This window comes from Centipeda noxia ATCC 43541 (assembly GCF_000160555.1).
In the GTDB taxonomy this organism is placed as follows: Bacteria; Bacillota; Negativicutes; order Selenomonadales; family Selenomonadaceae; genus Centipeda; species Centipeda noxia.
This window is the reverse complement of sequence record NZ_GG749281.1, coordinates 94,349-150,785: the sequence shown is the minus strand read 5'-3', so window position 1 is coordinate 150,785 and position 56,437 is coordinate 94,349. Positions and strand designations below refer to the sequence as shown.

The 56,437-nt window shown below is 57.2% G+C and carries 53 protein-coding genes, 1 tRNA gene, 1 pseudogene, 1 CRISPR repeat array and 1 riboswitch (1 of these 57 only partly in view); of the genes and pseudogenes, 34 read left to right on the top strand and 21 right to left on the bottom strand.

Translation table 11 applies throughout. The features are described from left to right. The 3 genes from HMPREF7545_RS07630 to HMPREF7545_RS07620 all read right to left on the bottom strand — a co-directional run. Window positions 1-184 carry the 5' end (the start) of an ABC transporter ATP-binding protein gene (locus HMPREF7545_RS07630; RefSeq protein ID WP_006695135.1) on the bottom strand. 590 nt of this gene lie to the left of the window's left edge, so the window shows 184 of its 774 coding nt (coding positions 1-184); its start codon is at window positions 182-184; the stop codon falls past the left edge of the window. Next, the gene (locus tag HMPREF7545_RS07625; protein WP_040571335.1) at window positions 181-1,206 is read right to left on the bottom strand and encodes a FecCD family ABC transporter permease; all 1,026 of its coding nucleotides are present in this window, start codon (window positions 1,204-1,206) and stop codon (window positions 181-183) included. Before HMPREF7545_RS07625 ends, HMPREF7545_RS07630 begins: the two co-directional genes overlap by 4 nt. A 221-nt stretch (window positions 1,207-1,427) precedes the next feature. After that, complete coding sequence (locus tag HMPREF7545_RS07620; RefSeq protein ID WP_006695133.1) at window positions 1,428-2,060, bottom strand: PdaC/SigV domain-containing protein; 633 nt, start codon at window positions 2,058-2,060, stop codon at window positions 1,428-1,430. 270 nt (window positions 2,061-2,330) lie between these two features. Between HMPREF7545_RS07620 and HMPREF7545_RS07615 the strand changes: the two genes are divergently transcribed. Next, the gene (locus HMPREF7545_RS07615; RefSeq protein ID WP_040571300.1) at window positions 2,331-3,758 is read left to right on the top strand and encodes an aldehyde dehydrogenase family protein; all 1,428 of its coding nucleotides are present in this window, start codon (window positions 2,331-2,333) and stop codon (window positions 3,756-3,758) included. 60 nt (window positions 3,759-3,818) lie between these two features. Here HMPREF7545_RS07615 and HMPREF7545_RS07610 read toward each other — a convergent pair whose 3' ends face one another. The 4 genes from HMPREF7545_RS07610 to HMPREF7545_RS07595 all read right to left on the bottom strand — a co-directional run bounded on the left by HMPREF7545_RS07610 (window position 3,819) and on the right by HMPREF7545_RS07595 (window position 8,285). Further along, entirely contained in the window at window positions 3,819-4,307 is a 489-nt protein-coding gene (locus HMPREF7545_RS07610; RefSeq protein WP_040571299.1) for a pyridoxamine 5'-phosphate oxidase family protein, read from the bottom strand. A 62-nt stretch (window positions 4,308-4,369) separates the two neighbouring features. Further along, a tRNA-Ala gene (locus tag HMPREF7545_RS07605) sits at window positions 4,370-4,445 on the bottom strand. A gap of 61 nt (window positions 4,446-4,506) precedes the next feature. Further along, complete coding sequence (locus tag HMPREF7545_RS07600) at window positions 4,507-6,273, bottom strand: 1-deoxy-D-xylulose-5-phosphate synthase (RefSeq protein WP_006695131.1); 1,767 nt, start codon at window positions 6,271-6,273, stop codon at window positions 4,507-4,509. A gap of 254 nt (window positions 6,274-6,527) precedes the next feature. Then, window positions 6,528-8,285, bottom strand: coding sequence for a 1-deoxy-D-xylulose-5-phosphate synthase (locus HMPREF7545_RS07595; RefSeq protein ID WP_040571298.1), 1,758 nt, complete (start codon window positions 8,283-8,285; stop codon window positions 6,528-6,530). A gap of 195 nt (window positions 8,286-8,480) precedes the next feature. Between HMPREF7545_RS07595 and HMPREF7545_RS07590 the strand changes: the two genes are divergently transcribed. Then, a complete protein-coding gene (locus HMPREF7545_RS07590) occupies window positions 8,481-9,017 on the top strand; it encodes an acyl-CoA thioesterase (protein ID WP_040571297.1) in 537 nt (178 codons plus the stop codon). An 82-nt stretch (window positions 9,018-9,099) separates the two neighbouring features. On the opposite strand, the gene HMPREF7545_RS07585 is transcribed toward HMPREF7545_RS07590, so the two are convergent. Next, complete coding sequence (locus tag HMPREF7545_RS07585) at window positions 9,100-9,591, bottom strand: methylated-DNA--[protein]-cysteine S-methyltransferase (RefSeq protein WP_006695127.1); 492 nt, start codon at window positions 9,589-9,591, stop codon at window positions 9,100-9,102. A 294-nt stretch (window positions 9,592-9,885) separates the two neighbouring features. Here HMPREF7545_RS07585 and HMPREF7545_RS07580 point away from each other — a divergent pair, with 294 nt between their 5' ends. The 7 genes from HMPREF7545_RS07580 to HMPREF7545_RS07555 all read left to right on the top strand — a co-directional run bounded on the left by HMPREF7545_RS07580 (window position 9,886) and on the right by HMPREF7545_RS07555 (window position 16,366). After that, window positions 9,886-10,080 carry a hypothetical protein gene (locus tag HMPREF7545_RS07580; RefSeq protein WP_006695126.1) on the top strand — a complete coding sequence of 65 codons (195 nt, stop codon included), beginning with the start codon at window positions 9,886-9,888 and terminating at the stop codon, window positions 10,078-10,080. Next, window positions 10,055-10,651 (top strand): ATPase, encoded by a 597-nt coding sequence (locus HMPREF7545_RS07575; protein WP_006695125.1) that lies wholly within the window; start codon window positions 10,055-10,057, stop codon window positions 10,649-10,651. Before HMPREF7545_RS07580 ends, HMPREF7545_RS07575 begins: the two co-directional genes overlap by 26 nt. Before the next feature lie 353 nt (window positions 10,652-11,004). After that, window positions 11,005-12,003 (top strand): ADP-ribosylglycohydrolase family protein, encoded by a 999-nt coding sequence (locus HMPREF7545_RS07570; RefSeq protein ID WP_006695123.1) that lies wholly within the window; start codon window positions 11,005-11,007, stop codon window positions 12,001-12,003. A 46-nt stretch (window positions 12,004-12,049) separates the two neighbouring features. After that, window positions 12,050-13,414, top strand: coding sequence for a purine-cytosine permease family protein (locus HMPREF7545_RS07565; RefSeq protein ID WP_040571296.1), 1,365 nt, complete (start codon window positions 12,050-12,052; stop codon window positions 13,412-13,414). Window positions 13,415-13,427: 13 nt separating this feature from the next. Then, window positions 13,428-14,306: a PfkB family carbohydrate kinase gene (locus HMPREF7545_RS07560; protein WP_040571295.1), complete on the top strand. Its 879-nt coding sequence runs from the start codon at window positions 13,428-13,430 to the stop codon at window positions 14,304-14,306. A 74-nt stretch (window positions 14,307-14,380) separates the two neighbouring features. Then, window positions 14,381-14,536, top strand: a complete 156-nt coding sequence (locus HMPREF7545_RS10160; RefSeq protein WP_155812216.1) for a hypothetical protein — start codon at window positions 14,381-14,383, stop codon at window positions 14,534-14,536. Between the two features lie 66 nt (window positions 14,537-14,602). Continuing rightward, entirely contained in the window at window positions 14,603-16,366 is a 1,764-nt protein-coding gene (locus tag HMPREF7545_RS07555; protein WP_006695119.1) for a hypothetical protein, read from the top strand. 111 nt (window positions 16,367-16,477) lie between these two features. Here the strand turns inward: HMPREF7545_RS07555 and HMPREF7545_RS07550 are convergent, their stop codons facing one another. Further along, a complete protein-coding gene (locus HMPREF7545_RS07550; protein ID WP_006695118.1) occupies window positions 16,478-17,365 on the bottom strand; it encodes a fructose bisphosphate aldolase in 888 nt (295 codons plus the stop codon). A gap of 506 nt (window positions 17,366-17,871) precedes the next feature. On the opposite strand from HMPREF7545_RS07550, the gene HMPREF7545_RS07545 reads away from it, so the two are divergent. Further along, complete coding sequence (locus HMPREF7545_RS07545; protein WP_006695116.1) at window positions 17,872-18,681, top strand: DUF6630 family protein; 810 nt, start codon at window positions 17,872-17,874, stop codon at window positions 18,679-18,681. Window positions 18,682-18,888: 207 nt separating this feature from the next. Here the strand turns inward: HMPREF7545_RS07545 and HMPREF7545_RS07540 are convergent, their stop codons facing one another. From HMPREF7545_RS07540 to HMPREF7545_RS07515, 6 genes are all read right to left on the bottom strand, one after another. Continuing rightward, complete coding sequence (locus HMPREF7545_RS07540; RefSeq protein WP_248681297.1) at window positions 18,889-19,782, bottom strand: hypothetical protein; 894 nt, start codon at window positions 19,780-19,782, stop codon at window positions 18,889-18,891. 31 nt (window positions 19,783-19,813) lie between these two features. Then, complete coding sequence (gene sucD / locus HMPREF7545_RS07535; RefSeq protein ID WP_006695114.1) at window positions 19,814-20,719, bottom strand: succinate--CoA ligase subunit alpha; 906 nt, start codon at window positions 20,717-20,719, stop codon at window positions 19,814-19,816. Between the two features lie 15 nt (window positions 20,720-20,734). Beyond that, window positions 20,735-21,925 (bottom strand): ADP-forming succinate--CoA ligase subunit beta, encoded by a 1,191-nt coding sequence (gene sucC / locus HMPREF7545_RS07530; protein ID WP_006695113.1) that lies wholly within the window; start codon window positions 21,923-21,925, stop codon window positions 20,735-20,737. A 194-nt stretch (window positions 21,926-22,119) separates the two neighbouring features. Beyond that, the gene (locus HMPREF7545_RS07525; protein ID WP_006695112.1) at window positions 22,120-22,335 is read right to left on the bottom strand and encodes a ferredoxin; all 216 of its coding nucleotides are present in this window, start codon (window positions 22,333-22,335) and stop codon (window positions 22,120-22,122) included. Window positions 22,336-22,457: 122 nt separating this feature from the next. Continuing rightward, window positions 22,458-24,191: a phosphoenolpyruvate--protein phosphotransferase gene (gene ptsP / locus HMPREF7545_RS07520; RefSeq protein WP_006695111.1), complete on the bottom strand. Its 1,734-nt coding sequence runs from the start codon at window positions 24,189-24,191 to the stop codon at window positions 22,458-22,460. A 94-nt stretch (window positions 24,192-24,285) separates the two neighbouring features. After that, complete coding sequence (locus tag HMPREF7545_RS07515) at window positions 24,286-24,552, bottom strand: HPr family phosphocarrier protein (RefSeq protein WP_006696600.1); 267 nt, start codon at window positions 24,550-24,552, stop codon at window positions 24,286-24,288. Between the two features lie 297 nt (window positions 24,553-24,849). Between HMPREF7545_RS07515 and HMPREF7545_RS07510 the strand changes: the two genes are divergently transcribed. From HMPREF7545_RS07510 to HMPREF7545_RS07425, 19 genes and pseudogenes are all read left to right on the top strand, one after another. After that, window positions 24,850-25,569 carry a tetratricopeptide repeat protein gene (locus tag HMPREF7545_RS07510; RefSeq protein WP_006695109.1) on the top strand — a complete coding sequence of 240 codons (720 nt, stop codon included), beginning with the start codon at window positions 24,850-24,852 and terminating at the stop codon, window positions 25,567-25,569. Between the two features lie 27 nt (window positions 25,570-25,596). Then, a complete protein-coding gene (locus tag HMPREF7545_RS07505; RefSeq protein ID WP_006695108.1) occupies window positions 25,597-26,499 on the top strand; it encodes a PRC-barrel domain-containing protein in 903 nt (300 codons plus the stop codon). Window positions 26,500-26,511: 12 nt separating this feature from the next. Continuing rightward, a riboswitch (TPP riboswitch) is annotated at window positions 26,512-26,618 on the top strand. Between the two features lie 57 nt (window positions 26,619-26,675). Beyond that, window positions 26,676-27,854 carry a putative hydroxymethylpyrimidine transporter CytX gene (gene cytX / locus HMPREF7545_RS07500; RefSeq protein ID WP_006695107.1) on the top strand — a complete coding sequence of 393 codons (1,179 nt, stop codon included), beginning with the start codon at window positions 26,676-26,678 and terminating at the stop codon, window positions 27,852-27,854. Between the two features lie 50 nt (window positions 27,855-27,904). Beyond that, window positions 27,905-28,726: a hydroxyethylthiazole kinase gene (thiM, locus tag HMPREF7545_RS07495; protein ID WP_006695106.1), complete on the top strand. Its 822-nt coding sequence runs from the start codon at window positions 27,905-27,907 to the stop codon at window positions 28,724-28,726. Between the two features lie 10 nt (window positions 28,727-28,736). Next, complete coding sequence (gene thiD / locus HMPREF7545_RS07490) at window positions 28,737-29,543, top strand: bifunctional hydroxymethylpyrimidine kinase/phosphomethylpyrimidine kinase (RefSeq protein ID WP_006695105.1); 807 nt, start codon at window positions 28,737-28,739, stop codon at window positions 29,541-29,543. An 84-nt stretch (window positions 29,544-29,627) separates the two neighbouring features. Then, a pseudogene (gene thiW / locus HMPREF7545_RS07485) lies at window positions 29,628-30,116 on the top strand (energy coupling factor transporter S component ThiW). Window positions 30,117-30,176: 60 nt separating this feature from the next. Next, window positions 30,177-31,442 carry a pectate lyase family protein gene (locus HMPREF7545_RS07480; protein WP_040571294.1) on the top strand — a complete coding sequence of 422 codons (1,266 nt, stop codon included), beginning with the start codon at window positions 30,177-30,179 and terminating at the stop codon, window positions 31,440-31,442. Between the two features lie 271 nt (window positions 31,443-31,713). Then, window positions 31,714-34,110, top strand: a complete 2,397-nt coding sequence (gene cas10, locus HMPREF7545_RS07475) for a type III-A CRISPR-associated protein Cas10/Csm1 (RefSeq protein ID WP_006695101.1) — start codon at window positions 31,714-31,716, stop codon at window positions 34,108-34,110. Further along, complete coding sequence (gene csm2, locus HMPREF7545_RS07470) at window positions 34,103-34,552, top strand: type III-A CRISPR-associated protein Csm2 (RefSeq protein WP_006695100.1); 450 nt, start codon at window positions 34,103-34,105, stop codon at window positions 34,550-34,552. The genes cas10 and csm2 overlap by 8 nt, the downstream gene beginning before the upstream one ends. Beyond that, a complete protein-coding gene (gene csm3 / locus HMPREF7545_RS07465; protein WP_006695099.1) occupies window positions 34,549-35,289 on the top strand; it encodes a type III-A CRISPR-associated RAMP protein Csm3 in 741 nt (246 codons plus the stop codon). The genes csm2 and csm3 overlap by 4 nt, the downstream gene beginning before the upstream one ends. Then, on the top strand, window positions 35,286-36,296 hold the full coding sequence (gene csm4, locus HMPREF7545_RS07460) for a type III-A CRISPR-associated RAMP protein Csm4 (RefSeq protein ID WP_006695098.1): 1,011 nt from the start codon (window positions 35,286-35,288) through the stop codon (window positions 36,294-36,296). The genes csm3 and csm4 overlap by 4 nt, the downstream gene beginning before the upstream one ends. Then, on the top strand, window positions 36,293-37,525 hold the full coding sequence (csm5, locus tag HMPREF7545_RS07455) for a type III-A CRISPR-associated RAMP protein Csm5 (RefSeq protein ID WP_006695097.1): 1,233 nt from the start codon (window positions 36,293-36,295) through the stop codon (window positions 37,523-37,525). Before csm4 ends, csm5 begins: the two co-directional genes overlap by 4 nt. Then, entirely contained in the window at window positions 37,509-38,264 is a 756-nt protein-coding gene (gene cas6, locus HMPREF7545_RS07450; RefSeq protein ID WP_006695096.1) for a CRISPR-associated endoribonuclease Cas6, read from the top strand. Before csm5 ends, cas6 begins: the two co-directional genes overlap by 17 nt. 5 nt (window positions 38,265-38,269) lie before the next feature. Beyond that, a complete protein-coding gene (gene csm6, locus HMPREF7545_RS07445) occupies window positions 38,270-39,640 on the top strand; it encodes a type III-A CRISPR-associated CARF protein Csm6 (protein WP_155812215.1) in 1,371 nt (456 codons plus the stop codon). A gap of 203 nt (window positions 39,641-39,843) precedes the next feature. Further along, window positions 39,844-40,749: a CRISPR direct-repeat array (repeat unit 35 nt; unit sequence ATTTCAAAACCACATCCCCGCAAGGGGACGGAAAC). Between the two features lie 39 nt (window positions 40,750-40,788). Next, the gene (locus HMPREF7545_RS10405) at window positions 40,789-40,899 is read left to right on the top strand and encodes a CRISPR-associated endonuclease Cas1 (protein ID WP_248681295.1); all 111 of its coding nucleotides are present in this window, start codon (window positions 40,789-40,791) and stop codon (window positions 40,897-40,899) included. Between the two features lie 43 nt (window positions 40,900-40,942). Then, window positions 40,943-41,788: a CRISPR-associated endonuclease Cas1 gene (gene cas1, locus HMPREF7545_RS07440; protein WP_006695093.1), complete on the top strand. Its 846-nt coding sequence runs from the start codon at window positions 40,943-40,945 to the stop codon at window positions 41,786-41,788. Next, a complete protein-coding gene (gene cas2 / locus HMPREF7545_RS07435) occupies window positions 41,766-42,116 on the top strand; it encodes a CRISPR-associated endonuclease Cas2 (protein ID WP_248681293.1) in 351 nt (116 codons plus the stop codon). Before cas1 ends, cas2 begins: the two co-directional genes overlap by 23 nt. A gap of 207 nt (window positions 42,117-42,323) precedes the next feature. Continuing rightward, window positions 42,324-43,619 carry a M48 family metalloprotease gene (locus HMPREF7545_RS07430; RefSeq protein WP_155812214.1) on the top strand — a complete coding sequence of 432 codons (1,296 nt, stop codon included), beginning with the start codon at window positions 42,324-42,326 and terminating at the stop codon, window positions 43,617-43,619. A gap of 62 nt (window positions 43,620-43,681) precedes the next feature. Beyond that, window positions 43,682-44,071, top strand: a complete 390-nt coding sequence (locus tag HMPREF7545_RS07425) for a hypothetical protein (protein ID WP_006696618.1) — start codon at window positions 43,682-43,684, stop codon at window positions 44,069-44,071. A 209-nt stretch (window positions 44,072-44,280) separates the two neighbouring features. Here the strand turns inward: HMPREF7545_RS07425 and HMPREF7545_RS07420 are convergent, their stop codons facing one another. After that, window positions 44,281-46,308 (bottom strand): OPT family oligopeptide transporter, encoded by a 2,028-nt coding sequence (locus tag HMPREF7545_RS07420; RefSeq protein WP_006695089.1) that lies wholly within the window; start codon window positions 46,306-46,308, stop codon window positions 44,281-44,283. Between the two features lie 119 nt (window positions 46,309-46,427). After that, window positions 46,428-47,024 carry an NAD(P)H-dependent oxidoreductase gene (locus HMPREF7545_RS07415; RefSeq protein ID WP_006695088.1) on the bottom strand — a complete coding sequence of 199 codons (597 nt, stop codon included), beginning with the start codon at window positions 47,022-47,024 and terminating at the stop codon, window positions 46,428-46,430. 724 nt (window positions 47,025-47,748) lie between these two features. Between HMPREF7545_RS07415 and mqnE (HMPREF7545_RS07410) the strand changes: the two genes are divergently transcribed. Beyond that, window positions 47,749-48,819 carry an aminofutalosine synthase MqnE gene (gene mqnE, locus HMPREF7545_RS07410; RefSeq protein WP_006695086.1) on the top strand — a complete coding sequence of 357 codons (1,071 nt, stop codon included), beginning with the start codon at window positions 47,749-47,751 and terminating at the stop codon, window positions 48,817-48,819. Between the two features lie 68 nt (window positions 48,820-48,887). On the opposite strand, the gene HMPREF7545_RS07405 is transcribed toward mqnE (HMPREF7545_RS07410), so the two are convergent. Beyond that, a complete protein-coding gene (locus tag HMPREF7545_RS07405) occupies window positions 48,888-50,285 on the bottom strand; it encodes a tetratricopeptide repeat protein (protein ID WP_006695085.1) in 1,398 nt (465 codons plus the stop codon). A gap of 195 nt (window positions 50,286-50,480) precedes the next feature. Between HMPREF7545_RS07405 and mqnE (HMPREF7545_RS07400) the strand changes: the two genes are divergently transcribed. From mqnE (HMPREF7545_RS07400) to HMPREF7545_RS07385, 4 genes are all read left to right on the top strand, one after another. Beyond that, a complete protein-coding gene (mqnE, locus tag HMPREF7545_RS07400; RefSeq protein WP_006695084.1) occupies window positions 50,481-51,578 on the top strand; it encodes an aminofutalosine synthase MqnE in 1,098 nt (365 codons plus the stop codon). Beyond that, entirely contained in the window at window positions 51,575-52,600 is a 1,026-nt protein-coding gene (gene mqnC, locus HMPREF7545_RS07395; protein WP_006695083.1) for a cyclic dehypoxanthinyl futalosine synthase, read from the top strand. The genes mqnE (HMPREF7545_RS07400) and mqnC overlap by 4 nt, the downstream gene beginning before the upstream one ends. Window position 52,601: 1 nt before the next feature. Beyond that, window positions 52,602-53,450, top strand: a complete 849-nt coding sequence (locus tag HMPREF7545_RS07390) for an MTAP family purine nucleoside phosphorylase (RefSeq protein ID WP_006695082.1) — start codon at window positions 52,602-52,604, stop codon at window positions 53,448-53,450. Window positions 53,451-54,101: 651 nt separating this feature from the next. Then, window positions 54,102-55,061 (top strand): L-lactate dehydrogenase, encoded by a 960-nt coding sequence (locus HMPREF7545_RS07385; RefSeq protein ID WP_040571292.1) that lies wholly within the window; start codon window positions 54,102-54,104, stop codon window positions 55,059-55,061. A 59-nt stretch (window positions 55,062-55,120) separates the two neighbouring features. Here the strand turns inward: HMPREF7545_RS07385 and HMPREF7545_RS07380 are convergent, their stop codons facing one another. The 3 genes from HMPREF7545_RS07380 to HMPREF7545_RS07370 all read right to left on the bottom strand — a co-directional run bounded on the left by HMPREF7545_RS07380 (window position 55,121) and on the right by HMPREF7545_RS07370 (window position 56,396). Further along, window positions 55,121-55,402 carry a type II toxin-antitoxin system YafQ family toxin gene (locus HMPREF7545_RS07380; protein ID WP_006695080.1) on the bottom strand — a complete coding sequence of 94 codons (282 nt, stop codon included), beginning with the start codon at window positions 55,400-55,402 and terminating at the stop codon, window positions 55,121-55,123. Continuing rightward, entirely contained in the window at window positions 55,399-55,674 is a 276-nt protein-coding gene (locus tag HMPREF7545_RS07375) for a type II toxin-antitoxin system RelB/DinJ family antitoxin (protein ID WP_006695079.1), read from the bottom strand. The genes HMPREF7545_RS07380 and HMPREF7545_RS07375 overlap by 4 nt, the downstream gene beginning before the upstream one ends. Window positions 55,675-55,850: 176 nt before the next feature. Beyond that, window positions 55,851-56,396: a 2-oxoacid:acceptor oxidoreductase family protein gene (locus tag HMPREF7545_RS07370; RefSeq protein ID WP_040571291.1), complete on the bottom strand. Its 546-nt coding sequence runs from the start codon at window positions 56,394-56,396 to the stop codon at window positions 55,851-55,853. Window positions 56,397-56,437 lie beyond the last annotated feature (41 nt).

Below are 56,437 nucleotides of genomic sequence, written 5' to 3'. Positions count from 1 at the left end.
TCGTAACTGCGCCCTCCTGTACGCGGTGGACGCGGTAGAGGTGCTTGAGGAGCGTCGATTTGCCGCAGCCGTTCGGCCCGAGGAGCGCAACGAAGCGGTCGGCCGGGAGGTCCGCGGTGATGCCGCGGAGGATTTCCTTTGCGCCGATGCGGAAATGCAGGTTCTCAATGTGGATCTCCTTCATCGCGAACCCCCAAAATTCCCGCCGCTGCCGAAGAGCAGCTTCATGAAGAGGGGCGCGCCGATGAGCGCCGTGATGATGCCGATCGGCAGATCGCCCGCGGGCAGCAGTGTGCGCGCGAGGAGGTCGGCGATGACGAGAAAGATCGCCCCGACGAGGAGCGCCGCCGGCAGCAGACGACGATGTGAGGCGCCCGTAAACGAGCGCACGAGATGCGGGACGACGAGTCCGACGAAGCCAATGATGCCGCAGGTCGCGACGAGGACACCCGTCAGCAGGGCGAGAAGTCCCATGTAGAGGCGGCGCTTCGCGCTCGCGTCGATGCCGAGCGTGACGGCGAGCTCCTCTCCGAGCAGCAGCACGTCGAGCGTACGCAGCTGCGAGAGGAAGTAGACGGCGAGCGCGGTGACGATGAGGACGGGCAGGAAGAGGCTGTGCCATTTTGCATCCGCGAGGCTGCCCATCGTCCAGAACGCGGCCGACTGCATGCCCTCCGCATCCGCCGCCATGTAGACGATGAAGTTCGTCACCGCAATGCACAGAGCGCTGATCGCTGCACCCGCGAGTACGAGCTTCACCGTCGAGACGCGGCGATGCATCCCTGCGAGTATGAGTACGGCGAGCGTAGCGAGGATTGCGCCGACGAAGGCGCAGCCCGGCACACCGAACGGGATCGCCGCAGAGCCGATGAGGATCGCGAGCGTTGCGCCGACGGACGCGCCCGAGGCGATGCCGAGGATGAAGGGCTCCGCGAGCGGGTTCTGCACGCTCGCCTGCATGACAACCCCCGCGAGCGCAAGCCCCGCGCCCGCTGTCATCGCAAGCAGGACGCGCGGCACGCGCAGCGACCAGATGATGTCCGTGACGGCAGGATCGGCGGCGGGGACGCTGCCCGTCAGCTTTGCCGTGATGATAGCGAGTGTATCGCCGGCAGGGATAAAGACGCTGCCCGCCGATACAGCAAAGACGGCGGTGAGGACAAGCAAAGCAGCGAGTGCGGGCGGTGATGTGAGCAGCGATCGAATATGCACGGCGACCTCCTTTCTGTGTTTGTTTTGAGAAGCACTTAAAGACGAATTATATTCACTTTTGCAGAATACGGTATTTCAGAGATGCTGTCAATGAAAATCTTTCGCAAATACTATAATAGATATATTCTTGCAGATTAGAGGCATTCCAGCGCACAAAAAAACCGCCTGCACCGCATGGGTGCAGACGGGAAAGGGAGGCTGGGGCAATGTTGATGTTATGCGTCGAGGTCGATGTCGAGGATGCCCGCTGCGTAGGAAGCCGCCTCATAGCGCTGAATGAGTACATGGATGTGTCCGTTGGCATCCATATAGATGTCCTTGGGCGCGGTCTCGAGCTTTTTGAAGTCCTTGGCCGCGCCGTCTTTCGGCTCGGCGAGGCGCTTGTTCAGTGACTCCAGCGTGTAGCGTGAAGCATGTTCTTTCCGATCCGGCAGCTGCTGCACGTCGGCGAGGGTGAGTGCCTTGCCGTCGGACAGACGGAAGATATAGCCGTGTGCATAGGACATCGGATGCGCCGCTCCCTCCTCGGATATGAGTTGGTTCGTCTTCAGGCTGAGCAGATCGTCGCTGCTCTTTGTGATCTCGTAGCTCATCTTTGCCGTGGGCGGCTTGCCCGCAACGCGTGCGGCGTCGATCTCCTGCATGAATGCCTTCACATCGTCCTCGATCACCGTATTGATGCGCTGCTGTGCCTCAGGCGCATCGGCCTTTACGACGGGATAGGTGAGCGTCGCACCGTCGCTGGTCTCCTGTCCGTCCGTGACAGTCGCCATCGCAAAAGCCGCGCCGGAAAGCATCGTCGTCATCGCCGCGGTAAGCGCCGCAGCGCGCAGAGTTCTCTTCATCATGGTTCCTCCATTTGTTCTTCTGTTGATTGCTGACGAATGATAGTGTAGCAAAAGTAATGGGGAACGGCGTAAGGATGGGATTATATATTGGTAAAAATCTGCAGGCGCATGATTTCTTGATTTTTGGAAGAGGCGTGTCTATAATGAAAAACAGCTGACATGGGCCGCGCGCGGTTCTTTTTCGATCGGAAGTGCGGATGATGAACTTTCGGGATGATTTTCTGCGGGACAGCGCGGTTCCAGTACCGCCTGCGGAGGGAGGACGATGAAATGAAGACGATCGAAATGCTCATTGGCGGCGCATATGTTTCGGGGGAGAGCACGCTGCCCGTCTGTCACAAGGCGACAGGGGAGCAGATCGCAGCGATTTGTACGGCGGGAGAGGCCGAGGTGCGGGCAGCCGCAGATGCGGCAGAGAGGGCTTTCCGCGAAGTGAAGCTCAGTCCCTATGAACGTTATGAGATCCTCATGCGGGCGGCAAATCTCATGCGCGAGCGCCGCGAGGAGTTTGCGGAGGCGCTTTCTGCCGAGGCGGGAAAACCCATCCGCGACGCGCGCGGCGAGATCGACCGCGCCTATCAGACGCTCATCCTCTCGGCAGAGGAGGCAAAGCGTCTGCATGGTGAGACGGTGCCGCTTGCGGGAGCGCCGGGCTGCGCAGGCCGCATGGCATTTACGATCCGCCGCCCGCTCGGCATTGTCTGCGCGATCACCCCGTTCAACTTCCCCGTCAATCTCGCGGCGCACAAGATCGGCCCGGCCCTTGCGGCGGGCAATACCGTCATCTACAAGCCCGCCTCGGCAACGCCGCTCACGGCAGCGCTTCTCTGCGATGTGTTTCAGGAGGCAGGGCTTCCTGCGGGGTGCCTGAATCTCATCTACGGCGAGGGCGGCAGGGTCGGGCGTCTCCTCACGGCGGACGAGCGCATCCGCATGTTTTCCTTCACCGGCAGCGTTCCTGTCGGGAAGGCGCTTCATGAGGCGGTGGGATTTCGCCGCATCTCGCTCGAGCTCGGCTCGAACTCCGCGAATATTGTGCACGAGGATGTGGCGGATGTTGCATGGGCTGCCGAACACTGCGCGCGCCATGCATTCGTGAATGCGGGGCAGGTCTGCATCTCCTGCCAGCGCGTCTACGCAGCGCGCAGCATTTATGAGGAGTTCTGCGCGGCGGCGGCGGAAGCTGCTCAGAATTTCAAGGGCGGCGACCTCATGGACGTGCACACGCAGATCGGTCCCATGATCTCCGTGCGCGAGGCAGAGCGCATTGAGGCATGGGTCGAGGAGGCAGCGTCCGCAGGTGCGCGCGTTCTCACGGGCGGGCAGCGGACGGGCGCATTCTACGAGCCGACCGTGCTCACGGATGTCACCCCTGCGATGAAGGTTGTCTCCGAGGAGACCTTTGCCCCCGTCGTCAGCATCATCCCCTACGATACGATTGAGGAGGCCGTCGCCGCCGTCAACGACACGCGCTACGGCCTGCAGGCGGGTGTCTTCACGCGCTCGCTCGCCGTTGCGAACTACTGCGCCGAGCATCTCGAGGTCGGCGGCGTCATCATCGGTGACGGTGCGACTTTCCGCATGGACAACATGCCCTACGGCGGGGTCAAGGACAGCGGCATCGGCCGCGAGGGTCCCGCCTACGCCATCCGCGAGCTCACTGAGGAGAAACTGATCGTGCTGAATGTCGAGGGATGAACCTATTGTGCAGTCAAAAAGCGGTCACGCATATTGCGTGACCGCTTTTCTCGTATCATGCTATTTCTTTGCGAGGAGCTCCTTGCCCTGCTTGCCCGTCATGTGGGCGATGCTCATCTCAAGCATGCAGAATCGCTCCCAGGTGCGGTCGATCATCTCGTTGTGCTGCGCCTCAGTGTTGTCGGGCGCGTATTTGAGGGCGAGTTTGCGTATCGATGCGCGCTTTTCCGCATCGTCCTCGATGATGCGGATACTGCCGAAGACAATGACGCTGCGAAATGCGGTCGTATATTTTTCCGGGATGATCTCATCCTGATCGATCACGGCGAAGGACGCATTCGGATTCTGGCGAATGGCATTGATCTTGTGCCCCTCAAGTGCGCTGTGAAAGTAGATGTGCGCACCATCATAGACGTAACTGATCGGCACAGCATAGGGAAAGGCCTTGTCCCCCGCGAGCGCAAGCACGCCGGAAGCGCCGCGCAGGAGCACGGCCTCGGCTTCCTCCGGAGAAAGCTGCTGTATCTTGCGGCGCATCGTGTGGAACATCATGTACCTCCGTATCAAAAAAGGAGGATATCCGCATGGATTCCTCCGTATATGGTCAAGGATGGTGGAGACGAAGAGGATTGAACTCTCGACCCCCAGATTGCGAACCTGGTGCTCTCCCAGCTGAGCTACGTCCCCGTGACTGACAAAGGACATTATACCGCTCTGAAATGGAAAAAGCAAGTGATTTTTTCAGACATCACGCCCGCACACGCATCTCCCGCACGACATCCGCTGCAATCTGCGGGGCGGTGAGGTGATGCTCGCGTGCAAGATCATGGGGATTGTAGCGGTTGAAGAACTTCTTTGGCAGTCCATAGCAGCGCACGCGCATATCCGGCGCATCCCCGTAGAACGCGGCGACCTTCTGCCCGAATCCGCCGTCGAGGATGCCGTCCTCGAGCGTGAGGATGAGACGGTGCTTTGCGCGCAGTGAGGTGAGCAGCTCCGCATCGAGTCCCGAGAGATAGAGCGGATTGATGACGGTGGCATGGATGCCCTCGCGTCTGAGTTCCTCCGCGGCTGCAGAGGCGAGCGCGGCGAAGTCGCCGACGCCGACGAGGGCGACGTCCGCACCCTCAGTGACGACAACGGACTTGTTGAGCCCGCTGTAATCCGTGCGCACGGGATAGGGACTCTCTGCATAGCCGGAGAACGGCATGCGGATCATGACGGGATGCCCTGTCTGCTCCACTGCCCAGCGCAGGACGGCGATGTGCTCCGCGACGCTCGTCGGCGCGATGTGGACGAGGTTCGGGATGTTCGAGAAGATGGCGATGTCATAGAAGCCGAGATGCGTCACATCCGTTGAGCGGTAGAGTGACGTGCCTGTTGCGAGAAAGACGGCGGGACTGCGGTTGATCGCGACATCCTGCGCCATCTGATCGTAGGTCCGCTGAAAGAAACTGCTGTACGTGCCGAATACCGGGCGCGCACCGCCGCGCGCGAGCCCCGACGCCATCGCAACGGCGTGCTCCTCGGCAATGCCGACATCGACGTACTGGCTGCCGAGCGCTGCGCGGTCGGCGGGAGAGAGGTTGATGCCGCCGACAATGCCCGCCGAGAGATAGACAAAGTTCGGATTCTTCCGCGCCGTTTCCAGCACGAAATTCACCGTAGCCGCGGCATAAGGTTCGGGCGCGCCGGGGTTCTTGCTCGCGCCGCTTTCCAGGTGAAAGGGCGCATGGCGGTGCCAGCCCTCGGGATCGTCCTCGGCGAAGGAAAGGCCCTTGCCTTTCTGCGTATGGATGTGTATGACGACGGGTTTTTGTGTGCCCTTTACTGCGGAGAACACGCGGATCAGCTCCTCTGCGTCGTTGCCGTCGGCGACATAGCGGTAGTCCAGGCCCATTGCGCGGAAGAGGTTGTCCGGCGCAGTGCCGTTTGTCTCGCGCAGCCTCTGGAACGTGCGGTACATGCCGCCGTGGTTCTCGGAGATCGACTGCTCGTTGTCGTTGAACACGATGATGAGGTTCGTCTCCATCTCGCCCGCGACGTTCAGCCCCTCGAGCGCCTCACCGCCGGACATCGAGCCGTCGCCGATGAGGGCGATGACGTTCTCTGTGCCCCCGGCAAGATCGCGCGCCTTGGCGAGACCGGTCGCAAGGCTGATCGAGGTGGATGTATGTCCGATGTTGAAGATGTCGTGCGGGCTCTCATCCGTATTCGTAAAGCCGGAGACCGCACCGTACTGCGCTTCGTCGATGTAGGCCGCGGCGCGTCCCGTCAGCATCTTGTGCGGGTAGCACTGGTGCGAGACATCGAATACAATCTTGTCGCGCGGCGAATCAAAGACGGTGTGAAGTGCGATCGTCGCCTCGACTATGCCCAGATTCGGCCCAATGTGCCCGCCGGCGATACTCGTACGGCGGATGAGTGCATCCCGCATCTCCTGCGCGAGTGCAGAGCGCTGTGCTGCACTATAGTGCTTGATGTCCGCAGGGCTGGTGATGGTTTCAAGATACAAGGAAGATATCCTCCTAATTTTACATATGATAAAATATTGACCCTATTATAACATAAATTCTGAGAAAATATCATGATTGGTCAAAAAATACGAATGAGAGCAAAGAAAAAGGACTGCCGCTGCTGCGGCAATCCTCGATGAAATATGTTTGATTATGCGAGCGAATGAATCTTCTCCGCCAGGCGTTTTGCGTGCGCATGGGCCGCCGCCCCTTCCGCCGCAAGCGGCCCCGTAAACGGGGGCATCCCTAAAAATCAGACCTTCAATGCCGTCAGCGTATCCGCGGCGATCTGCTCGGCGGTGAGATGATGGGCACGCGCGAGCTCTTTGCTGCGGTAACGGTCATAGAACTCCTTCGAGAGCCCGTAGCAGCGCACGCGGATATTCTTGTCCATGCCGTAGTAGGCGGCGATCTTCTGCCCGAAGCCGCCGTCGAGGATGCCGTCCTCGAGCGTGAGGATGAGGCTGTGCTTTTCCTTGAGTGCGTCGAGGAGCGCCGTATCGAGTCCCGAGAGAAAGATCGGGTTGATGACGGTTGCCTTGATGCCGTCCTTCTCGAGCTCGGCCGCTGCAGCGCTCGCCAGCTGGGCAAAATTGCCCGCGCCGATGAGAGCGACGCCGCTGCCCTCGGTGACGATCTGATATTTGTTGAGCGCGCTGTAATCCGTGCGCACGGCGTAGGGGCTCTCTTCGTAGCCCATGACCGGCATGCGGATCATGACGGGGTGCGCTGTCTGTTCGACAGACCAGCGCAGCACCGCCGCGTACTCGTCGAGGCTCGCAGGTGCGAGGAAGACGAGGTTCGGGATGTTGGCAAAGAGGGGAATATCGAAGAAGCCGAGGTGCGTCACGTCGTTCATGTAGTACATGGACGCGCCGACGGAGAGAAAGACCGCGGGATTATGATTCACCGCGACATCCTGCGCCATCTGATCGTAGGTGCGCTGGAAGAACGTGCTGTACGTGCCGAACACCGGACGCGCACCGCCGCGTGCGAGCCCCGATGCCATCGCGACGGCGTGCTCCTCGGCAATGCCGACATCGACGTACTGGCTGCCGAGCTCCGCACGGTCGGCGGGGGAGAGACCGATGCCGCCCATCGTGCCCGCCGCGAGAAAGACGAAGTTCGGGTTCACCTTGGCTGTCTCTTTGACAAATGCCTTTGTTGTCTCCTGGAACGGGTCGGTGTACGGGCGCTTCAGTTCGCCCGTCTCAATATCGAACGCCATGCGGTAGTGCCAAGTCTCGCGGTCCTCCTCGGCGAACTTGTAGCCCTTGCCCTTCTGCGTATGAATGTGCACCACAACCGGTTTTTGGCTGTCCTTGACTGCTGCGAACGCTGCAATCAGTGCCTCGGCATCGTTGCCGCGGGCGACATAGCGGTAGTCGAGCCCCATCGCGCGGAAGAGGTTGTTCGGCGCGGTGCCGCCCGTCTCGCGCAGGCGGCGGAACTCGCGGTACATGCCGCCGTGATTCTCCGCGATGGACTGGTCGTTGTCGTTGAACACAATGATGAAGTTGGTGTCCATCTCGCCCGCGACGTTCAGCCCCTCAAGCGCCTCGCCGCCCGACATCGAGCCGTCGCCGATAAAGGCGATTATATTTTCTTTCCGACCTGCGAGATCGCGTGCCTTCGCAAGGCCTGAGGCCAGGCTGATCGAGGTCGATGTGTGTCCGACGTTGAAGAAGTCGTGCGGACTCTCCTCCGGATTCGTGTAGCCCGAGACCGCGTCGTAGTGCGCCTCGTCGATGTATGCCTCGACACGGCCCGTCAGCATCTTGTGCGGATAGGACTGGTGCGAGATGTCGTAGACGATCTTGTCGCGCGGCGAGTCGAATACCGTGTGCAGCGCAATGATCGCCTCGACCGCACCGAAGTCCGGACCGAAATGTCCGCCGTGAATGCTCGCGCGCCGGAGCATCGCATCGCGCATCTCCTGCGCGAGCGCCTTGCGTTCTGCCGGGCCGTAGCCCTTGATGTCGGCCGGTGATGTGATCTTTTCCAAATACAAGTGAAATCCCCCTTTGAATCGTGCGGGAGCCCCCATAAAACATCCATCCTGCTACGCCGCATTATAGCATTGGAGTGCGCTCACATGTCAAGAAAGAGTTTTTTGGAAAATGTTTCCAAAGCAACGGATTATTTTCAGGAAGCGGTGGTAAAGTAGACGCTGCAAAAATGGAAGTCAACTCGATGGAGGGTCTGTATGAATACATGTGAGATGAAAGAAAGCCGCATTGTCATCAGCGAGGTCATGATGCCGAGCCAGGCGAACCCGAACGGGAACGTACACGGCGGCGAGATCATGAAGCTGATGGACTCGGCAGCATATACAGCGGCGCGGCGCTACGCACGCTCGAACGTCGTCACCGCGCGCGTGGATGAGCTCGAGTTCCACCTGCCCATCCGCATCGGCGACCTCGTCGTTGTCACGGCGGACATTGTCTACGTCGGGCACAGCTCGATGGAGATCGCCGTCAATGTCATCGTCGAGGATCTGGATGAGGACAGCGATCCGCAGCTGGCACTCTCGGCGTATTTCACAATGGTTGCACTCGACCGCAATGCGCGTCCGAAGTCCGTGCCGCCGCTCGCGCTCGATACCGAGGAGGCACGCATCGCCTTCGAGGAGGGCAAGCGCCGCTATGCCGCGCACAAGGCGCGCAAACGCGGGGCGGCGAATCCTGTAGGCGGTTGCGTCTGCGCGATACTGAGGAGCAAGTCAAAAGCAGAAAAGGAATAAGCATTTGCTCTCATAAATTGATGCAAATAAAAACGCATGACCCGGAGATCATGCGTTTTTGCAGCGGGAGGGAAGGCGCGTCTCAGCGTGCTCTCTCCCATCGGAGCAGACGCTCCTTCTTATCAATGCCGCCCGCATAGCCCGTCAGGCTGCCGTTCGTGCCGACGACTCTGTGACAGGGGATGAGGATGGAGATCGGGTTGCGACCGACCGCGCCACCGACCGCCTGCGCCGACATGCGGCAGCCGGTATTCTGCTCAATGCGCCGTGCGATCGCACCGTAGGTGACCGTCTGTCCGTATGGGATTGTGCGCAGAATCTCCCATACCGATTGCTGGAATGCCGTGCCCGCCGGCGCAGTCGGCGGGGTAAAGTCGGGCTTTCTGCCGCTGAAATAGACATCGAGCCAGCGGCGCGCCTCCTCAAATATGAGGAGGTTTTTTTGCGTGCGCGTTGCGTCGAGTCCCTCTGCAGCATATTTCTGCCCGTCGAAATAGAGTCCGACGAGCGCCGTGCCGTCGCTTACGAGCGTCATCCCGCCGAGCGGGGAAGCGTAGTGCGATGTGTAGAGCATGGGGCACCTCCTGCCGGTTGATTTGCCTCTATTATAGAGCAAAATGATGTGGTGCGATACCGTCCTCTCGTGAACTTTTCTTTAAAATGTGATATAGTTAAGGAAACACTGATAAATTCAGCCGCGCCATCTTAGCGTATCTTTTTTGCCCGCTTTTTGTCGGCAAATCCTCCACATAGCTTTGGCTATGCGTCCGGTTTGCCTCCTCAATCGGACGAAAAAATCTACGCCAATCTGACAGACTTCATTTTATCAGCGATTCCTTAAGCAAAGACTTTGGAAGGAGGCTGCACGATGGAGATAACGGATGATATGGTCGTGCAGGGCGCTCGCGCGGCGGTGCGTATTGCACTGGCGAAGAACAAAGCAAGAGGCGTGTCGAGTGTTGTTTACGACCGCAAGACGAAGATACTCTATGAGATCAGGAGCGATGGGCAGCGTGTGCCCATACGGGCAGAATGTGATGGAAAACGTGCAGAAGAGGCCTGAAATCATCGTTTTTGCGGGGCCGAACGGTTCGGGCAAGAGCACGTTTACAGAAATTTTGCGTCCTCCTCAGATGGATTATATCAACGCCGATGAGATTAAGAAGAACCTCAAGTGTGATGATCTTGAAGCGGCGCAGACTGCCGAACGGCAGCGAGAGGCATGTCTTTCTGACAAGAGAGAGTTCTGTTTTGAAACTGTGCTTTCCACGTCGCGTAATTTGAAGCTTTTGAAACGTGCGCGGGAAATGGGCTGTTTTATCCGCTGTTATTATGTCCTGACCATAGCCCCGATTATCAATGTCTACCGTGTAAAAACGCGCGTGGCATCGGGCGGGCACGATGTTCCAAAGGAGAAGATCTATGCGCGCTATGATCGCGCAATGGATCTCGTTCCCGCGGTCATTGCCGTGAGTGATATATGCCACATTTATGATAACTCCGCGGAGGAGCCGTTTCGTATCTTCAAGAAGCAGAAGAATATGTGCTTTTATGATGAATGCGATGATTGGCAGAGAGAAAAAATTGAGATGCTCACGGGAATTGCGGATATGATGCGGAAAAATTTAAATTAGGGGGACTCTTTTATATCAAGGCGCAGGCGTCTGTCTGCGTCTTTTGTGTTTACAGTTTTCGCAAAGACGGCGGCACGGATTGATGTCCATGCACAGATACCCGAACGCCATGAGGTATTTGTAGGTGCTTGTTTTGTTTCGCGTCATCGTCGATCTTCCTATCCGCATGATTGCATCAAGAGTAGTTATAGGACGAAAATCCCGCGCATAATAGTGCCGGTTCGATATGGCTTTCCCGCCCGCTGATAAATCTTAACCCATCCTCCTCGGATTAGGCTTTCACATTGTAAAAACTCCTTGCGTATTATATACTTTACTTATGGAAACAACCGGACAGGAAAAGAGGCGATCGTATGAGAGATCATATTTTGGGGACGCTTTACGGTATGGCGCTGGGCGATGCGATGGGAATGCCGTCGGAGCTGTTGAGCCGCAGAAGGCTTCGGGAGATTTTCGGGCGCATTGAGGCGTTCGAGGACAGTCCCGCGGAAAATCCTGCCGCAATCGGTTTGAAGAAGGGGGAGTTTACCGATGATACGGCGCAGGCACTCGTCATTCTCGACTCCCTGATGGAAAACGACTACGTGCCGGACAAGGGACTGATCGCGCGTAATCTCCTGCAATGGGCCGTTCGAACGAATGCGTTCGACAAAAATATCCTGGGGCAGAGCACGAAGGCTGCGCTCTATGCTGTTGCACATGGAGAAGATCCCGAACCTTACACCGTAAAGGCGCTGACGAATGGCGCGGCGATGCGGATTGCGCCGATCGGCTGCCTCTTTTCCTCCCATGATCTGCAGGATCTTGCCGCATATGTCTTTCATATCAGCGAGGCGACGCATAAGACCGACGTGGCACTCAGCGGCGCCGGCATGGTGGCGGCAGCGGTCAGCGCCGCGCTCGACGGCAGGTCGTGGGATGACATTATGGATACTGCAATGGACTGCTGTGCCATGATCGCGCAGTACGGTGCGGAGACATACAGTGCCTCGCCAAAAGCACGGCTTGCTTTGGCGCTGGAATTTGCACAGCGGTATCGGGCAGATGAGGAGGCGTTCTCTCTCTCCATTTATGAAATCATCGGCACGACAACACTGATGAGCGAGGCTGTGCCGGCTGCTCTGGCGATGGCGTACTATTTCAAGGAGCCGAAAGCATGCAGTTTGGCCTGTGCGAATCTCGGCGGCGATACGGATACGATCGGCGCTATGGCAACTGCGATCTGCGGTGCGAAGGTCGGAGCAAAGCACATCGAGGAAGAATGGATCGCCGTGTTGGAGCGGAGCAATGCCGTGGATTTCGGACATTATGCCGACAGCCTGCTCGCACACCGCGGCAGGGTACATTGTTGACCCTTTTGAAGCGCTGCTTCAAGAAAAAAGAGCGGGAGGGATTATTATGCACGAAGAAGAAAAGACCTTTCTGTCGCCGGAGGAGCGGACAGACCGGCCCAGAAGCCTGTTTTTCCTATATTGCGCTGCCAATATCGGGATCCTCGGTCTCGTCTACGGCGCCATTATCGTCGGTTATCAGCTGAGTTTCCTGCAGGCCGTTCTCGTTGCGGTCATCGGTTCGTTTTCGTTCGGCATCGTTGGGCTGATGAGCCTGGCCGGACGCGATACAGGAGCCATCACATTTGTTTTGTCGCGTGCTTCGTTCGGCTTTCGGGGCAATTTAATCCCTGCAGCGGCGGCTCTGATCGCGCATGCCGGATGGCTGTCGATCAATGTCTGTACCGGCGCACTGACGGTGTTGGCCCTATTTGCCGCGCTGGGGATTGGGACGACGACTCTGAGTATGGGCGCGGCTCTGGCAATTTTTGTAGCGCTGGTACTGGCCTCCGTATTGTTCAGTCATGCGATGCTGATCCGTATGCAGACACTCTGCACCTATTTATTCGGTTTTTTCACACTCGTCATTCTTGCGATCATCATACCGCAGACGGACTGGGCAATGCTCTTGTCGATGCCGAGTGGTGACTGGCTGGGGAATTTCCTGCCGGCACTTGCCTTTGTCGCCGCCGGCACCGGCATCGGCTGGACGAGTTATGCGGCGGACTACAGCTGTCATCAGGCACCGGAGCATTCGCGCACCAAGGTAGGCTGGGCCGTTACGCTTGGCGGCGCCGTGCCGCTCATTTTGATGCTCGGTGTCGGTATACTGCTTTCGACACGGGTGCCGGATCTTGCGAGTTCGGCAAACCCCATCGAGGTGATCAAGGGCGTGTTGCCGGTCAATCTGGCGATCCTCTATTACATCACGGCAATCGGCGGCCTGACGCCGCAGTGCTTCCTGGGACTGAAATCCTCCAAGCTCGTGCTCCAGGCGGCGCATATTCTGGTGAATGAACGCTGGATTCTCCTGTTCCAGACGGTTGTTGTCACGGTCATCCCGACCTATATCCTCTTTGTGGCGCAGGATTTTCAGGGGACACTGGAAGGCTTCCTGAGTATCATCGGGAAGCTGCTCGCGGCGTGGGCCTCGGTATTCCTTGCGGATTATCTGCTGCTGCGCCGCAGGCAGGGATATGATAAGGAGCTGCTCACCGATCCTGCGAGGAATGCGCTGAATTATCACGGCGTTGTCAGTTGGGTCGTCGGCTTTGTCGTGGGTATGCTGTTTTCCAAGACGTTTGTTTTTGCAGGCCCCTTTGCCACGGGCATCTTCGCCGGCAACAGCCTCAATGTTCTGCTGACCCTCGTTGTAAGCGGCGGACTGTACATCCTCCTGACACTGTTCGGCGGCAGGCGAAATGCGGCCTGACGGAGGAGAGCGTATGGGAAACGCAAAGATACTGATCCTCGGCGCGGCAGTGATCGATGTCGTCATCCATATCGATCGTCTGCCGCAGGCCGGAGAAGATATTGCCGGAAGGCAGAAGGGCATGATCGTCGGCGGCTGTGCATTCAACGTATCGAAAATCATGGGCGCCCTGGGCACTGCGCATGATCTCTGCGTGCCGCTCGGCAAGGGAATGTATGCGGACATCATCCGGCAGGAACTCCTGCAGTCCGGGCATTGGCCGATGATCGAAGATGAACGCTGCGACAACGGATACTGCCTCTCTCTTGTCGAGGCTGACGGCGAGCGTACATTCATTACGATGGACGGCATTGAGACGATGTGGCTCGATGCGTGGCTGGACAAGATTGATGCGCAGGCCTACGATTACATCTATGCCTCCGGCTATGGATTTCAGGATGACAATCCCGGCAGTGAAGTCCTGCTGCGTTTCCTGCGCCGCAGGAAACGCAGCTGCCGTCTGGTGCTTGACCCGGGGCCGAGGCTTTTGGGGATGCGTTTTGCCGACGAGCTTCTGGGTATGTGTACGATTCTCGAAATGAATGCGGCCGAGGCAAAGGCGATGACGGGAGAAGCAAACGCTGCTGCTGCTGCGCGCAGACTCTATGCGGTTACGCGTCAGCCCGTCGTCGTGACACTCGGCAGGGAGGGGACGCTTTGCCGCAGCGATGAAGGCGAAATGCTCGTGCCCTCCGCTCCGGTCAAGGCGATCGATACGATCGGCGCCGGAGATTCGCATACAGCAGGATTCCTGTCGGCGCTGTCACAGGGGAAAACGCTGCGCGAGGCCTGCGAAGAGGCGAATCGAGTGGCAGCAATCGTCGTGCAGCATATTGGCTGTTCCATGGGCTAAGGTACGCTTTGATAGCAAAAAGCCAAGATCATATGGGGAGAAGTTTCGTTATATGGAGGAGAAAGGGCGCGCCCGTGAGCGATACGGTGCAGATCATCGCAGACCGCACGGAAGAGGACGGTGCACAGCGTATCCTTCGAAAGCCCTTCCATCTACGCGCACAGGGCTATGACCGCAGTGCCCGCTACAACCTTGTCATTGCAGACGAGAGCAGACACACTCCGGAGTAGCGTGAGCGGTTCACGATTGATGTCGTGGGGAGGACGGAGGAATTTCATTTTTGATGGGGTGAGATTATGGCGTTAAAGAACAATCCCGAAAAAATAGGAAATATTGCAGTGGATAGGCTCTCTAACTTCTTGCAAAGGAGCGAGCATTTAGATCCCAAAATCCAAAAGCACGACAAGAATGTTTCTTGGGACGGAGGAATTGATTACTACATACAATCACCTTTCTCGAAGGAGAACTTTATAGGACATATACCGATACAGGTGAAAGGCCATCTTGTCAACCTCATGGAACTGGAAAAGGAGAAGATAACATTTCCGGTAGAAATAGGTGATGTGGGGAATTTTGTTACATCTCGTGGTGTTCTATTCTTTGTTGTATATTTAGCAGAGGTTGAGAATGATACAGATGCCAAAATCTATTATAATGCTCTTTTACCGTATGATTTACATGAAATCCTAGAGTGGTATTCAAAGCAGAAGACGCGTGTCTTGGAATTCCTGCCATTACCGAGAGAACTCGATGACGTGGAGACCATTTTTAGAGATTTTCTCAGCGATCAGAGAAAACAATCCAATACGGTTATCTATGGGAAAACGGATAAGGTATTCTCCGCAGTTAATCAATATACCTTTAGTCTGCCATCTAAAAATGGGATTCCATATTTTGATGAACGTCCAAGGTATATATATCAAAATCTGACGGAATCAGTTTCAGTGCCCCTGATGAAGGGGACTTTTGATACAATGACGATTAAAGATGCTCCGCTCGTTACCTACGTTAATGGCCAGGAATATTTTCGTCAAGGAGAAGTCGTTTTAGGACGGAATAATAAAATCGAAGAAATTGTTATTAATCCGGGGTTGCGTTTTAGCAAGCTATCAAGGGAGAAAAAGACGGGATTGGTAGATTCAGATCGGGAATGCACAGTTCAGCAGATGGTAGATAATTTGAAGTTTATCAAGCTTGCAGCGGAAGGCGGAGAAGTTCGTATTGGAGATTTCTTAACAGTGAGTGAATTGAAGTTTTCGCACAATGTGGATGAGCTAAGTCGAGACATTTTATTTTACGAGCGCATCCAAGAATTATTGACGTATATGCACGTCACCAAACAAGTGCATGTTTCTGATTTTACGGATGATGAATTGTATGAGCTGAACGCAATATTTTTCTATATGGTTGAGAGAGTTCCCTATGAGGCGGAAAATAATGTTTTTGGCCGATGGACCTGCGGACCTCTCAAAAACTTTATCATCAGCAGACAGTCGGAAACTGGTTGTTACCTTTATGATACCTTTCGGATTGAGCTGGAAAACTTTGAAATGTCACTTGACGAGGGCGATCATAGGTTTGCGTCTAGTCTTTATGTCATGCTTTCTGTGGATGATTATGTTAACCTGGATAATATCGACTATGATGTTGTGGAGCAGAGTTTGATAAATGTGCCATACTCAGAGAACTATGGAATGGTGGCCGTTAATACACTTCTTCGTATTCTGATGGCATATGATCATACAACGAATCTTCGTCTATTAGAAATTGCCGAGAAGCTTTCTTGCTATTTATTAGAGCATGCAGACAATATTTCTAACTTTATCAATAGAATGCAGGTGATTCGGCGGAAACGAGAGTTTACAACGTGTGAGATTGCTGAAATTATGAAACGACGAACTCAGACATCCGATCAAGACAAGAGTGCGGTTTTCTATCATGCCGGTTTTGCAGCTCTGCTTGGCAATAAGGGAGATGTTACTTTTTATAAGGGGCAGATGACTTCGGAGCAACTGGAACAGTATGAAATGTTTCCTATTAATAATCTTGTAGTGACATGAATTTATTAAAATAAATTGTTTGCTATAGTTCCCGCATAACACAACCCCCGCCGCATTGCGGCGGGGGTTGTGTTGTATTCATAAAAATACAGGGGGAATCCGTCGTCGTTCTCAGGTAATGGATGCCCGATAGATGCTGTCGACGGCCTTTTTGAGGACGGCGTCGAATTCGGCGTCGCTCTGGCTGACGCGCAGCTCCTGTGCGAGGGCGCGGGAGAAGCTGGCGATGAGGCCGTGGTTGCGCGCGAGTTTTTCGTTCGCATCGTCCTGCGTGTAGCCGCCGCTGAGGGCGACGACACGTACGACGTGCGGGTCTTTCATGATACCTTCGTAGAGGTTGTCGACGGTCGGGATGGTGACCTTGAACATGATCTTGGCATCGGCGGGCAGCTTTGCGAGGTGCTCTTTGATGGCGCCGAGCATGATCTCCTCTGCCTTTTCTTTATCGGGGCAGTGGATGTCGACCTCCGGCTCGAGGATGGGGACAAAACCCTTGCGGACGATCTGCATGCCGACCTCGAACTGCTGGTCAATGATGGCGCGGATGCCGGCCGGGTTTGCCTGCTTGATGACGGAGCGCATTTTCGTGCCGAAGATGTGGCGTTCCTTTGCGCGATCCAGCAGGGCGTCGAGACCCGGGATGGGCTTCATGAGCTGGACGCCGTCCTTCTCCTCGGCGAGGCCTTTGTCGACCTTCAGGATGGGGATGATGCCCTTCTTGGTCCAAAGGAAGTCCGCAGTGAAGAGACCGTCGATCTGGCGGTCCATGGTGTTCTCAAAGAGGATGGCCGCGAGGATCTGGTTCTTGTCGAATGACGGGCTCTTGATGATGCGTGTGCGCATTTCGTGGACGCGTGTAAACATCTCGTCATCGCCGTGGTACGCGCTCTCGTCGATGCCGTACGCTTTCAGCGCCTTGGGCGTGGAGCCGCCGCTCTGGTCGAGCGCTGCGATGAAGCCCTTGTCATGCTGCATGCGGTTCAGCTGTTCCTGATTCATTGGACATACCTCCTGTTGTGAGAAATATGAGGGAGAGGGCACCCCTTTCGCCGCTCTGCGTCTGATCCTCCGCGCAGGCGGGGAAACCGAGCGTGCGGATCAGGGACATGGCCCCGTTTGCTTCTATATTTTATTATAGCGCGATTTTCAGAAGAATACAACGACATTGAAAGTGCTTATCATAAATTTTATTTGTCGCTGCCGATCTGCGCGGACTCTTGCGCTGCAGGAGCGTCCGCAGGGAGGCGGCTGCTGACGCCGGGTATGCACCCTGCGGCGTCATCATGCCCCCCTGCTTTCAGTCGATGCAGCCGAATTTCCCGCAGCCTCCGGGCACAGCCGCGGGATCATCTATGGTTCCACAACTCCCGTTGACCTCCTTGGAAGGAGCTCCTGCTTGACCCGCGGCGAAAAGTATCGTATGGTAATCTTATGGAAAAGATGGGGCTTGTAAAGAAAAAGGGGCAGGGGAGCTTTCTGGCTGCGGCATATTGCAGGAGATTTACATGAGTCTATACAATCTGATTCAGGCGAAGATATTCAGCACATATGAGGACTGGTGCTTGAAGAGCAGCTCGATGAACCGGCACGGCTTTCACATCGTGGGCATCGAGAACGAGTTGAAGTCAATGCGGGACGGACGCAATATGTTCGTGGAACTCTGCCCGCCGCGCGCAGTCGAGGGCTGCACGTCCATGAAGGCGGTGGGCGGGAAGGCTGCCGACCAGGCAGACCTGCTGCTGGAAATCGACGGGAAGAAGTATCGCCGTGCGGGGATTTCCTACGACGATGCTGCGCGGATCATGAAAGACTTCGTGCAAAAAAGAGTGCGCCCCGCTGCAAGGGAGTATGAGCCGATGGAGGACGACTCGAAAGCGATCGCAGATGCATTTGCTGCGCTGGCGGACATCCTGCTCGGGGACGCCGCGTATACGAAGAGCCTCCAGAAGAAGATGCAGGCGAAAGGCGCGGCGGGCGTTGACGTCGGGTGGGAAAGGCTCTGCAAAAAACTCGTGCGCAGCGGCAGGGCAATCGCGCTCGATTGGAAGAGCTGGAAGGAGGATTTTGTGGCTGCCGCAGACACGCTGTCAGCGGGCACGGGGCTCGCCGTCCATGCGGATATGCTCGGTGAAACGGACGGGATTCCCCTTTGGAGCAAGGCGGTGAACGCATCGTGGCACAATTATGTCCTCGCTGCGATGGACATGAACAACGAGGACTACGTCCTGCTCGTTCTGCCGCGGGCGGATTTTAGGCGCGCAGCAGAGTGTGCGCGTGCGCTTTTGCATCGGATCGCTCCTGCAGAGGAGATGTAAGGCTATATACAAAAACAGCGATTTGCACACCATGCAAATCGCTGTTTTTGATTGCCTTTCCTTCCTCATGCGACAGGCGCATCATGAGGAAGCGAGCATAGATTTCTTTCTATGGGTACGGCACATTGTGTTCGCCCTTTCGCCTCTTGGAACTTCATTTCGGGGAGATGTTCGCACATTTGCAAAGGGCCTTGGCGTTGATGCTCGTCAGCGGTCACCATAGGAAAATCCCTGCCAGGAATCGGCAAGCGCTTGGCGGGGATTCCTGTCGAGCTCAGCGTAGGGCTTCCATTGGATCGCTGCTTTCGTAGGATTGCCGCGGGAGGGGAGAAAATCGGCGAGAAATGCCTGAAACTCAGAGCCATACGGATCGGCATGCATTCTATACGGCACGTAGAATACAGCAGAGGCATCAACGAAGCCGGGCTGATTGGCGGACGAAGAATCTGCGTAGGAATATTTCGCCGCAACAGCGCTTACGTGAAGAATGCCGTCCTTTAGGAAAACCTGCTGATATTGGTGCATTGATTCCTCGCGGCCGTTTCTTCGCCCGGTGCGTATCCACGTATCAATATGATAGACGCGATTTCCGTCGATCATGACCATGGGGACATTATGCCCCCACAGGTAGGAAAGGTCGGGTGTGATGGTGTAGTCTGCCGGCGGAATATCCGTTCGTACAGGCTCGAGCCGCGTGCCGTCTGCGCTGATCTCGTAGACGTAGCTGTCGATGCTGCGGGGGATGCTTGTCATTGCTGTCATCGCTTGGAGAGCAGGCTCTCCAAGGCCTGCAGCCTTTGCCTCCAAAAAGGCGGAAACATCAAAGTACAGGCCTCGAATGAGCAACTCGAGTCGTCCGTTTGCGTCCAGATCGGTAACGGCATAGGAGATGCCTGACATATCATCAGACCAATCCGTTTTTTCTTTGCCGAGGTGCCACATCTGTTCCGTCAAGGAGATATCCCTGCTCCACACTTCTTTGCTGTGTGCGATGATGTCGAGCTGGGTATCGACTGCGGGCGGAGCCGCGCAGGCAGGCAATGAAAGGCTGAGGGTAAGCGAGGTGAGGACTGCGGGAATGATTTTGTGTAAAAAATTCACAATGCGTTCTCTTTGCATGGAAGGAGCGGCCTCAGCAGGTGCGGCACTTGTCATAGATGCCTTTATCCTTGAGCAGCTTGACCATGGTCTCGCCGATGTGCGCGACGGTCTCTGCGACGGGAATGCCTGCCGCGTTGAGCGCTGCGACCTTGTCCGCTGCTGTGCCCTTGCCGCCGGAGATGATCGCGCCGGCATGTCCCATGCGTTTGCCCGGAGGTGCCTGACGACCGGCGATGAATGCGCCGACGGGCTTGTCGGGCATGTTCTCCTTGATCCAGGCGGCGGCCTCCTCCTCTGCTGTGCCGCCGATCTCGCCGATCATGAGCACGGCGTAGGTGTCGGGATCGTCGCGGAAGAGCTGCAATACGTCGATGAAATCAAGTCCCTTGACCGGGTCACCGCCGATGCCGACGGTGGTGGTCTGTCCGATGCCGGCGTTCGTGAGCTGGAATGCCGCTTCGTATGTGAGGGTACCGGAGCGCGAGACGAGGCCGACGTGGCCGGGCTTGCTGACGCTGCCGGGCGTGATGCCGACCTTCGACTGCCCGGAGGTGAGGAGACCCGGGCAGTTCGGCCCGAGGAAGCGCGTCTTTTTCCCCCGCATGTAGCGGCGTACCTTGACCATATCGAGAACGGGAATGTTCTCGGTGATGCAGACGACGAGATCGAGTTCCGCGTCGATCGCCTCGAGGATGGCGTCCGCAGCAAAGCGCGCGGGGACGTAGATGACGGAGACGGTTGCACCGGTCGCATCGACCGCATCCTTGACGGTGTTGAATACGGGGACGCCGAGCGCCGTCTGTCCCGCCTTGCCGGGGGTGACGCCGGCGACAATCTGCGTGCCGTATTTGAGCATCTGCTCCGTGTGGAACATCGCCGCTGTGCCGGTGATGCCCTGGACGATGACTTTGGTGTCCTTATCAATCAGAACTGACATGGTGCGCCCTCCCTCTTAGTTCTTAGCCGCAGCGACAAGTTTCACGATCTGCTCGGCGCCGCCCTCCATCGTGGGCGCGGCAAATACGTTGGTGATAGGGGTGTTCCGCAGGATCTCGCGCCCCTCTTCGACCATCGAACCCTCGAGGCGTACGACGACGGGAACGGGGAGGGAACTGCCGTCCTTGGAGATGATATGTGCGGCCTCGATGATGCCCTTTGCGATGTTGTCGCAGCGGTTGATGCCGCCCATGATATTGACGAAGATGCCCTTTGCCTGACCGCCTTCGAGCATGATGCTGAATGCCTTGGCGATCTTCTCGGGCGCGGAGTCGCCGCCGACGTCGAGGAAGTTCGCCGGCTCGCCGCCGTAGAACTTGAGCATGTCAACGGTCGCCATCGCAAGCCCTGCGCCGTTGACCATGCATGCGACGTCACCACCGAGGTTGACGTAGTTGAGCCCCGCTGCCGCCGCTATGCGCTCCTTCGGATCCTCCTCGCTCTCGTCGCGCAGCATCGCGATGTCAGAGTGGCGGAAGAGCGCACTGTCGTCGAAGTTGAGCTTTGCGTCGAGCACGACGATTTTGTCGTCCTCGGTGAGGACGAGCGGATTGATCTCGAGCTGAGAGCAGTCTTTGTCAACGAATGCAGTGTAAAGCTTCTGCATGGTTGAAACGGCTCTGCGGATGGCGGTCTCCGGGATGTTGATGGCATATGCCATGCGCGTCGCTTGGAATCCTGCCAGACCGATGACGGGATCGATGTATTCCTTGATGATCTTCTCGGGTGTCTCGGCAGCGACTTTTTCGATCTCGACGCCGCCCTCCTCCGAGCCCATCATGACGACGCTTGCCGTATGGCGGTCGATGATAAAGGAGAGATAGTATTCCTTCTTGATCTTTGACGCCTCTTCGATGAGGAGGCGTTCGACGACTTTGCCCTCGGGACCGGTCTGATGTGTGACGAGAACCTTGCCGAGAAGTTCCTGTGCGACGGCACGGACTTCTTCGGCGCTCTTTGCGAGCTTCACGCCGCCGGCTTTGCCGCGCCCGCCCGCATGGATCTGCGCCTTGACAACGACAACAGGAGTATCGAGTTTTTCAGCATTGGTGACGGCCTCTTGGACACTGAACGCGGGCAGCCCGTTTGGTACGTTGACGCCGAACTCACGCAGTATCTGCTTGGACTGGTACTCGTGAATGTTCATCTGGTTAAGCCTCCTTTAATTATTATGAGCAGAACTCCAGTATAGCTGCTATATTACGCTTCTTTTTGCGGAATGTCTAGCGATTTCGGTGCGGCGCATGATTGAAAAACTTGGTGCTGCATAAATATTTTCTATAAATGTGATGAAGCTTTATAAATATTGAAACGCAGAGGCGATTCACTGTCATGCTGACATCACGTCTTCTCGGAGGCAGAGGCAGCAATCGCACCGACGGGACAGTCCTCGGCCGCCTCCAGTGCGTCGTCCTGCTCGAGACAGGTCGGCTGCCGCAGGATGACGGCGGAGCGCTGCGTGCGGTCGATATGAAAGACAGCGGGCAGCCGCTCCTCACACATGCCGCAGGAGATGCATGCTGTCGAATCAATGGAAAGATTCATGAAAGTCACCAAAATGAAAATTTCCTGCTGCGCCGAAGCACAGCAGGAGTTTTTTCAAAATAAATATAACACACGCTTATAGTATGCCGCAGTCGGATGGATCTGTCTGTGACTCGGGCAACAGTTTGCCTCTCTCAGATTTCCGCGCTGGCATCGGATGCCTTGAGCACTTTGTGCAGGTAGGTGCGGATCTCGACGCCGTGTTCCATCTTCATGATGTCGTCAAGGAGCTCCTTCGCCTGCGCCGAGGTGACGGAGCGGATCATCTCCTTGACGCGCGGGATGGACGGTGCACTCATGGAGAGCTCTGTGATGCCCATGCCGAGCAGGATGACGGCGGCATAGGGGTCGCTCGCCATCTCGCCGCACATGCCGGCCCAGATGCCGTGTTCGTGCGCACTCTGGATCGTGCGTTGGATGAGGCGCAGGACGGCGGGGTTGAACGGGTTGTAGAGGTGTGCGATCTGGGCGTTGCCGCGGTCGACCGCGAGAGTGTACTGGATGAGATCGTTCGTGCCGATGCTGAAAAAGTCGACGTACTGTGCGAGCAGCGGGGAGATGACAGCGGCGGCCGGCGTCTCGACCATGATGCCGATCTGCACGTCGTCGGAGTACTCCTTGCCCTCGTGGGCGAGCTCGAGCTTCGCCTGCTCGACGAGTTTCAGCACGCGCTGAATCTCGCTGACGCTGATGACCATCGGGACCATCATCGCTGCTTTGCCGTAGAGACCGGCACGCAGGATCGCCTTGATCTGCGGAAGGAAGAGGTCATGCCGGTCGAGGCTGATGCGCAGCGCTCGGTAGCCGAGGAACGGGTTCTCCTCGGGGTCGATGTTGAGATAGGGCAGAGGCTTGTCGCCGCCGATGTCCATGGTGCGGATGATGCAGATATTCCCGTCGCATTTCTCGACCGCGGCGCTGTACGCCTTGAACTGATCCTCCTCCGTCGGAATTGTCGTCGAGCCCATGAAGACGAACTCGGAGCGGAAGAGGCCGACGCCCTCCGCGCCGTAGGTGAGCGCGTTGTCCACATCCATATGCGTGCCGATGTTTGCTGTGAGCTCGATGCGCACGCCGTCCTTTGTTACGGCCGGCAGATCCTTGAGTGCGGCATAGTGCGCCGCGAGCTTCTTCTGTTCCTCGAGTTTGCCCTCATAGAGGGTGCGCTCCTCCTCGGTCGGGCGGATGATGATGTCGCCGCGACTGCCGTCGAGGATGACCTCGTCGCCGTCGTTGATGCGGCTGATCTTGTCGCCGATGCCGAGAACCGTCGGGATGGCGCGCGCCTTTGCGATGATGACGACGTGGCTGGTTGCGCTGCCGGAGCCGAGGATGACGCCCGCGATCTGCTCGGTCGGCATGCCGGCGACGACGGACGGCTCGATCTCCTCTCCGCAGAGGATGACCTGGCCTGCACCGATCTCTGGTTCCTTGACGCCGAGGACGTATTTCGCGATGCGCTTGCCGACATCGCGCAGGTCAACAGCGCGGGCGGCGAAGTACTCGTCCTCCATCTGCTCAAAGAGCTGTGCCTGTTCGTTTGCAGCGTCGAGGATGCCCTGCGGAGCGCTGCCTGTCGCCTCGATTTTCGTTTTGATGTTTTCCGCCATCATGGGATCCTGCACCATCATGCGGTGCGCTTCGAGGATCGCCGCCTGCTCCGTCTGCTCCTCTTTGCGCAGACGTTCGATGGTCGTGAGGAGAATTTCGGTGACGGCAACGATCGCCGCCTCCGCCTTGCCCTGCTCCTCGGCAATGCTGCCGGGATGATAGGCAGCGAGATAGCCGTCAAGATTCTGGCCCGCGAGCATGACCTGACCGACGGCAATGCCTGAGATGACCCCTTTTCCACGGATCGTTTCCGCCATATGTGACACCCCTCCTGATATTTAGTCTATGAATGCTTACGAAAAAACGCCGCGAGGCGAAACGATGCACTGCCTCGGGCGTTTTCAAACAGGCTTACTCTTCGCCGAACTTCGAGTTGACGAGATCGGCGAGCTCCTTCACGGCAGCTGCCTCGTCCTCCCCCTCGGCAATGATGGTGAGCTCCGTGCCCTTGACGAGGCCCATGCTCATCAGCATGAGGATGCTCTTGGCGTCAACCTTCTTGCCCTTCGCCTCGATTTGGATCTTGGACTTGAACTTCGTTGCCGTCTGAACGAATACCGATGCGGGACGCGCATGAATGCCCGTCTTGTTCTCGATCATAACTGTTTCCTGCGTCATGTGAACATCTCCCATCCGTTAGTCAGTCTGTCTGTATTCCCCCCGCACACGTCCGCTGCATACCGTGGATGCGCCCGTCATGCGCGAATGAATGTCACGGTCATTATACTATAAAAAGCGAAATGAAAAAAGAGTAGAAGGAAAAAAGTTTTTTGGGAAAAAGATTAGTTTTTTCCCACAATATTTCTCCTGCGAAGAAGGATTTTGTCCCTCTGTGTCGAAACCAACTTAGAATACCTGTATGCGGCAGTGCATTTGCCGCATCGGGAGACGGCTGCACGAAGGGAAGTGACGGCGATGCAGACGCAGATTCGGCTCTCTTCGCTTGCCTTTGCCGCGCTCATCAGCGCTGCGCTCGTTGCGGGAGCGATCGCCCTGCATCCGCCGCTCACGCGGGCCTACTGCATACGGTTCGCGGGACTGATCGCAGGGGCAGGGCTCGTCGTGACGCTCTACGACCGTGCGATGACGGCACACGCGCGGCGGCGTGCGGAGGAGGAGCTGCGTACCTTTACGGAGGAGCATGCTGAGGAATCTGCGCGCGCCGCAGCGGAGGACGGGACAGCGCCCGATTCGCCGGGGCAGGAGCCTGCCGCGCTGCCGAGCGATGCTGCAGCGGCTGCGGACGACGATCTGCCGGAGAGTCTCGACGGTCTGCTCGATGCTGCGCACGCAGCCACGGAGCATATGCCGCTGCGTGCAGTTGCAGCGTATCGCCGGGCGCTTGCGCGCTATCCGGACGACTCGTATATGCCCTATCTCATCATCGAGCTCTCCACGCTCTACAAGCGTATGGGGGACTATGATGCGGCGCTGGCGCTCTTTGACGAGATGCTCGCACTGCCCGTCGTCGCAAAGAACGCCGTCGTGGTGCAGGAGTTTCAGCGCTCCCGCAGATTTTTGGGCGCCGTTTCTGCCATGCTCGCCGCGCAGGGGACGCCCGCGCTTCCCTACGGAGAGATTCCGAAGGAACTGCTTGCGGAGGCGGACCGCCGCGCAGAGCATCCAACCATCTGACATTTTTGGTAAAATGGAGGAATACAAATGAAGAAAAGCGTTGACATCCTGGGACTTCCCGTCATCAGCATCACCGAGGGCCGCGAGCTCGGCATGAGCAAGACCCTGCTCATTGATGCGCCGAACCGCGTTGTGGCGGCGATCACGATTGAGGACGAGGACTGGTATCGCGGAGTCAAGCTCATTCCCTACGATAATGTCATTGCGGTCGGCGATGATGCGGTCACGGTCAACCACAGCGAAAACATCCTGACGCTCGATGCGGCCGGCGATTTCGAGACCCTGCTCGACGACAACATCCGCGTGATCGGCACGAAGGCAATCACGCGCACGGGCGTCATTCAGGGGACGATCACCGAGATCTTCATCGGCAAGGACGGCAGCATCGAAAAGTGCGAGATCACGGCGCCTGAGGGCTCTACGTCCGAGGTGACGGCGGATCAGGTCTCGATCTTCGGCAAGGAAGTTACGGTCATCTCTCCGGAGGGGGACGCCGGAAAAAAATCTGACGCAGCGGATGCGCCGGCGGCATCCGCTGTGACAACGTCCGCAGAAGAGCCTGCGGCTGAGCCGGCAACAGAACCTGCTGCCGAGGAGCCTGCGGCCTCCGCTGAGACTCCGGCAGAGGATACGGCTGCGGCGGCGGAACCATCCGCCGAGCCCACGATTGAGGAGCTCGCGGTAGAGGATGCGCCGGCAGAGACTCCTGCGGCAGAAGCGGCCGCTGAGGAGCCGGCTGAGGATAAGAATGCGGACCGCGTGAATGAGGATCGTCACCGCCGCTTCCTGCTCGGCAAGAAGGCGACGCGCACGATCAAGATGGACAACGGCGTCGTCATCGTTGAGGCAGGTGCCGACATCACCGAGGAAGTCCTGCAGAAGGCGAAGCTCGGCAACAAGTTCATCGAGCTCTCGATGAGCGCACAGTAAATAGACAATTTACAACCGAATAGGGGGAGCTGCCATACGGCGGCTGAGAGGGGACGATGCGTCCCGACCCGGAACCTGATTTGGGTAATGCCAACGTAGGGATAAACATGCGCACAGCAGCGCGGCTATGTCAGTTGGCATGGCCGCGTTTTTTTCATATAATAAAGGAGTCTGTCATGGAAAAGAGGACAAGCATTCATGCGAATGCGCTCATATGGTTCGGCGCAGGCGTGTCGCTCGCGGAGATTTTAACGGGAACATTCTTTGCGCCGCTGGGGTTTCGCGACGGCGGCATCGCCATCATCGCGGGACATGTGATCGGCTGCTTCCTGCTCTTTCTCGCCGGTCTCATCGGCGCGCGGACACGGCGCAGCGCGATGGAGACGGTGAAGATGGCGTTCGGGGCGCGCGGGGGACTGCTCTTTGCGGTGCTGAACGTCATGCAGCTCGTCGGCTGGACATCGATCATGATCTACGACGGTGCGCTTGCGGCCAACAGTGTGATGGATGCGGGACACTGGCTCTGGTGCCTCGTGATCGGTGTGCTCATCATCGTCTGGGTCCGCATCGGGATTCTCCGCATTGAGCGCGTGAACGCCGTCGCCATGACGGGGCTCTTCCTCCTCACGGTGCTCCTCTGCAGCGTCATCATGGGCGGGGCGGGCACAGCGGAGGGCAGCGCCGCAGGCGAGGCGATGAGCTTTGCGATGGCGCTTGAGCTCTCGATTGCCATGCCGCTCTCGTGGCTGCCGCTCATCTCGGACTACACGCGCGCGGCGGAGAAACCCGCGGGGGCTGCGGCCGTCAGCGCACTCGTCTACGGCCTCGTCAGCTGCTGGATGTACTTCATCGGCATGGGGGCGGCGATCTTTACGGGCGAAAATGACATCGCGCAGATCATGCTTCACGCGGGACTCGGCGTGGCCGGGCTCGGTGTCGTCATCCTATCCACCGTGACGACCACCTATCTCGACGCATACTCGGCGGGCGTTTCGAGCGAGAGCATTGTGCGCGGCGCATCGGGGCGGACAGTCGGCATCGGCGTGACCGTGTTCGGCGCACTTGCCGCGTGTCTCTATCCGATGGACGACATCACGGGATTCCTCTACATCATCGGCTCAGTCTTTGTGCCGATGATCGCCGTGCAGATCGCGAGCTGTTTCCTCCTGCGCGAGGATGCCTCGGGGCGCAGCGTGCATGCTGTCAACCTCGGCGTCTGGTTCGTCGGATTCCTCTGCTACCGTTGCCTCATGACGCTCAACACGCCCGTCGGCAGCACCCTGCCGACCATGGCCGTCACCCTCGTGCTCGTATTGATTGCAAATCGTGTGTTGGGGAAGAGAATCGAGCAATAAGCCGTCCCTGCCGCAGCGCGCGGTCAAGACGCATCAATTGAAAGGATATCATGCATACATCTATCATCGATCAGATCCGCAGGACGACCCCGCTCGTACACTGCATCACCAACTATGTCACGGTCAACGACGTCGCGAACGTCCTGCTCGCGATCGGCGCGCGCCCCATCATGGCAGATGATCCCGCCGAGGTCGAGGAGATCACGGCGCTCTGCGCGGGGCTCTGCATCAATATCGGCACACTGAACGCGCGTACGATTCCGAGCATGCTCCTTGCCGGAAAGCGCGCACGGGCGCTCGGTCATCCCGTCGTGCTCGACCCTGTCGGTGCGGGCGCGAGCAAACTGCGCACGGAGACGGCGCTGCAGATTCTCGATGAAGTTCGTCCTGCAGTCGTGCGCGGAAACATCTCCGAGATCCGCACGCTTGCCGTCGGCAGCGGCAGCACACAGGGCGTTGATGCCAGCGCGGCGGATGCCGTCACCGAGGAGAATCTTGCGGAGACTGCCGCGTTTGTACGCGGCTTTGCTGCACGTACGGGTTGCATCGCCGCCGTCACGGGGGCGATTGACCTCATCTCAGACGGAACGGACTGCTATGCGGTGCGGAACGGACATCCCGAGATGGGGCAGGTCACGGGCACGGGCTGCCAGCTCTCCGCGCTCCTCGCGGCGGCGCTTGCCTCCGCGCCTGATGCGCCTCTTTCAGCGGTCACAGAAACCGCGGCACTCATGGGCACCGCGGGCGAACTGGCTCGGGCGCGCATGGAGGAGTACGACGGCAACGCATCCTACCGCACGCGCATCATTGACGCCATCTGCTGCATGACGGCGCAGGAACTCGCTGACCATGCGAAGATCACGAGCGTATGAGGAGGGGACTATGATGAAAATGCATACGGCACTGACCATTGCGGGCAGCGACTCCAGCGGCGGGGCGGGGATTCAGGCAGACCTCAAGACCATGACGGCGCACGGCGTCTACGGCATGAGCGCCGTCACGGCACTCACCGCGCAGAATACGACGGGCGTTACAGATATCCTTGCCGTGCCGCCCGCCTTCCTCGCGGCGCAGCTTGACGCCGTCTTTGCCGATATTCCGCCCGATGCCGTCAAGATCGGCATGGTCGCGGACGCCGCACTCATCCATGTCATCGCGGAGAAACTTGACGAATATGACGCAAAAAATGTTGTTGTTGACCCCGTCATGGTCGCGACCAGCGGGGCGCGTCTCATCAGCGAGGATGCCGTGGAGGCGCTCGTCAGCGAGCTTTTGCCCCGCGCGGCGCTCATCACGCCGAACATCCCCGAGGCGGAGGTGCTTGCCGACATGGCGATCACGGACCGCACTGCCATGACCGCCGCAGCGGCGCGCATCCATGAACGCACGCATGCGGCCGTTCTGATGAAGGGCGGGCACAGCGTTGATGATGCGAATGATCTTCTCGTCGATGATACGGGCGCGCGCTGGTTCGAGGGACGGCGCATCGCGACGTCGAATACCCACGGCACCGGCTGCACCCTCTCGAGCGCCATTGCGTCCAACCTCGCGCGCGGCATAGACACAGACAGCGCCGTCGCGCAGGCAAAGGCATATCTCTCCGGCGCCCTCGCGGCGGGGCTCGACCTTGGACACGGGAGCGGTCCGCTCGCACATACCTTTGACCTGAAGAGCCGCTTTATCGTGTAAGCTCCGGCCTTCCCCGCTGCGGCGGAGGAGGGGGACCACTCGCCGGAGTGGCAGAAGGGCCGCTTTTACCGAAGGAGATTATCAATGCTTGACACACGAACCCGTAAACTCACCCTCGCCGGCATCTTCGTCGCTGCCGCCGTCCTCGGCGGCGTATTCAGCTTTCCCGTGCTCGGCAGCCGCTGCGCGCCCATGTAGCACCTCGTCAACATCCTCGCTGCCGTATTCCTCGGACCGCTCTGGGGCGTCGGCGCTGCGTTCGCTGCGAGCCTCCTGCGCAACATCGCGGGAGTCGGCACACTCATGGCATTTCCCGGCAGCATGATCGGTGCGCTCTGCTGCGGGCTCGCCTACCACTATACGAAGCGCCTCGGTATCACCTGTATCGCCGAGGGACTCGGCACGGGGCTGATCGGCGCGCTCGCCGCCTATCCCGTCGCCGTCCTCCTCATGGGGCTGAACCCCGCGAGCTATACCGTCTACATCGTCCCCTTCCTCCTCTCCACGAGTGCGGGCAGCCTCCTCGCCTATGTCCTCCTGCGCTTCCTGCTGCCGAAGCTGCGGCAGGATTGAATACCTTGTATACAGATCCGTTGTATGATATTCTGTTTAAGGGGGGATGAGGAGAAGAATATGAAAAAAATAATTTTGCTGATTGCTTGCATCGGAGCGTTAGCAGCTGTTTTTCGATTGCTGTTCGTCCAGAGTCCGATGGCAAAACCGGATTTTATACGGGAAGTGCTCGCCCAAAATGATGGATTTGCTTCAGAGGGCAGCGGCACGACCGGCGGTGCTGCTGCGGTGCAGGACAATATATTTCGCGTGACCAATAAGCAGGAGTTAGTTGCCGCACTTGGGGATCGAAAAAACACAGAACCTAGGATTTTGATGATCTATGGAACGATTGACTTTGATACGGATGCGGATGGCAAGCGGCTAACGATGACCGATTATATGGCGGAGGGCTATGATTTTCAGCAGTATTTGGAATCGCATGCGCCGCATAGTACAGCGCCGAAAAGCCTAAAAGAAGAGCAGGAGGAAAAAAGAAAACAATCTCAAAAAAATCAGGGAAAAAACATCATGGTTCATGTCCCTGCCAATACGAGCATCATTGGAATTGAAAATGCGAAATTAAAGGGCGTGGATTTAGTCCTCAATGCGGATAATATTATCATCCGAAATATCATGTTTGAGTCCCCTTATGATTATTTCCCGTCGTGGGATCCAAACGATGGGCCGGAAGGCAACTGGAATTCCCAGTATGACAGCATTACGATCAGTGGCGGCACGCATATTTGGATCGATCATTGTCATTTCGAGGATGGGAAGGAGCCGACGGAAACGTATTTTAATCGTGAATACGAGCATCGAGACGGCTTGCTTGATATCACAAATCAAGCGGATCACATCACGATGTCATACAATGTTTTTGAACGACATAATAAAGCAATTTTGATCGGGAACAGCGATTCAAAAACAGCGGACGAGGGGAAGCTGAATGTGACGCTGCATCATAATTATTTCCATAATCTGGTTCAGCGCGCTCCAAGAGTGAGATTGGGCAAGGTTCATGTCTACAACAATTATTACCAATCCGATGATGAGAGCGGCGCGTATCGCTATGCGTATTCGTTGGGCGTTGGGAAAAATTCAAAAATATATGCCGAAAACAATGTCGCAGAGATCGAAGGCAGAACGTATAAAGATTTTGTGAAAGTGTTTGGCGGCACTGCGCTTACAGCGATCAATAATATCTTTAACGGTGAGAAAATCGATACATTCAATGATCGTTTATCGGCGGTCGAATGGACACCGGAACGATACATTAAAATCGACGATGTGAATGAGGTGAAAGAAAACGTTTTACAGCATGCAGGTGTGCTAAAGAAGCACTGATAAATTCAGCCACGCTGTCTTAGCGCATCTTTTTGCCAGCACTGCGCCCGCGATCCTCCATATAGCCCTTGCAGTGTTAGGTTTGTCTCCTTGGCAGGGCGAAAAATCTGCACCAATCTGACAGACTTCATTTTATCAGCGATTTCTATAAGCAAAGCAGCCGCGTGCTGCTTTTTTTGTTGCAGTCTTGAAAATTTGCAGGAATTTTCATCGGGAGAGAGAATATTTTTTATTAGTTTGAGATTAAGGGTAAACGAAAGGAGATGAGGCTATGGAAGATCTGTGTGAACGGATCGAACGGGCGGCACTCCTGCGCGCCGTCCGCATTCTCGCGGCGCGTGCGCATCCTGCTGCACACGATGCGGGGACGGCATTCCTCGCAGAATACTGCGCGGAGGATGCGGCGCTTTTGCAACTGCTGCGTGCCGACGCAGGCGCATCCGACGACGCGATTGGATGGATCCTCGATGCTGCGCAGCGGCTTGCCGGTGCGGGAACATCCGCATCGGAGCATGCCGCGCCGCATGAGCCCGCACACCTTGAGAGCGTGTTCAATCGCTTCGGTGCTGCCGATGGGGCGAAGGAGGGCTTTCCAATCCGCAGTCTGACGGATGGGGCGGGGATGCTCTTCCCGCGCCCCGTCGGCGACCTCGATGACGCAGTGCGCGGTCATCGGGAGGTCTGCGATCGGCTCGCGAGACACTTTGCACGCAAATCCCCCGTACACATGCCGCTTGGCGAACTCCTGCGCGTCATCGAGGAGACGATGAGCTATGTGCCGTCCCCTGCGGGCGCGGACATCTCGCTCTACGACTACGCACGCATGACAGCGGCGTACGCGGCTGCGCTCCATCGCTATGCGGCGGCGCAGGACATCCACAGTGCACACACATACGAGGAGCGGGGCGGTGCGACATTGCCCGCATTCCTCCTCGTGTCAGCGGACATCTCGGGGATACAGCCGTTCATCTATGCGATCCCGTCCAAGGGCGCACTCAAGAGCCTGCGCGGCCGCTCGTTCTACCTCGAGATCCTGCTTGAGAACATCGTAGACGAGATTCTCGCCGCGTGCGGCATCAGCCGCAGTGCACTCCTCTATACGGGCGGCGGACACTTCTACCTGCTCCTGCCGAACACCGAGGACGTGCAGAACATTCTCGCACGCTGCCATACGGAGGTCAACAACTGGATGCTGGAGCACTTCGGCAGCAGCCTCTACCTCGCGATGGCGTGGACGGCGTGCACGGGCGCGGAGCTTGCGGGGCAGGGTACACAGGAGGCGTTTCACCGCGTGAGCGAGGGGCTTTCGGCGGAAAAACTTTGCCGCTACTCTGAGGAGCAGCTCGCAGCGATGTTCATGCCTGAGAGCGACTGGAACAAAACGCGGGACAAGGAACGCGAGTGCGGCGTCTGCCGTACCTCCACAGCACATCTCATGCCCTACCCCGCCGACCCCTCCATTGAGGCGTGCGGGATGTGCTCTCATCTCTTCACCTTTGGCGAGCGCATCCTGACAAAGAACGCCTTCTGCGTCTCTGCAGAGCGCAGTGCGGAGGCGCTCTCCCTGCCCGGCATCGGGCGTACACTCTACCTCACGGCAGAGGAGCTGGACGATGTCGACCGTCTCTCGTATAAGATCGATCGCATCTATGCGAAGAACGCAGCGTACACGGGCGATCTGCCCGTCGCACACCTCTGGCTCGGCGACTACTCTGCGCGTGAAAACAAGGCGGTGCTCGAGATGGAGAACCTTGCACGGCGCAGCGGCGGCACGGAGGATAGCAAGGGTATCCCGCGCATCGGTGTCATGCGCGCCGACGTGGACAACCTCGGCGCGGCATTCCTCGCGGGATTCCCGTCGGAGTACGTCACCATGACGCGAACGGCGGCACTTTCGCAGCGGCTCTCGCTCTTTTTCAAGCACTACATCAACGATATCTGCGATGGAAAGTTCAGTACACACTTCTCCCTCTTTGGCAGGGAAAAGAAGGCGACACGTGACGTTCATATCGTCTACTCGGGCGGAGACGACATCTTCCTCCTCGGCGCGTGGGATGACATCGTCGAACTCGCCGTCGACCTCAGACGCGCATTCCTCCGCTTTACGAGCGGAAAGCTTCATTTCTCAGCAGGAATCGGGTTCTTCAAGGACAAATGCCCCATTGCAGAGATGGCACGCCGTACAGGCGATCTCGAATCACGCGCGAAAGATCTGCGCGATGCGGACGGGCGCCCGAAGAAGGACAGTGTTGCACTCTTCGGTGCGGTCACGGAGGGGCGCTCTCTCGCGGAGTTCGAGACGCATGCGCAGGTCTACGGCTGGGATGACTTCATCGACAATGTTTGTGGGGAAAAACTCACATTTCTGCATGAGAATTGCTCCTTTGAAGAGGGCGGTAACGGGGCGCGGCTGAACCTCGGCAAGAGTGCTGTCTATCGGATGCTCACCCTTTTGGAGCAGGACGGACAAATCCAGCTCGCACGCTTCGCATACATGCTGGCGCGCCTCGACCCGGGGACAAAGAGTCCTCTGCAGGAGGCATATCGGCGCGTGCGTGCGCAGCTCTACGAATGGTATCGCGCACCATCCGAGCGCAGACAGCTGTCAACTGCATTCCAGCTGATCATATACAGCATCCGAGAGAAGGGAGAGAACATCGATGGCTGAGACAATCAAAAAACTGACGGAGACGGATGATATTGCAGGAAAAGCAGAGAAGATCATCCTCGGGCTCAAAAATGACAGACTGCTCGGGGGAACAAATGGACTGACAACCAACCAGATCCGTAAATTCCTCACGGCGGTCAACACGCTGACGAACAAGATCATCCTATATCGCTATCAGCAGATGAAGGCACGGGGGAGGGAGCAGGAAAAGGCATTTGAGATGAGCGATGAGCTTGCCAAGGCGGTTCGATTCCTAAAGGTCAAGCTTGCCTATCAGGTCGCGCGTGGGAATAAGGGCGTCAAGAGATTCGCGGAGGATACGCGGCTGAAGGAGTACATCGACACTGTCGGCACGGATCTCAGAGAGTACATGGCGTTCGCACAGTTCATCGAGGCACTTGTTGCCTATCACAAATTTTATGGGGAAAAGGAAGGAGAATGATGATGGAGCAGCAGGATACAAGACAGCGCGCGCTGAAAGGAAAACTTGAGATTGAGGCGATATTGTGTCTCAAGACTGGTCTACACATTGGCGCTTCCTCTGATTTTTCACCCATCGGTGCAGTTGACAGCCCGTTTTTGCGTGACCCGATGACGAAGCGGCCGATTATTCCCGGCAGCTCGCTCAAAGGAAAGATTCGTACCCTCCTTGCGCGCAGCTTCTCAACAAATGAATACTTCCTGAATAAGATTGATGAGGATAGCACTACGATTCAGCGTCTCTTTGGCTCTGCAGCACAGGGCAAAGCGGGAGGCAAGGCGGCACGCCTTCAGTTCTCGGATATCCGCATGAGGAAGGAATCCTATCAATATTTTGCTGAGATGGAGCTGGATACGTACATCGGTGAGATCAAATTCGAGAACACCATCAGCCGCATCAGTGCCGCCGCAAACCCGCGCCAGATCGAGCGCGTTCCCGCCGGCGCAGAGTTCGACTTCCGCCTTGTTTACAACATCGAGGACGAGGGTGAGCTGGCAGAGGACATGCAACTCCTCGCTAACGGTATTCGCCTCCTGCAGATGGACTACCTCGGCGGGCACGGCTCGCGCGGTTACGGCAGAGTGTCGTTGCACGACTTTCATGTAAAACACTTCACGCTCTCTGCCGAGAACGCCATGACACAGGAACGGTTGCAGGGGCTTGCGGACTTACTGGAGAAAGGTGGCGGATCCGTGTGAGCTATGTGATCTATCCGCTGCACTTTAGGACTGCCGTCCGCTTCGGTGTGCCGGGACGCGGCGGCAGACTGGACGAGGCATGCATGGAGTACCCCGCCGATGCACTCTTTGGTGCACTCTGCGCAGAGCTCGCCGCCTCTGGCGAAACCGAGGAGCTTGGGCGACTCGCAGAGACTGTTGAGCGCGGCGACCTGCGTCTCTCCGACCTCCTGCCGTGGCAGCGGCGGGAACATGACGGCGCACTTGCCCTCTTCCTCCCGCGCCCCGTCCTGCGCATTGAGCATACACAGGCACAGGAGCGCGAGGACTACCGCAGCACCTGTGAGAATGCTACCATGCGCAAGAAGCAGAAAAAACTGAAATACATTCGCGCCTGCCGCATGCAGGACTACATCTGTGCCATGCAGAGCGGGAACCCCTTTGAGGACCGCGAGTTCGATGCCAATTTCGGCATGGAGTCTTTGCGCCAACGTGTGAATCGACGGGGAGAGGAGCCTTTGCCCTACTATGTCGCACAGTTCGACTTTCGTACAGAGGCGGGGCTTTACCTCATCGCTTGCGTTCGTGATGAGAAGACGATCTCGTGGCTGCACCGCCTCCTTGTGTGGCTTGGTACTGCGGGCATCGGCGGCAAGCGTACGAGCGGCTATGGCAAATTTCGTGCCGGCGAAATCATCCACATGGACGCGGACGATGGCGGCGACATTGCAGCGCTCAGAGACATGCTCGCAGCAGACAGTGCCCCGTGGCAGCTCGCACTCGCGCCCGTCCTCCCGACAGCGGACGATCTTGCTACCGTCAAGCGCGGTGCCTATCGTCTGCGCCGTGCGGGCGGCTTCATCAGCTATCCCGTTCATTCTGCCGAGAAGAAGAACAGCGTCTACCTCCTCGACGCGGGCTCGTGTTTTCCTGCGCGGATTAGCGGCACGTGCGGTATGCTGGGGACACATGATGGGCATCCTGTCTGGCGCTATGGCTATGGATTTTATGCGGGGGTGACAGCATGAGAGGCGATATGGTTCGGCAGACCTATGAGATCAAGTGCATCGCCCCCGTCCACATCGGCTCGGGGGAGGAACTGAGAACATTCGAGTATCTCTACGATAGAGACAAACTCGAGATGAGTCTCCTGCACGAGTCCAAATGGCTCGCCTTTCTTGATGCGCGCGGGCTCACCGATGCGTTCATCAAATACATCGAGATCGAGGGGCAGGGCAACAGATCACGCAACCTGCTCGAGTGGCTGACTGCCAACCGTGTCACTGAGGCGGATCTGCGCAAGGCGGGTGTCATCCGCCGCAGAGTCCCCGTTGCGATGCTCTCGGAGAAAAAATACCGAAACCGCAAGCCCAACCTCAACAAAGTCGTGTGTCACCTCGTGCGCGCCGACAACGCGCACCCCTACATCCCCGGCAGCACCATCAAGGGTGCGTTGCGTACGGGCATCCTCTACCATCTCATTCGCAAAGACCCCGCGCGTTTTCGCGCCTACTGGCAGGAAATCTCTTCCGTCAAAGGTTCACTGAAGGAAAAAGAGCACAAGTGGAACGAGATTATCCTGCGGCTCGAACAGGAACTCCTGCACACCCTCACCTATGAGGACACAGAGCGCGGGGATGCCGCCGCGAGCGCACTGCGCGGACTCTCTGTCAGCGACGCGATGCTCGTTGGATGCGTGGCAAAAGCCCCGACCGTCATCGTACAGAAAATCGACGCAACAACCCTCATCAAGCCTGGTGAAAAGCGCGGCGAAAGCCCGATCGTTCTCTTTCGCGAGTGTATCCCAGCAGACAGCAGACTGCGCTTTACCATCACTGCGAACCTCCCTATGCTTCACGCGGCGGGCATTGACTCCCTGCCGTCCGTCCTCAATATGCTGCGCGCCTATACCCTCGACGGACTGACACGCCAACAGCGCGTCTTTGAGGCCATTGATGCCAAATACTACGGCGATCTCTTTGCCGATATCGGAAAGTACAAGGCGAACGCACTTCTCGGCGGGGGCACGGGCTTCCTCTCCAAGACGCTCACCTATGCACTTGCAGACAAAGAAACGGATGCACGACGTTTTGCGGCGGCGTATTTCGACGAGCAGTTCACCAACCCATCGCACAAGCACAGAGAGACGGATACGCAGCTTACCCCGCGCACACTCAAGAGAGCACAGACCGATGGGGCGGACTGGCTCATGGGGCTCTGCTCCATCACAGGAGTTGGCAATGCTGAGACGCTTTGAGGCGGAGCTGCGCCTGCCCGACGGCGCGCGTGCGCCTTCTTCCATGGGCTCCGTCCTCCACGGTGCGCTCATGGAACTCCTGCCGGAGGACTACGCCGACGCTCTCCACACGCAGAACCTGCGCCCCTACAGCCAGAGTATCCGCTGGGACAAAGAACGGGAGCGCGTCATTTGGCGCATTGGCACACTCGATCAGACGGCGGGCGAGATCATCGGGACAGTACTGCAGAGCTTGGAGCACATCCATCTCAGACAAAAGGGCTACACCGTCGACGTGCAAAACATACAATGCGTCGAGGAGCGCAGCTATCAGGACATCGCCGATGAATACTTTCGCGCGGAGACCGCACCGCGCGGTGCAGAGCTCCACTTTCTCACGCCGACCAGCTTCAAACAGGGCGGCGCATACATCATCCTGCCTGAGAGCACACTCATCCTGCAGAGCCTCCTCGCACGGTGGAACAGATTCTGCCCCGACATCCGCATCGAGGAGGACGACCTCGCGCAGACCCTTGCAGCGCATACGCGCCTCACGCGCTATACACTGCGCTCCGTAGGATTCTCTGTCGATGGTTACAACATCCGCGGATTTCGCGGACAGATTGTCCTACAGTTCGCGGGCAGCGACATGGTGCGCCGCATCCTCGGCACACTCCTCGCCTTTGCTCCCTACGCTGGCATCGGCATCAAAACCGCCCTCGGCATGGGCGCGGTAGAGACTGACATCTGGAAAGGATGAACGAGATGAAGCGAATTTTGTTCTCGCCCATTGGAACAACCGACCCTGTGAGCAGCAACAACTTCCATGATGGTGGTTGCCTGCACATCCTGCGCCACTATCAGCCCGAGCGCGTTGTCCTCTTCTTCACCAAGGAGATGGGCGAGATCGAGCGGAACGAGAAGCGTTACACTACAGCTGTTCGGTATGTTGCCCCTGACTGCATCATCGACCCGCCGATCTTCACTGACATTGTGGATGCAAGCCGCTATGAGGAGTTCAGTCAGATCCTGCCGCAGACTGTGCAGGATCTCCTGCAAAAGTACCCCGAGCACGAGATCCTGCTCAACCTCAGTTCGGGTACCCCCCAGATCAAGACTATCCTCGCCATGCTTGCCGCAGACAATGAGCGATGCATCGGCATACAGACTGTTACACCTGAGAGGCGTGCGAATAATCCGCAAAAGATCACCCCCGAAGAACTTCAGTCTATGCTTCAGATGAATGAAGACAACAAGCCCGGGGCGGTACGCCGCTGTGATGAGCCACCACTCAAAATTTTTCGTTACCACGCGGAGAAGAACCGCATCCTTGCTCTTATCCATTCGTACGAATACAATGCCGCACTTACCCTTGCACGCAATAGCCGTCTCGTTCCCACCGATGCGAAAACGCTGCTCAAACATGCTGCTGCCCGCACCATGCTCCTTCCCGACAAGGCACGTAAAATCCTGCCTGAGTACAACGGACAGAAACTGTTCCTGTTCAAGGAAGACGAAGAGCGCATCGTCGAATACTTCCTCGTCATGCAGATCGATCAGGAGAACGAACGCCTTTCCAACTTCATGCTGCGCATCACACCCTTCCTCTATGAATTCCTGCACGACTACGTCGCAAAAAATGTGAAGGGCGGCAGAAAGAATGCACAGCACATCGACAACCTCTGTATCAAAAAGTACAATACCGATGGCTACATACTACAGCGCAAGAAAATCGAAAAAAATGCGCGGAACTTCCTAGACCTGCTGGATCAGGAATTTGCGGGATCAAATGCCCACCAATACACCAATACCGACCTGTCCTTCTTGTTGCTCATCCACTACTGTACCTATATGCAGGAGGCAGGGCTGGCAAAGGATGCACAACTTCACAGCGATATGATGGACGAACTCGGCAAGCTGGGGACCGTCAGAAAAGTACGCAATAGTGTCGCTCACGTCATCGTCAACGTGACACGCGAGAGCTTTCAGAAGGACACACAGATGACCCCACCCGCGCTTATGGACACCTTTGCCAAGATGCTCACCCTCGTCTATGGAACGAAAGTCAAGGAGGCACGCACAACCTATAGCCGCATCAACAACTGGCTCGAAGAAGCCCTCGAAATCCACGAATAAGGAAGATGTCTGCTCTTTGTGCCGGCGGGATTGTGCGTCATGGAGCATTATGCTATACTGCACGTAGAATCTGCGCCGCACTTAGAGCCGCAATGACTGCAAAGAATTTTCGAACAAGAGCTGCCGCGAAAAGGAGGGGAATCTCATTCGCACCGCAAAAGTATTTTTTCATGCAGTCAGCACAAGGCATCCCAACGCAAGGAATTTCAAAACCACATCCCCGCAAGGGGACGGAAATTTGATGCGTGCAAGGTAGCCTTCGGCTTCCGCGTCAAATTTCAAAACCACATCCCCGCAAGGGGACGGAAATTCACCAGCAGTAGCGGTGACGGAGAGAAGGTTGTTAAAATTTCAAAACCACATCCCCGCAAGGGGACGGAAACTGACTTGCAGACGCGTTATCCTGCGATCCGATATCCGATTTCAAAACCACATCCCCGCAAGGGGACGGAAACGTGCTGGACGGAACATCAACCATAAGGTCGCCTTCTCAATTTCAAAACCACATCCCCGCAAGGGGACGGAAACTATACATCTCCGCGCGGATATTGGCATAGCGCTGTGCATATTTCAAAACCACATCCCCGCAAGGGGACGGAAACTCTTCCTCCTATTTCACGAGACTAATCACCTTGCATTTCAAAACCATATCCCCGCAAGGGGACGGAAACCCATTCATCTTCTTCGAGATCCAATTCTGAAGAGAAGTATTTCAAAACTACATCCCCGCAAGGGGACGGAAACTCTGCGCCCGTTGTACCTGCCTTAACGCACTCAAGGCGAGCATTTCAAAACTACATCCCCGCAAGGGGACGGAAACTCTGCGCCCGTTGTACCTGCCTTAACGCACTCAAGGCGAGCATTTCAAAACTACATCCCCGCAAGGGGACGGAAACTGCTCCCACTTCCCGCCGCGCCAGTAGAGGTCATATCATTTCAAAACCATATCCCCGCAAGGGGACGGAAATATCGGGAGATGTACGCCGTAGTGCTTGGCGAGCGTATTTCAAAACCACATCCCCGCAAGGGGACGGAAACTCCAATCGGCCGCGTACAAAATCAACGGGCTTTGCCATTTCAAAACCACATCCCCGCAAGGGGGCGGATTTTCCAAGGATGTTCTCTTTTACACGGAAGGAGTCTGAGCAATGAGTTTTGCCTATATCACGGAGGAAGGGGCGTTCATCCGGAAGCGCGGCGGGAATTTTACGGTAGGGCGTAATGAGGAGTCTGTGATGGAGATTCCCGCAGACGCTTGAGGGTCTGACGCTGATCGACACGGTGCAGGTCTCGTCGAGGGCGATGGTGGAGCTCCTTCGTCTTGGCATTCCCGTGACGTGGCTTTCGCGTACGGGGTATTTCTTTGGGCGTTTGGAGTCAACGCGTCATGTGAATGTCTTTCGGCAGGAACGGCAGATCCTGTTGAGGGACTCTTTTTTTTACCTTGCGATGGCACGCAAGGTGATCGCAGCAAAGGCGCACAATCAGTTCATTCTCCTGCGGCGCTATAACCGCAGTGCTTCGCTGCCTGAGGTTCGTACGGCAATGGCGGAGATCACAGCGCTGAGCAAGCATATTCCGCGGTGCGAGACGAATACACAGCTGATGGGCTATGAGGGGGCGATCGCAAAGGTCTATTTCCGTGCGCTCGGGCTTCTCGTTCCGGAGGCTTTTGCCTTTGTCAAGCGGAGCCGCCGTCCGCCGATGGACCCATTTAATACGATGCTGAGTTTTGGCTACACGCTGTTGATGTATGATCTCTATACGGTGGTGAATAATGAGGGCCTGCACCCGTATTTTGGATTTCTCCATGCGCTGAAGAACCGCCATCCGGCACTTGCCTCTGATCTGATGGAGGAGTGGCGTCCGGTGCTGGTGGATGCGATGGTGTTGTCGCTCGTGCATCATCATGAGATGAGGCCCGAACATTTTGCTCCGTCCGAGGAGGAGGGGAGACCCGGGATCTTCCTGACGCGGGAGGGGCGTGCGATCTTCCTGCGTGCCTATGAGAAGAAGATGCGTGCGACGAGTCTCTATGGGGGCGGGCGCCGTTCATATCGTGCGTTGCTTGGGCATCAGGGGCGCCAATATGCGCAGGCGCTGATGGCGGAGAATGCTGAGATCTATGAGCCGATTCGTCTGCGGTGAGGTGTCGGGAATGGAATACGAGTACGAGGAGAATGAGTTCGTTGCTGAGGATGAACGCCGCTATATTGTGCTTGTGATCTATGATATTACAGAGAATAAGCGGAGGGCGAAGATGGTAAAGTGTCTGGAGAGATATGGTGTCCGTGTGCAAAAGTCAGCCTTTGAGGGGTTCCTGACGGAGAAGAAATATGCGAAGCTGGCGGATCAGGCACATCGCCTGATCGATCCGCGCACGGACTCCCTGCGCATCTATCTGCTGGCGAATCATACGTCGGTGCGCTCATGGGGTCTTGGAGACCGACATGTGGAGGATGTGATTATCTTTTAGCGGGCCGTGCTCTCTGTGGGTATTTTTATAAAAATATGTAAAAAAGTGGTTGACAAAGTTTTTTCCTCATGATATTCTACTATTTTTCCTTAACGGGAAAGCCCGAAAATAATGTGAAAGGAGCTGTATGAGAAGGGATCGGGGCCGTTTGGATAGAGAGAAGCCTCCCTACGGATGGGGAGGCGTAGTGCAAAGGAGTTGTATGGAATGAAGATGATGAAGAGGGGCATGACGGCTGTGTATCGGATGCTCGGGATATCTCTGCTTGCAGCGGCTGCGTATCCGGGGGCGTTCGGAGGCACTGCAGAGGCTCATGTCGTCTCGAGCTGGGAGGAGCATGAGATTGGTCAGGCTGCAGCAGAGCGTGTCGAGGAGAAATATGAGGTGGTATCGGATGATGATCTCCTCGAGATCCAGCGGCGGCTGGTTGTCTGCAATCCGGGTACGCTGAACCGGCGCGATGGCGTGCACAAGCGCTGGCTGGAACCGATCAAGATGTACCACAGTGATTCCCCCAACGCATTTATGCTCCCCGGCGGGTATTCCTATATGGCGGACTCGATGGTGAACTTTATGAATACGGTGCAGAATGATGGTTACATCAACAAGCATTATCTTCGCCCAATGAATAAGTCGAACATTTACAACACATCCGCCATCGCTTTTGTTATGGGGCATGAGTTCGGACATTGGGCAGGGAAGGATCATCTCGAGAGCTATGACAAGCAGTTCGGACTGAATCTGATTGCGAGCTTTCTTGGCATGGGCGGCGGCTCGATGTCAGCGGCGACGGCGCAGAGCATCGGCATAAACCTCGTGGATACGCTCTGGGAGCGTAAGATGTCGCTCAGTCAGGAGTATGGGGCGGATGAGTGGGGGCTTAAGTTCCTTGAGAACGTTCCGGAATATTCAACAGGCGGTGCGCTTATGAAATTTGATCGTTTCCTGCGTTTGGAGGAGATTCGGTTCCCTGATGGGAAGCGTCCCAAGAATTTTCGCAATCCACATCCTCAAACGATGAAGCGTTACCAGAGAGCGATGAAGTATATTGCAAACTCTTCAAATGGACGGGTTAAAATTGATAATGGCGACCTTTATGTGGATAACCAGCTCATTCCTCTTGATGGTCGTGCAGATGTCGTGAGCAAGGAACGTGTTTTTTATGTCGCAGGACAAATTGCAGCGGCGATAAAGAAGGATATGTTCCATTCTAGAAATCTTACGTTTGTTTCGGTGCCGAAGAGTATCGACGCAAGGGATCCTGCGCGTGTCGATGAAATGTATTTCATCGCAGTAAATGATGCCGGAACAGATTACAAGATTATTGACAAGGTTCGCTACAACGAATCTCTTAGTTTTGAAGATAATATGGAGGTTGTCACGAGTTCCAAAGAGGATATGGGCGCTATGGGCGTAATCTTCCAGGTGGCGGAGGCGTACGATGCGCAGAAGGATGTCGACCGCAAGGGAGGAGCCCGCACCGCGAAGGGGGCTAAGAGATGAAGTACATCAAGGCTCGGTAATATGAAGCAGAATGTTTGAAAGGCATGAAGGGAGAAGTTATCATGGCAACGATGAAAAAATTTTTGATGATGGTGCTGACTGCAGCATGTATGCTTGGCGTTTTGGCGCAGGCACAGGAGGTATCTGCCAATGCGAATATCGTTTTCAATGCGGCAGAAGTCCAGCTGCTGGACGGAGAGACACTTATCAAGGGGTATCTGGTCAACTTGGGTGATGCAGGCGCGACGGTTACAGCGGCAAGTATTTCAGTTATTGTTCAGGACGATGCAGGAAATGTATTCTGGCAGGACAGCGGTGATTTTGCGAATGTAGGCGTTTACGTTCCTGCCGGCGGTTCGCATGGACACGTGTTTCACATCCACAATCCGAACTGCAGAGCCTATAATGGGACGATTCGCTGGCATGTAGACAACCATATTCGTTTCAGCTGAAGTTATCTGTGTCAGAAGAAGCAGATAATCACATACGAACAGCAAAAAAGGAGAGGCATAACCTCTCCTTTTAAATTGACGCAGAATCTGTGTGCCGACAGATCATCGGCAGCCGTGACGGGATTGTGCGCATACGGTCTTATCGTTTATGATATACAAAAAACAACACGCCGGCAGACTCTGCTGGCGTGTTTGTATTTCCTATGATGTTATGAGGTTTTTTTCCCGCTCAGTACAACCTTGCTGAAGAGGAGGAGGAGGCCGAGGAAGACGGCGAGGCCGAGCATCTCGGCGGTATCTGCGAAGTCGCTTCCAACCATTGCGAGCGGATTCTCATCGCCGCCGTTCGAGACGGAGAGGACGATGAGGCCTGCGAGCAGGACGCCGACGATGGACTCGCCGACGATGAGACCCGATGCAAAGAGCGTGCCGCGCCTGAGACCTGCCGTCTCTGCCTCAGCGCCTGCGGTTTTGCGCAGATGGCGGTTGAGGAAGTAGCCGAGGATGGCACCGACGACGAGCGGCGTCTGGATGACGGGCGGGAGGTAGATGCCCATGCCGACGGCGAGCGGCGGCAGGACGAGATTCTTCGTCGTGCGCTTGAGCAGCTGGTCGATGAGGACCAGGACAACACCCAGGCCGATGCCGATGTAGATATACTCCCACGCGAGCTTGCTGGAGAAGATGCCCTGTGCGATGGTGGTCATGAGCACGGCCTGCGGTGCGGAGAGTGCCTGCGCGGGATCCATGCCCGGACGCGGCATGGCGCCGGGGAAGCCGTATGCCTCGTAGAGGAGGTTGAGCACGGGGGCGATGACAAGCGCCCCGACCACGCAGCCGATGAGGAGCGCGGCCTGCTGGCGCCACGGCGTTGCTCCGACGAGCCAGCCCGTCTTGAGATCCTGCATATTGTCGTTCGAGATGCAGGCAATCGCGAGGATGATCGAGGTGGTAAAGATGGCGGTTGCTGTTGCAAATTTCTCACCGCCCGGCAGATCAAAGATGCCGAACGAGGAGCACAGCGCGTACATGACGAGTGAGGAGACGATGATGCCGAGGATCCCGATGCCCGAGATCGGACTCGCGGATGTGCCGACAAGTCCTGCCATGTAGGCGCAGGCGGCAGCGACAAAGAAGCCCATGAGGACGGATACGCCGACGCCGACAACGGTGAAGATGAGCTTTTGATTCGGGGGGATGCTCTCCGGCGAGACGAAGAGATAGAAAATCGCAAGGAGGCCGATGACCGTTACGCCGAAGACGAGCGCAATGCTCTTCATCGACATGTCGATGTCCATGCGGTGCAGACCCTTCTCTGTATCGTCCATGCGTGTACCTGCGATGGACTCCTTGACTCCGTCGATGACGGGGCGGGCGAGCGTCATGAGTGTCCAGATCGCCGCAACGCCCATTGCACCCGCACCGATGAGGCGCACCTTCTGCTGATAGACGGCACCGGCGAATTTTTGGAGCGTCATGCCGTCCGGCAGTGCCTCGGTCATGGTGAAATAGGGGACGAAACCCGCCCATGCGATGAGGATGCCGACCAGCATGGCGAGTCCGCTCGCAATGCCGATGAGGTAGCCCGCACCTACGAGAGCGGTCGAGTAGCCGAGCGGCAGCTGCGTCATGCCGCGGCCGACGTGGAACCATGCCGAAAGACTGCCGCCGAGCACCTGCAGGCCGTTCGTGAGGAAGGCGATGATGCCGGCGACGACACTGCCCGAGAGGATTTCCTTGATGCCGGATTCGGATTTGCCGTCCGCACGCGTGCGGCTGCCGACCTTTAGAATCTCGGCCGCAGCAACGCCCTCAGGATAGGCGAGGTCGCTGTGCACGACCATGGCGCGGCGCAGAGGAATGGTAAAGAGGACGCCGAGGCAGCCGCCGCACGCCGATACGACGAGGGTCTGCCAGAACTCAAATCCCTGCCAGTAGCCGATCATGAGCATACCGGGGATGATGAAGATGATGGCGGACAGTGTTCCCGCAGCGGATGCCTGCGTCTGTACCATGTTGTTTTCGAGGATGTTTGCATCCTTTGCCATCTTGAGCACTGCCATTGAGATGACCGCCGCAGGGATCGCCGACGAGAATGTCAGGCCGACCTTCAGCCCGAGGTAGACGTTCGATGCGGTGAAGATGATCGTCAGGATCGCGCCGAGCAGGATGCCGCGCACGGTGAGCTCGGGGAGCCTCAGCTCGTGCTGCATAAACTCGTTTTCCGCTTCTTTCATGCGATAACCACCTGTCCTTTTTGTTCAGTAAAATGAAAAAATACCGATAATATTATAACATAGAAATAAAGAATGTAAAATTCCGAAGCGGAATGTATACAAGGAGCAGACTGCTCCCGTCATGGAGAGGGGAAGGCGCGCCGCGCGCGGTCTGCAGCTTCTTCCAGCCACGCGGACCTCTCGTCGGCGGAGCTGTCTGCGACGATGCGGAACATCACACGGTCGAAGTCCTTTACGCCGCAAAAGTCGAAGATGCAGTCGCGCCAAAGACGCTGCAGCGGGTCGCCGAAGACCTCGTCCTCCCGCTGTGCGGACGTGTTGGATGTGTTGAAGACAAGCGCCCTCTTCGCGCGCAGCAGACCGATGGGGAGACCGCCGCCGCTGTCGCCTGCGGGGAATGTGTAGGCGATATTCTCGCGCAGAACCCGATCAACCCAGCCTTTGAGCACGGCGGGTGGCTGCCCCCACCAGTTCGGATGGACGATGATGATGCCGTCCGCCGAACGAATCTCCTCCTGATGGAGACGGACGAGCGGATCACGCGTTGTGCCGCTGACGAGCTCCTCCTTTGGGATGGCGGGATCGAAATGCTCGCGGCAGAGATCGTGGAAACGTACATCATGGCCGGATGACTTCAGTGTTTTTACAATAATTTCCGCGATGGCGGCGTTGAGGCTGTGCTTGTAGGGATGCCCCAAGATGACGGAGATTTTCATAGAGACTCCTTTCCGGACAAAACAAAACCGCCGGCGGGCTTTCTCGTCACCCGTCGGCGGTCTTGAGGAAAATACGGGAAGTGATAGGTAACTCTCTTGCATCCAAACCAATGTTGCTTCGTTCCGCGCTGCCGCTAGCATGCAGCGCGGAACTTTCCGGCAAAACGCTGAGAAACTACCTCGACATGCCTCCGACGCATGCACCGCGAATCCACTCGCGGGAACGATCTTCCTGCCATGCGCCGCGCATATCCCTGTACCCGCCCCGCGCGGGCTGCCGCATCCTCCTGCCGCACCTTCGCTCTGCACCGCTGTCCTGGTGCACCTGTGCGGACAACCCTGCGGCCACTCAATGACCCATCGGAATCTCCTCCCAGTCCGTCGGGGAACTCCGGCTGTGCTCCCTCCGCTCAGCCAGCGGAGCTGCTGCCGTGCTCCCTCACTCCAACAACCGTCGGTCAACACTGTGGAAACTCCGGAGAACTCATCTCATGCGCTTACGTATCACACGAGGGCAACCCGTCCTGAATCAAGCTGCCTGGAAGTTCTCCTTTACTATCTTTAGTATAGTAAAATCCCAGAAAATTGTCAATGGCACAGGAGAAATTTTGCTGCGGGGCGAGACCGTCTCATCTATGCGCTCTTTGGCAGGAAATTCGCGCTGCGCGTCGAATTTGCGTTAGGAGTATAACGTTGGGAGACGAAGAGATTGCACAATGAATACATGGATATCGAGAAGAAGATCGCGCACGGCGAACGGCTGACGTATGAGGACGGCGTGCGGCTCTTTGCATGTCATGACATCGCGTGGATCGGCGCGCTTGCCGACCGCGTGCGGCAGAAAAAATGCGGCGATATCGTCTACTATAACGTGAACTGTCATGTGAATCTCACGAACATCTGTCTCGCGCACTGTAAGTTCTGTGCGTTCGGGCGCGACGCGGAGGACAAGGGCGCGTACGAGATGAGCGTGGAGGAGGCCGTGGCGCATGTGGCGGATGCGATGCGCGACCCGCATCTGGCGGGACTGCACGTTGTGAGCGGTCTGCATCCGGACTGGACATTCGACGACTATCTGATGCGCCTCAAGGCGCTGCATGAGGCGTTTCCCTCGCTCTATCTGAAGGGGTTCACGGGCGTTGAAATCACGCATTTTGCAAAGACGTCGAGGCTCTCGGTGCGCGAGGTGCTCGTGCGGCTGCGCGCGGCGGGGCTGCAGTCGATCGCGGGCGGCGGCGCGGAGATCCTCTCTGACCGCGTGCGCGGCGAGCTCTGCCCGAACAAGGCGACGGCGGATGAGTGGCTGATGGTGGCGCGTACGGCGCATGAACTCGGCATCAAGACGAATGCGTCCATGCTCTACGGGCACATCGAGACGGTGGAAGAGCGCGTCGAGCACATGATGCGACTGCGCGATCTGCAGGATGAGACGGGCGGTTTTCAAACGTTTATCCCGTTCCCATTCCTGCCGTCGAACACGGAGCTCGGGCAGACCGTGCGGCAGACGTCGATGTGGGACGATCTTCGGACGATTGCGATTTCGCGGCTGATGCTCGATAATTTCCGCAACATCAAGGCGTACTGGGTCATGCTCACCGTGCCCGTGGCGCAGATCGCGCTCGGCTTCGGCGCGAACGACATTGACGGCACGGTGCACAAGGAGACGATCCTTCATGACGCGGGGGCAAAGAGCCCGCGTGCTCTCTCCGAGGACCACATCATCCGCATCATTCGCGAGATTGGCCGCACGCCTGCCGCGTGCGACTCGAACTTTAATATCATTGAGACGTATTGAGGATGCGCTGATTAGGGATTCAAAAAGACGAACTCCATGAAGCAGAGTTCGTCTTTTTGACAGAGAAGTTATTCTTCGGCGGGATTTCCGTCCTCATCGAGCGGGATGTAGACATTTTTCTCCTGCCACGGGTACTGGTACGCGAGCGTGACCTGATTGTCCAGCTCGTAGTGGACTGCAGTCAGGACTCCGGTTCCCTCGCCGCTGACTCGTTTCAGCCAGCGGCCGTCGTCGAGGCGTTCCTTTTGCGTGCGCAGCCACGCGGGATCGCGTTTCGACAGACCCGCCTCGTTCATGCGGAAGACGAGCTTTACAGGCGTGCCCTTCACGGTGTAACAGAAGCTGCAAAAGGGCGCATCCCTCTCGTAGTCCTGCGGGTCGGGACGAAAGAGCTGCTTGAAATAGGAGAGTCCCGCCTCGTTCATCGTCATGCAGGCGATGGCGCGCTGTTTGTCGCCGCGTTCCCCGTCTGCATCAACACCGTCGCGCATCCCAAGGGTTTCTCCTGCAGATGCCTCCTGCAGCTCCTCGTCAAAGGCGGGGTCAATCCAGTGGTACGACATCTGTTCAATCGTTGCGCCTGCCTTGATCTCGCGCGCGAGCGTCAGGAACTCGTGGTCGTCCGGCACGAGGGAGAGTCCCTTCTGCACGGCATCGAGCGCGCCGTCGTGGTCGCCGAAATGCGCGCGGAGCTTGCCGAGCTGCAGATACGTCCACGGATAGTCCGGCTCCTCCTGTGCGCCCTTTTCGACCGCGCGGAGTGCGTCATCGAGGCGGCCGCAGTACATGAGCGCGACGGCATAGCGGTAGTACCATGTGCCGCAGCCGCGCGCGTTCGCCTCAGAGGCCGGCATCCACTGCATCGTGCGGTAATAGTATTCGTAGTCGTCCAGATTGTTGCACGCGTACGCGTACCAGAGGGCAATATCGAGATCGGCGTGCGCTTCCTCGCGCGTAAAATTCCCCTTGATCATGCCGTTCTTGATGTACGCCTCCAGATAGTACAGCATCTTGTAGAAATAGCCCGTCCCGCCGTCGTCCATTGCCTCAAGCTTTCGGATCGCTGTGGGGGAGAGCAGGGGCTTGCGCGCCGCATTGGGGGTGGAAAGATGCTTTTGGCAGGCCGCGATCATCTGCATCGTGTCTGCATCACCCGGGAGCGCGGCAAGTGCTGCCTCGAAGTAGGGCAGCGCGCGTCTCTCCTGACCGAGGTGGTAATAGGCGTACCCCATGCGGTAGTTCCAGAGATGATCGCCATGGAAGTAATCTGCGTGCGGCGTGAGGAGCTCGATTGCCTTTTCGAAATAGGCGCGATCACCCGTGCCCGCCGCGTTGTTGTAGGCGCGTGCAAGCTCGCTGTCCAGTTCCGGCGTGCGCTCCTCTGCGGGGATGGCTTCGAGCTCCGCGATGATCTTTTGAAATTCTTCGTTCTCGTGCCAAATTTGGCACTGTTCGAGCAGTGTCATACAGTACTCCGTTTTGTAAATCCTTGATCTATGTCCGATAGGTAATCGGTGGGCATATATTTTCCTTCGTCGGTACGAACCGCATGATAGCATGAAACACCCGAGAAAAGCAAGCTCGGCCCCGTGCTGCGGAATTTGCAAAAGCGCGCCGCATTTGATACACTTGCGGGAGTGTGATAAGGAGAGTATCGGACCATGAGCAATCGAACGAATGCCCGCGCGGCCGCAGAGCGCGGGGCACGGCTGACGAAGGAGGATGCACTCCTCCTCTATGAGGACAACGACCTCCTCGCGCTCGGTGCGTGGGCGCGTGCGGCGAAGGAGCGCGCGAGCGGGAAGAATGTCTACTATACGGTGAACCGTCACATCAATCTCACGAACATCTGCAGTGCGAACTGTCCGCTCTGCGCGTTCCAGGTGGAACGCGGCGATGCGCGCGGCTACATCATGGAGACCGACGATGTGGCGCGCGTGCTGGAGACGGCGAAAAATACGCCGCGCCTCACGGAGATCCATATCGTGAGTGCGCTCCATCCCGACCGTCCCTTCTCCTACTACGAGGGCGTGGTGCGGCAGGTGCGCGCGGCGCTTCCCCATGCGGACATCAAGGCATTCACGCCCGTGGAGATTGTGAACTTTGCAAAAGGCGAGGGGCTTTCTGTTCGCGACATCCTGCGCCGTTTGCAGGCGGCGGGGCTCTCATCCCTCCCCGGCGGCGGGGCGGAGATTCTCTCCGATCGTGTGCGCGCCGTCATCTGCCCGAACAAGGCGACGCGTTCGGAGTGGCTCGACTGTATGCGTACGGCACACGCGCTCGGCATCCGTACAAATGCCTCCATGATGTACGGACACATCGAGATGGTGGAGGAGCGCATCGACCATCTGCTTGCCTTGCGCGAACTGCAGGATGAGACGGGCGGCTTTCAGGCGTTTATGCTCTTTCCGTTTCACCCCGAGAATACGGTGCTCGGTGCGGAGCGGAAACTCGCGCGCGTCGGCGCGTGGGAGGATATGAAGATGCTCGCGCTCTCACGCCTTGTCCTCGACAATGTGGCGCATTTCAAGGCGTTCTGGGTCATGCTGACGCAGCCGATTGCGCAGCTGGCACTCGGCTTCGGTGCGGACGATCTCGACGGCACGATCGGCGAGGAGAAGATCATCCACGCGGCGGGGGCACAGACGCAGACGGGCATCACGCGGAGCGAACTGGATGCGATGATCCGCGAGGCGGGCTATGAGCCCGTGGAGCGCGATACGTTTTATCGACCGATCGCGGCAGGGGAGGGCGCATGAGACTCACGGAGCAGGAGGCTGCCGATCTCCTCACGCACGGCGACCCGATCGAACTCGGGCGCGCGGCGGACGCGGAGCGGCGGCGGCGGTTCGGCGATACGGTGACGTTCATCGTTGACCGCAACATCAATTACACGAATATCTGCGTGAACGAGTGCCGTTTTTGCGCATTCTACACGAAACAGGATGCGGAGGATGCGTATCTCCTGCCGCTGGAGGAGATTCTCGCGAAGGTCGGCGAGACGGCGGCAGCGGGAGGAACGCAGGTCATGATCCAGGGCGGCATCCATCCCGATCTGCCGCTCTCGTACTACGAGGATATGCTGCGCGCCATCCGCAGCCGCTATCCCTCCATCGTGATCCACTCCTTTACGGCGACGGAGATCCTGTATTTCGCCCAAAAGGAGGGGCTTACGGTCGAGGATACGCTGCGGCGGCTGCAGGATGCGGGGCTCTCGTCGCTCCCCGGCGGCGGTGCGGAGATCCTCGTCGACCGCGTACGCAAGCTCATCGCACCGAAGAAGATCATGACCGAGGATTGGCTGCGTGTGATGCGGACGGCGCACAAGATCGGCATGAAGTCGACGGCGACGATGGTGATCGGCTTCGGCGAGACGATGGCGGAGCGCGTGGAGCACATGGAGCACATCCGCCGGCTGCAGGAGGAGACGGGCGGCTTCCGTGCGTTCATCACATGGACGTTCCAGCCGGGCAATACCGCACTCGGCGGAGAGAAGACGTCGAGCTGGGATTATATGCGAACACTTGCCCTTACGCGTCTCTACATGGACAATGTTGCGCACATCCAGGGCTCGTGGGTGACGCAGGGCGAGCGCATCGGTCAGCTGACCCTCGGCTTCGGCGCAGATGATCTCGGGAGCATCATGCTCGAGGAGAATGTCGTGCGTGCCGCGGGGACGCGGTATAATATGTCGATCAAGAAGATGATCGATCTGATTCACGGCGCAGGCAGAGAGCCGGCACAGCGTGACACGCAGTATCGCGTGATACGGAGGTTTTGATATGGCAGAGCAACAGGTTCCGGCAGCGGGCTATGCCGTCATCGGTGGTTCGGGGACGCTCTCGAGCGACTTCCCGCGTGCCTCGATGGCGGCGGATGTGGAGATCCTCGCGGACGGGCTGCACTTTGCAACACCCTACGGCGAGAGTCCTGCCTTCCGCCTCTTCTCCGTCGCGGGACGGCGCGTGCTGACCTGCCGTATGCACGGCTGGCGCAGCGGCGTGACGCGCGCGGATGCCTCGCGGCAGGTGTTCTGGGTGCTGCGGGAGGCGGGCGTGCGGCGCATTCTCTCCGAGGGCGGCGTCGGGACGGTGAACCCGCTGCTCGACCCGCGCGACTTCCTCATCCCAGACGATTACCTTGATATGTCCGTGCGCAAGGATGTCATGCTCGACGGGCGCTATCTTCTTGTGATGCGGGATGCGCTCTGTGCGGAACTTCGCACGGCGCTCATTGAGGAAACGAGGAAGCGCTATACGGGCCGCATCTTTGACCGCGGCATTTACGCCGTCACCGACGGGCGGCATTTCGAGAGCCCTGCAGAGATCGCGATGCTGAAAGGGCACGCGGACATCGTGGGGCAGAGCCTCGCGCCCGAGGTCTACCTTGCGCGCGAGATCGGCGCGTGCTATGCGGGGCTGTACTTCGTCGTCAACTACGGCGAGGGCATCCGTCCGTGGTCGCACGACACGCTCGCGCAGATATTCTACGACGATGCGCCCATGATCGGCGACATCCTGCTCGCCGCCATCCGCAGCGTTCCCGCCGAGGAGAGCATCTGCGAATGCCGCAGCCTGCGCAAGGAGACACTGCTGAAGGATGTCTACAACGCGGAGTCGGATAAGGGTTGACGGAAATACACGGAAATTGTATAATAAACACAGAAAAAGGTGCTGCCGGTAAACGGTCAGCCCCTCTGCTAGAAACGAACTAAGATTAGCCGCCTAGGTTTGGTCACTGAGGGCGGCTTTTCTTATGCTTTGTACGATACAACGCAAATTGTAACGAGGAATACCAGTGAGAGAAACTCATATGGTCCCATAAGCATGCCCCCTTTTGCTGACCTGTCCAAGAGTCAAGCTCGGAGGGCACAGACGATTGGGAAACAGGTCGTATGCGAAAACGACCCAAGAGCGCAAGCATGAAATGCGACGCGCGATTGGATGCCGTTGACCGCCAAAGGGGCTGAGAATCGACCGCCTACCCGTTGTTGTTGGCAACACCTGCGTGGATTATATCACGAAAGATTATTTTTGTGAACGTGTGTTTTGTAAAGTGCAAATAAACTTGCTGCAAAGAAAAGAAACTGTACTGTATACACGCTGAAATCGGTTGACACCAATTCCCCGCGGTGCTAGGATGATGGCGCAGGGCATCCTGCGGAACGTATCCGAAAGAAGGGGTGCGCCATGATCGATCCGATTTTCCTTTCAGTATTCACGCCCGCCTGCACATGAACTGTGTGCGGTCGGGCTTTTTTGATGTGCAGGGAGGTTTTTGCCATGTCGATTCACATTGGAAAAGTCGTCATCATCGGGGCAAGCCATGTAGGCTCTGCCGTACTCAATAAGATCACGGATTTTCAGCTCGCCTCCGAGATCGCGCTCATTGATCTCGATATGGATCGTGCGCGCGGCGAGGCACTCGATACGAGTCATGCGATGTCTTCGCCGTACAGTACGAACATCAAGATTCATCCCGGGACGTATGAGGACTGCCGCGATGCGTCATTCATCGTCATCACGGCGGGACCGTCCATCCTGCCCGGTGAGACGCCCAATCGGCTGAAACTCGCGAGCACGAATACGAAGGTCATGCGCTCTGTGTTCAGTGAAATTGTGAAGTACACGAAGGATGCCATGATCATCATGATTACAAACCCGCTCGATGTGGCGACGTATGTCGTTTCGACGGAGTTCGACTATCCGCGTGCAAAGATTCTCGGTACGGGAACACTGCTCGAGACGTATCGCCTGCGCTATATCCTTGCCGAACATTACGATATCGATCCGAAGAATGTCCAGGGCTACGTGCTCGGAGAGCATGGCAACGACGCCTTTGTCGCATGGTCAACGGTGAACTGCGCCAGTCTCGGTCTCGATTATCTCGACGCGTATTTCGAGCGCAGTGAAAAACTCGACCGCTGCGATATCGAGCATGGGATCATACAGACGGCCTATGATGTCGTCAATCTGAAGGGATATACGAATACGGGCATCGCCATGGTCGCCTGCCGCTTCATCAAGGCGATCCTCTACAACGAGCATACGATCCTGCCCTGCTCCGCTGTCATGGACGGTGCATACGGCATGCGTGATGTTGCGCTCTCCATTCCGCGCATGATCAGTCAGGACGGCATCGTGCGCTCCTTCGAGGTGCGCCTGCCCGATGACGAGATGGAGAAACTCCTGCGTTCACAGAAGAGTGTCCGTGCCGCGCTCGACGGTGCAGGGGTGAAATAAGGAACAAAAGATCTGCGGACATAAGAAAACAAGCCCATGCGTTCGTGCATAGGCTTGTTTTACATTTTGAACAGGTCACTGTGTGTTCCTGTTCTCGTCAGATAAAGCAGGAGCGTATCATCAGAAATCTCATAAATGAGTAGCCAGTCCGGCGTGATGTGGCACTCGCGGCATCCTATATAGTTTCCTGTGAGCATGTGGTCATAATGTTTTTGTTCCAGCGGTTCGCCATTTGCCAGTTTCTTAATGACGGCAGAAAGTAGTTCCGTATCATAGCCGCGCTTGGCAATACGTTTCAAGTCCTTCTGGAAACGGGAGGTCGGACGGATCGTGTACTTCATGCGAGCAGATCCTTCATCATCGCATCGACATCGGTGTAGCGTTTTCCGAGATCTGGATCTTCCTTCATACGGCGGACTTCGTCGAGGGCTTCCCGTGTTTCGGCATTCAGGGGATCGCCGCCGATCTCAAAAGGAAGACGGTACTCCCGCACCGTCTTTCGCGCAAAGATATTGAACGCCGTCGTCATGCTCATGCCCATATCCGCACAAAAAGCGCTGAACTGCTCCTTCAGATCGTTGTCCATGCGTATGCTGACGTTGGTCTGTGACATTGCAATTCCTCCTTTTTATGTATAGAATAATGCAAGTCATGTGCACTGTCAAGAAATCTCAAGATAAATGAATCGCGGATAAAACCAGTGCCGACACTTTTGCACAATCTTTTTATCAGTGATTTCTTATAACTATAGACTGATACAATAGTAGGGGCCGTTGCACAAAAGCGGTTTTACTTTTGTGCAACAGCTGCCTCCGCCGCCTCATATCCGACCATCAGCGCCTGCATATTCGCGTCGACGGTATGCGGCGGGACGCGGTGGCTGACGGCAGTCTTGACCGCTTCGAGCGGCACGATGCCGGAGACGCGCGTAATCGTGCCGAGGGCGACGATGTTGGCGAAGAGCGCCTTGCCGATCTTCTCGATGGCAAGCGTCGTGATGGGGACAGAGACGATGTGTGATGCCGCGGGCACGTTCGGGACGAGCTCGCTGTCGACGATGAGGATGCCCTTTTCGGGATCGAGATCGCCTGCGTATTTGTCCGCGGCCGCCTGTGTCATGGCGAGCACGATGTCGGGGTGCTCGACGTGCGGATGATAGATCACGTCGTCGCTGACGATGACCTCGGAGCGGGATGCGCCGCCGCGTGCCTCGGGACCGTAGGACTGCGACTGCGCGACATTCATGCCGCAGGCAGCCGCTGCCTCGGCGAAGATGATGGCGGCAGTGATGACGCCCTGCCCGCCGGAGCCTGAGAGACGAAGTTCCTTCTGCATATCAGAGCCCTCCTGCACGCCGCTGAATCTCGGCGTTTGCC

What these genes read in the sequence shown, in the direction of transcription:
- HMPREF7545_RS07610 (WP_040571299.1), bottom strand. Translation starts at nt 4,307, where the DNA reads ATGTTCCACACGATGCGCCGCAAGATACAGCAGCTTTCTCCGGAGGAA.
- HMPREF7545_RS07555 (WP_006695119.1), top strand. Translation starts at nt 14,603, where the DNA reads ATGGCGTTAAAGAACAATCCCGAAAAAATAGGAAATATTGCAGTGGAT.
- HMPREF7545_RS07505 (WP_006695108.1), top strand. Translation starts at nt 25,597, where the DNA reads ATGAAGAAAAGCGTTGACATCCTGGGACTTCCCGTCATCAGCATCACC.
- HMPREF7545_RS07545 (WP_006695116.1), top strand. Translation starts at nt 17,872, where the DNA reads ATGAGTCTATACAATCTGATTCAGGCGAAGATATTCAGCACATATGAG.
- HMPREF7545_RS07620 (WP_006695133.1), bottom strand. Translation starts at nt 2,060, where the DNA reads ATGATGAAGAGAACTCTGCGCGCTGCGGCGCTTACCGCGGCGATGACG.
- HMPREF7545_RS07565 (WP_040571296.1), top strand. Translation starts at nt 12,050, where the DNA reads ATGCACGAAGAAGAAAAGACCTTTCTGTCGCCGGAGGAGCGGACAGAC.
- HMPREF7545_RS07375 (WP_006695079.1), bottom strand. Translation starts at nt 55,674, where the DNA reads ATGTCACAGACCAACGTCAGCATACGCATGGACAACGATCTGAAGGAG.
- cas10 (WP_006695101.1), top strand. Translation starts at nt 31,714, where the DNA reads ATGGAAGATCTGTGTGAACGGATCGAACGGGCGGCACTCCTGCGCGCC.
- HMPREF7545_RS07570 (WP_006695123.1), top strand. Translation starts at nt 11,005, where the DNA reads ATGAGAGATCATATTTTGGGGACGCTTTACGGTATGGCGCTGGGCGAT.
- HMPREF7545_RS07425 (WP_006696618.1), top strand. Translation starts at nt 43,682, where the DNA reads ATGGCAACGATGAAAAAATTTTTGATGATGGTGCTGACTGCAGCATGT.
- sucC (WP_006695113.1), bottom strand. Translation starts at nt 21,925, where the DNA reads ATGAACATTCACGAGTACCAGTCCAAGCAGATACTGCGTGAGTTCGGC.
- HMPREF7545_RS07370 (WP_040571291.1), bottom strand. Translation starts at nt 56,396, where the DNA reads ATGCAGAAGGAACTTCGTCTCTCAGGCTCCGGCGGGCAGGGCGTCATC.
- csm3 (WP_006695099.1), top strand. Translation starts at nt 34,549, where the DNA reads ATGATGATGGAGCAGCAGGATACAAGACAGCGCGCGCTGAAAGGAAAA.
- mqnE (WP_006695084.1), top strand. Translation starts at nt 50,481, where the DNA reads ATGAGCAATCGAACGAATGCCCGCGCGGCCGCAGAGCGCGGGGCACGG.
- csm6 (WP_155812215.1), top strand. Translation starts at nt 38,270, where the DNA reads ATGAAGCGAATTTTGTTCTCGCCCATTGGAACAACCGACCCTGTGAGC.
- thiD (WP_006695105.1), top strand. Translation starts at nt 28,737, where the DNA reads ATGATGAAAATGCATACGGCACTGACCATTGCGGGCAGCGACTCCAGC.
- HMPREF7545_RS07515 (WP_006696600.1), bottom strand. Translation starts at nt 24,552, where the DNA reads ATGACGCAGGAAACAGTTATGATCGAGAACAAGACGGGCATTCATGCG.
- HMPREF7545_RS07420 (WP_006695089.1), bottom strand. Translation starts at nt 46,308, where the DNA reads ATGAAAGAAGCGGAAAACGAGTTTATGCAGCACGAGCTGAGGCTCCCC.
- HMPREF7545_RS07480 (WP_040571294.1), top strand. Translation starts at nt 30,177, where the DNA reads ATGAAAAAAATAATTTTGCTGATTGCTTGCATCGGAGCGTTAGCAGCT.
- cas6 (WP_006695096.1), top strand. Translation starts at nt 37,509, where the DNA reads ATGCTGAGACGCTTTGAGGCGGAGCTGCGCCTGCCCGACGGCGCGCGT.
- HMPREF7545_RS07385 (WP_040571292.1), top strand. Translation starts at nt 54,102, where the DNA reads ATGTCGATTCACATTGGAAAAGTCGTCATCATCGGGGCAAGCCATGTA.
- cas1 (WP_006695093.1), top strand. Translation starts at nt 40,943, where the DNA reads ATGGTGGAGCTCCTTCGTCTTGGCATTCCCGTGACGTGGCTTTCGCGT.
- thiM (WP_006695106.1), top strand. Translation starts at nt 27,905, where the DNA reads ATGCATACATCTATCATCGATCAGATCCGCAGGACGACCCCGCTCGTA.
- mqnE (WP_006695086.1), top strand. Translation starts at nt 47,749, where the DNA reads ATGGATATCGAGAAGAAGATCGCGCACGGCGAACGGCTGACGTATGAG.
- HMPREF7545_RS07390 (WP_006695082.1), top strand. Translation starts at nt 52,602, where the DNA reads ATGGCAGAGCAACAGGTTCCGGCAGCGGGCTATGCCGTCATCGGTGGT.
- HMPREF7545_RS07405 (WP_006695085.1), bottom strand. Translation starts at nt 50,285, where the DNA reads ATGACACTGCTCGAACAGTGCCAAATTTGGCACGAGAACGAAGAATTT.
- HMPREF7545_RS07415 (WP_006695088.1), bottom strand. Translation starts at nt 47,024, where the DNA reads ATGAAAATCTCCGTCATCTTGGGGCATCCCTACAAGCACAGCCTCAAC.
- HMPREF7545_RS07575 (WP_006695125.1), top strand. Translation starts at nt 10,055, where the DNA reads ATGGAAAACGTGCAGAAGAGGCCTGAAATCATCGTTTTTGCGGGGCCG.
- HMPREF7545_RS07430 (WP_155812214.1), top strand. Translation starts at nt 42,324, where the DNA reads ATGAAGATGATGAAGAGGGGCATGACGGCTGTGTATCGGATGCTCGGG.
- csm2 (WP_006695100.1), top strand. Translation starts at nt 34,103, where the DNA reads ATGGCTGAGACAATCAAAAAACTGACGGAGACGGATGATATTGCAGGA.
- HMPREF7545_RS07550 (WP_006695118.1), bottom strand. Translation starts at nt 17,365, where the DNA reads ATGAATCAGGAACAGCTGAACCGCATGCAGCATGACAAGGGCTTCATC.
- mqnC (WP_006695083.1), top strand. Translation starts at nt 51,575, where the DNA reads ATGAGACTCACGGAGCAGGAGGCTGCCGATCTCCTCACGCACGGCGAC.
- HMPREF7545_RS07380 (WP_006695080.1), bottom strand. Translation starts at nt 55,402, where the DNA reads ATGAAGTACACGATCCGTCCGACCTCCCGTTTCCAGAAGGACTTGAAA.
- csm5 (WP_006695097.1), top strand. Translation starts at nt 36,293, where the DNA reads ATGAGAGGCGATATGGTTCGGCAGACCTATGAGATCAAGTGCATCGCC.
- HMPREF7545_RS07585 (WP_006695127.1), bottom strand. Translation starts at nt 9,591, where the DNA reads ATGCTCTACACATCGCACTACGCTTCCCCGCTCGGCGGGATGACGCTC.
- HMPREF7545_RS07560 (WP_040571295.1), top strand. Translation starts at nt 13,428, where the DNA reads ATGGGAAACGCAAAGATACTGATCCTCGGCGCGGCAGTGATCGATGTC.
- ptsP (WP_006695111.1), bottom strand. Translation starts at nt 24,191, where the DNA reads ATGGCGGAAACGATCCGTGGAAAAGGGGTCATCTCAGGCATTGCCGTC.
- HMPREF7545_RS07580 (WP_006695126.1), top strand. Translation starts at nt 9,886, where the DNA reads ATGGAGATAACGGATGATATGGTCGTGCAGGGCGCTCGCGCGGCGGTG.
- HMPREF7545_RS07615 (WP_040571300.1), top strand. Translation starts at nt 2,331, where the DNA reads ATGAAGACGATCGAAATGCTCATTGGCGGCGCATATGTTTCGGGGGAG.
- cytX (WP_006695107.1), top strand. Translation starts at nt 26,676, where the DNA reads ATGGAAAAGAGGACAAGCATTCATGCGAATGCGCTCATATGGTTCGGC.
- HMPREF7545_RS07590 (WP_040571297.1), top strand. Translation starts at nt 8,481, where the DNA reads ATGAATACATGTGAGATGAAAGAAAGCCGCATTGTCATCAGCGAGGTC.
- HMPREF7545_RS07510 (WP_006695109.1), top strand. Translation starts at nt 24,850, where the DNA reads ATGCAGACGCAGATTCGGCTCTCTTCGCTTGCCTTTGCCGCGCTCATC.
- cas2 (WP_248681293.1), top strand. Translation starts at nt 41,766, where the DNA reads ATGAGCCGATTCGTCTGCGGTGAGGTGTCGGGAATGGAATACGAGTAC.
- HMPREF7545_RS10405 (WP_248681295.1), top strand. Translation starts at nt 40,789, where the DNA reads ATGAGTTTTGCCTATATCACGGAGGAAGGGGCGTTCATCCGGAAGCGC.
- sucD (WP_006695114.1), bottom strand. Translation starts at nt 20,719, where the DNA reads ATGTCAGTTCTGATTGATAAGGACACCAAAGTCATCGTCCAGGGCATC.